Below are 56,974 nucleotides of genomic sequence, written 5' to 3' on the forward strand. Positions count from 1 at the left end.
TCCGAGGTACGCGAGCCGAACGGGAACGCCACGAACGGCGTGGTCGGCGAGATCAGCGCGTCGACCCGCTCGAACGCGTCCGTGAAGTCGCGCGTGATCAGGGTGCGGACCTTCTGCGCCTGCCCGTAGTACGCGTCGTAGTAGCCGCTGGACAGGGCGTACGTGCCGAGGATGACGCGGCGCTTGACCTCGGGGCCGAACCCGGCCTCCCGGGTCAGCGACATGACCTCCTCGAGCGAGTGGTTGCCGTCGTCGCCGACCCGCAGGCCGTACCGGACGCCGTCGAAGCGGGCCAGGTTGGACGAGCATTCACTCGGCGCGATCAGGTAGTACGCGGGCAGCGCGTACTGGAAGTGCGGGCAGGACACCTCGACGACCTCGGCGCCCAGCTTGACCAGTTTCTCCACCGCGTCCCGGTACGCGGCCATCACCCCGGGCTCGGCGCCCTCGCCGGAGAACTCGGTGACCAGGCCCAGCCGCACCCCGGTGAGGTCGCCGGTGGCGCCCTGCCGGGCGGCCGCCACGACGTCCGGGACGGGCTGCGGGATGGAGGTGGAGTCGCGCGGGTCGTATCCGGCGATCACGGAGTGCAGCAGCGCGGCGTCCGCCACGGTGCGCGCGCACGGGCCGGGGGTGTCCAGTGAGGACGAGAATGCGATGAGGCCGTACCGCGACGTCCCGCCGTACGTGGGCTTGGCGCCGACCGTGCCGGTCACGGCGCCGGGCTGGCGGATGGAGCCGCCGGTGTCCGTACCGATGGCCAGCGGCGCTTCGTACGCGGCCAGGGCCGCCGCGCTGCCGCCGCCGGAGCCGCCGGGGATGCGCCCCAGGTCCCACGGGTTGTTCGTCGGCCCGTACGCCGAGTATTCCGTGGAGGAGCCCATGGCGAACTCGTCCATGTTGGTCTTGCCGAGCATGACCGTGCCGGCGGCGCGCAGCCGCTCGACGATGGTCGCGTCGTAGGGTGGCCGCCAGCCCTCGAGGATCTTCGACGCGGCGGTGGTGGGGACACCGCGGGTCGCGACGATGTCCTTGACCGCGACCGGCACCCCGGCCAGCGGTCCCAGCTGCTCACCGGCGGCCCGCCGTTCGTCCACGGCCCGCGCGGCGGCCAGCGCGCCCTCCCGGTCCACGTGCAGGAACGCGTGCACCCGGGGGTCGACCGCGTCGATCCGGTCCAGGTGGGCGGTCGCGACCTCCACCGCCGAGGCCTCGCCGCCGGAGATGAGCGCCGCGATCTCCGTCGCGGTCATCCGCGTGACGTCACTCACGGCTTCAGTCCTCCTCGTCCAGGATGCGGGGTACGCGGAACCGGCCCTCGGCGGCGTCCGGCGCGCCGGAGAGGGCCTCCGACTGGGTGAGGCACGGCTGCTCGACGTCGTCGCGGTACACGTTGGTCAGCGGCACGGAGTGTGAGGTCGGCGGGATGTCCTCGGCCGCCACCTCACCGACCCGGGCGACCGACTGCAGGATCACGTCGAGCTGGCCCGCGAACTGGTCCAGTTCCTGCTCGGTCACGGCGAGCCGCGACAGGCGCGCGAGATGCGCGACCTCTTCGCGGGAGATGGCGGTCATCGTGCCCCCTGCTGGTCCTTCGGTACGGCGATCATGGGCGTCGCCGCTGACCCGAGCGAGTCTATTTCGCCCCGCCGCCGGGCCTACCGGCGACTCCCGATTCTCCGACCGTCGTCGCCGTGATCACGTGGTCGGGACCGGGCGCAGCGGGCGGTATCGGGCCAGCCAGTCGAGCAGGTCGTCGGCGGGCATCGGGCGGGCATGGAACCAGCCCTGCGCGGCGTGGCATCCCACCCGGGCCAGCATCCGCCAGGTGCTCTCGTCCTCGACCCCCTCGGCGACCACCCGCAGGCGCAGCGCCTCCGCCAGGTCGATCACGGAACGGACGATGGCGGCGTCGCCGCGGTCGGCCACCATGCCCAGGACGAAGGACCGGTCGATCTTCACCTCGGACAGCGGCAGGCGGCGCAGATGCTGCAGCGAGGAGTATCCGGTGCCGAAGTCGTCCAGGGAGATGGCCACGCCCATCCGGTCCAGCCGGGTGATCGTGGTGAGCACCCGGTGCGGGTCCGCCATCAGAGCGCTCTCCGTGATCTCGAGCTGTAGCAGGCTCGCCGGGACGTCGTAGCGGCGCAGCAGGGCGTCGACCCGTTCGGCGATCTCCGCGCTGTGCAGGTCGCGCACGCTGACGTTCACCGCGGCCCGGACCGCGCGGCCCGCCATCTGCCACGCCGCGAGCTGCGCGACCACCTCGTGCAGCACCCGTGCGGTGAGCAGGCGCATCACCGGGGTCTGCTCGGCGACCCGGATCAGCTCCTCGGCGCCGATCAGGCCGCGCCGCGGGTGCTGCCAGCGCAGCAGCGCCTCGACTCCGACGACCTCGCCGGTCGCGATCGCGATCTGCGGCTGGTAGAAGAGCTGGATGCCGTCCTCCGCCGGACCCGGGGGGTCGTCGGAGGAGGCGCCGGTCCGGGCCGAGCCGCCGTGCCCGTTGAGTGGTGCCGGTGGCGGGTCGAACGTGCCCGGGTAGTCGTCCAGGGCGCTGCGCAGATCGGCCAGCAGGGTGAGCCGTTCCGGGGAATGGTGCGCCGCGTCGGGGCCGTACACCACGATCTGGTCGCCGCGCTGCTTGGCGTCGTACATGGCGGCCTCGGCCTGGCGCAGCAGCGTGGCGGGGTCGCCGGGCCCGGAGCCCGGCAGGGGCGCGTGCAACGCGATCCCGATGGTGGCGCTGACGTCGACGGCCAGGCCGTCCAGGTGGAACGGCCGGCGCAGAACCTCGGCGAGGTGCCCCGCGACGGCCCGTGCCGCCCCCGGCCCGTCGACCCGGGTGGCCAGCACCGCGAACTCGTCACCGCCGAGCCGGACGAGCAGGTCGTGGGCGGGCACGGCGGCGGCGAGGCGGTGCGCCACCTCGATCAGCAGCCGGTCACCGAGTGGATGACCCAGCGCGTCGTTGACGTTGCGGAACCGGTCCAGGTCCAGCAACAGCAGGGCGAGTTGCCGCTGCGGCCGTCGTGGGCCGCCTTCCTCGCCACGGTCCGCGACCGCGGCCTGCAGGACGCGGCGGTTGGGCAGGCCGGTGAGGGGGTCGATGCGGGCGGCCCGCTCGTACTCACCGGCCGAGCGGACCATCCGGTGCACGGCGTGCAGGGCGAGCAGGACCAGCGGCACGAGGACCAGACCGACCTGCGCGGCGGCCAGCACCACCGGCCCGAGCAGCAGCAGTGCGGCGGTGGCGAACAGCTCGACGCTGCGGCGCGGCCGGTGCCGGGGCCGTACGCCCTCGGAGTGCCACCGGGCGGCCAGGGCGGCGAGGCCGTACCGGGCGCCGATCCAGGCGGCGGCCGCGGCGACGGTCAGCACCGCGTCGTCCCAGTGCGGTGCGGGGCCGAGGCGCAGCCCCGCCGCGGCGGCGACCAGCGATGCCCCGGCCAGCCCTCCGGCGTGCTGCACGGCCAGGTGCGGCACCCGGCCGGTGGGCCGGCGCATCCGGGCCCCGGCGACGGTCACGGCCGCCAGTTGCGCCGCGAGCGCGGGCACGAAACCCCAGGCGAGGGCGATCGCGAAGGTGAAGCAGATCGAGGGCAGGACGACGGAGCTGGTGCGCCGGTCGGCCAGGACGTACGGCCGGGCGTCGACGGCGACCGCGAGCACGGCCATGGCCCAGTACGCGGGCGGCAGGCTCGCGAACGTGTCCGAGGCGATCGCCCACAGTGCACCGTCGACCAGGACGACGCCGGTGGCCGTGACGAGAATCCCGCGCCACTGGGGCATCAGCGGCAACCGCCCGGTCCGGGGCGTCCCCGGTCCGTACGTCTCGGGGCCCGGCGGCGCCCCACCGGAGCGGGCCGGCTGTCCGAAGCACGCCTCGGGGAGCGGGCTGCCCGGCGCGCGGCGCGGCTGTGCGGCACCCATGCGACCTCCCCGATGGTGTCGGAACCGACCGATCCCACTCACCATAGATCCGCATGGACAAAACGACGCGAAACAGACTCGTCGCTACCAAACTCACATGCGTGAGCTACCGCCGAAGACCCCTTTTTTCACTCGATAGGGGTCCTACTCCTTGTCACCCGGCGGGGTCAGCTCGGCGACCTCGCGGGCCGCGTCCGGTCCGTCCGCCAGCAGCACCGCGAAGCCGGCCTCGTCCAGCACCGGCACCTTCAGCGCCAGAGCCTTGTCGTACTTGCTGCCGGGGTTGTCGCCGACCACCACGAACGCGGTCTTCTTCGACACCGAGCCACTGACCTTGCCGCCCCGCGACGTCACCGCCTCGGTGGCCTGGTCGCGCGAGTGGCTGGCCAGCGTGCCCGTGACGACCACGGTCAGGCCCTCCAGCGGGCGGGGGCCGTCGTCGGTGCGCTCGTCGGCCATCCGCACCCCGGCCTCGCGCCACTTGCGCACGATGTCGGTGTGCCAGTCCACCGCGAACCACTCGCGCAGGCTCTCGGCGATCGTCGGCCCCACGCCGTCCACCGAGGACAGTTCCTCGACCCGCTCCTCGCGCACCGCCGCCTCGATCGCCTCCATCGAGCCGAAGTGCCGGGCCAGCGCCTGGGCGGCGGTCGGGCCCACGTGCCGGATCGACAGGGCGACCAGCACCCGCCACAGCGGACGCTGCTGCGCCTCGGCCAGATTGTCCAGCAGCTTCACCGCATTGCTGCCCAGGCTGCCGTCCTTGTTGACGAAGAACGGCGCGGACGCCAGCTGCTCGGACGTGATCGCGAACAGGTCGCCCTCGTCGGCGATGATGCCGGAATCCAGCAGCGCCTGGCCCGCCTTGTAGCCGAGTACCTCGATGTCGAACGCGCCCCGGCCGGCGAGGTGGAACACCCGCTCACGCAACTGCGCGGGGCAGGACCGGGTGTTGGGGCAGCGGATGTCGACATCGCTCTCCTTGGCCGGGGCGAGCCGGGTGCCGCACGCCGGGCACTCGGTCGGCATCACGAACTGGCGGGCGTCCGCGGGGCGCAGGTCCATGACGGGGCCGAGCACCTCGGGAATGACGTCACCGGCCTTGCGCAGCACGACCGTGTCGCCGATCCACACCCCCTTGCGCTCGACCTCCCGGGCGTTGTGCAGGGTGGCCAGCGCGACCGTGGAGCCCGCGACCCGCACCGGCTCCAGCACCGCGAACGGGGTCACCCGCCCGGTACGCCCGACGTTGACGTCGATGTCGATCAGCTTGGTGGTGACCTCCTCCGGCGGGTACTTGAACGCGATCGCCCACCGGGGCGCGCGGCTGGTCGAGCCCAGCCGCCCCTGGATCGCCACCGAGTCCACCTTGACGACCACGCCGTCGATCTCGTGCTCGACGTCGTGCCGGTGCTCGGCGTAGTAGTCGATGAACTCCCGCACCGCGGCCATGTCGCCGACCCGGCGCCACCGGTCGCTGGTCGGCAGACCCCACGCCTTGAGCTGCTCGTACGCGTGGGACTGCGACGTCGGCTGGAAGCCCACCCGGGCACCGATGCCGTGCACCACCATGCGCAGCCCGCGTGACGCCGTGACCCGCGGATCCTTCTGGCGCAGGCTGCCGGCCGCCGCGTTGCGCGGATTGGCGAACGGCGCCTTGCCCTGCTCGACCAGCGACGCGTTGAGATCGGCGAACGCCGACGCCGGGAAGTAGATCTCCCCACGCACCTCGAGCAGCTCCGGCGGGTCCTCCCCCGCCAGCCGCTCCGGGATCTCGCGGATGGTGCGCACGTTCGACGTCACGTCCTCGCCGGTGCGCCCGTCGCCCCGGGTCGCCCCGCGCACCAGCCGCCCCTTCTCGTACGTCAGGTTGATGGCCAGGCCGTCCACCTTCAGCTCACAGAGGAAGTCGACCGCGCCGCCCGCGTCGCGCACCGTGCGCTCGGCCCACGCGGCCAGCTCGCCGGCGTCGAAGACGTTGTCCAGCGACATCATGCGCTCGGCGTGCTCCACCGGGGTGAACTGGGTGGAGAACGTGCCGCCGACGTTCTGCGTCGGGGAATCCGGGGTGCGCAGCGCCGGATATCGCCCCTCCAGATCCTCCAGCTCCCGCAGCAGCCGGTCGAACTCCGCGTCGGAGACCGTCGGCGAGTCGAGCACGTAGTAGCGGTACTGATGGCCGCGGATCTCGTCGCTGAGCTCGGCATGCCGGGTGCTGGCCTCGGGCGTGGGCTCGGCACCGGCCGCGGCCACCTGCGCGGCGGTCGGGCGCCCCTCGGCGATCTCCGCGGCGACCGCAGCCTCGTCGGTCGACTCCCGCGACGGGGCGCCGCCGGACTTGCGCGCGCGGGATGCCGCGCCCTTGCGCGCCGAGCCTGTGGACGCCGAATCCTGCGACGCCGCGCCCTTCGACACCGAACTGTTGGCCACCAGGGAATCCTCCGTCTTCCGCGCTTCCACCAGCACGTTAGTCGGCACCTACGACAGTTTGCGGCTCCAGGCCCCGGCCAACCGGGCCGGTTCGTCAGACCTCGGCCAGGCGGCGGCCCGCGTCGCGGCAGGCGGCGAGGACTGCCCGGACATACCGGTCCGATGCGCCCGCAAGGCCGCAGGCCGGGGTGACCACGACCTGCGCGGCCAGCCGCTGCGCCGGAAAACCGAGGCGGGTCCACAACGTACGGATCCGGTCCGCGACCTCGGCCGAGGTGGGCGCCCGCCCGGACGACGGCGGCCGGGTGGCGGCCGCGCCCGCGAACAGGCCCAGGCCCGCGTCGAGCGCCTCGCCGAGCGGATCGAGACCGGACAGCAGGGACAGGTCGAGGGCGACACCGGCGGCACGGGCGTCCCGCGCCACCTCCAGGGGTACGTCCGGCGCACAGCAGTGCAGGACCACCGGCGCGCCGGCCGCCTCCACGACGGTCCGCAGGGCGCCCGCCGCGTCGGCACGCTCCACCGCGCGGTACGCGCTCAGCCCGCTCTCGGTCGGCACCCGTCCGGCCATGACCGTGGGCAGGCTCGGCTCGTCGAGCTGGAGCAGCACCGAGGCGTGCGGCAACCGCCTGCGGACCTCGACGACGTGGCGCCGCAGCCCCTCGGCCAGCGACCCGGTGAGGTCGCGCACGGCACCGGGATCGCGCAGCAGCCGCCCGCCGATCGGCAGGTCGAGGCTGGCGGCCAGCGTCCACGGGCCGGTGGCCTGAAGCTTCAGCACCCCGGCAAACCCGTCGCCCTGCTCGGTGAGCTGATCGAGGTCGCGTTCCCACAGGTCGGCCGCGCGGCGCAGGTCCTGGCCGGGTCGGCGGGCGACCTGCCAGCCACCCGCGTAGAGCTGCACCGGCAGGTCGACGAGCAGCCCGGCGCTCCGCCCGATCATGTCGGCGCCCGGACCCCGTTCGGGCAGCTCGGCGAGGTGCGGCAGGTCGGGCAGCTCACCGAAGATCAGGCGCTGCGCCTCGGCGATGTCCGTCCCGGGCAGCGATCCCAGCCCGGTGGCGGCACCGATGGGCCAGGGGAAGTCAGGCACGGGCAGCGGCCCCGGATTCGGCCACCGGCGACCCGGCATGCGTACCGTCCCGCCCGGCCGCCGGGCCCTCCGCATCGGACGGCCGCCCGGCCGCCGGGAGCGGCGCGCCGGACGAGAGCCCGGCCGTGATCGTGGCCGAGCCGAGCACGACATCGCCCGCCGGATCGGGCCGGTACGCGACGATCGCCTGCCCGGCCGCGACCCCGCGGGCGGGCTCGCGCAGCCGGGCCGTCAGCTCGCCCCCGGCCACTCTCACGTCGGCCGCGACGACCTCCCCGTGCGCGCGCAGCTGCACGTCGCAGGCCACCGGGGTGGCCGCGCCGTGCCAGATCGGGCGGGCGGCGGTGACCGTGTCCACCGCCAGGTCCTCGCGCGGGCCCACGGTCACCGTGTTGGTCTTCGGGGTGATCGACAGGACGTAGCGGGGGCGACCGTCGGGGGCGGGCACCCGCAGGTCCAGGCCCTTGCGCTGGCCGACCGTGTACGCGTAGGCCCCGCGGTGCTGGCCGAGGACCGCGCCGGTGTGCGCGTCGACGATGTCGCCGGGCTCCTCACCGAGCTGGCGGGCCAGGAAGCCTCGGGTGTCGCCGTCGGCGATGAAGCAGATGTCGTTCGAGTCCGGCTTGTCGGCCACGGCCAGGCCGCGCTCGGCCGCCTCCGCGCGGACCTGCGCCTTGGTGGAGTCGCCCAGCGGGAAGATCGCCCGGTCCAGCTGGGCGCGGGTGAGCACGGCCAGCACGTACGACTGGTCCTTGGCGAGGTCGACGCTGCGGCGCAGCAGTCCGTCCGCGCCCAGCCGGGCGTGATGCCCGGTCACCACGGCGTCGAAGCCGAGCGCGATCGCCCGGTCCAGCACCGCCGCGAACTTGATCTTCTCGTTGCAGCGCAGGCAGGGATTGGGGGTACGGCCCGCCGCGTACTCGGCGACGAAGTCCTCGACCACGTCGGCGTGGAACTGCTCCGCCATGTCCCACACGTAGAACGGGATGCCGATCACATCGGCGGCCCGGCGGGCGTCCCGCGAGTCCTCCAGGGTGCAGCAGCCGCGGGCCCCGGTCCGGTAGGTCTGCGGGTTGCGGGCCAGGGCCAGGTGCACCCCGGTGACGTCGTGCCCGGCGTCCTTGGCGCGCGCGGCGGCCACGGCGGAGTCCACTCCGCCGGACATCGCCGCCAGTACACGCATTCCCCCAGCCTATCCGCCCCCGAGACCGGCGCCCAAACGCACCGGGGCTGCGGCCGTCCCGGGCAGCCGGGCGCGCAAACTCAGCGGGGCGACTTCCAGGCCGTGGCGCGCCGGGCCCGCTCCACCGCGGCGGGCAGCGCCGCCACCAGCGCGTCCACGTCCTCCACGGTGCTGGTGTGGCCCAGGGTGAAGCGCAGCGACGACCGGGCCCGGTCGTCGTCGGCACCCATGGCCAGCAGTACGTGCGAGGGCTGCGCGACGCCCGCCGAGCAGGCCGAGCCGGTGGAGCAGGCGATGCCCTGCGCGTCGAGCAGCAGCAACAGGGCGTCGCCCTCGCAGCCGGGGAACGAGAAGTGGGCGTTGCCGGGGAGCCGGTCGAGCACGGCGCCGTTGTAGACCGCGTCCGGCACCGCGGTGCGTACCCGGGCGACCAGGTCGTCGCGCAGTGCCGCGACGCGGGCCGCGTACTCGGGCTGCCGTTTGACCGCGGCCTCGACCGCCACCGCGAACGCCACCACCCCGGGGGTGTCCAGAGTGCCGGAGCGCACGTCGCGCTCCTGCCCGCCGCCGTGCAACAGCGGGGTGCAGCCGACGTCGCGGCCCAGCAGCAGCGCGCCGACCCCGACCGGGCCGCCCAGCTTGTGACCGGTGACCGTCAACGCCGCCACCCCGCTGGCCGCGAAGTCGACCGGGACCTGCCCGACCGCCTGGACCGCGTCGGTGTGCAGCGGCACGCCGGACTCGGCGGCAAGCGCGGCCAGCTCGTGGATGGGCTGGATCGTGCCGACCTCGTTGTTGGCCCACTGGACGCTGACGACCGCGACGTCCTCGCCGCGCTCGTCGAGCAGCTCGGCGAGGGCGGCGGGGGCGGCCCGGCCGGTGGGCTCCACCGGCAGCCAGTCGACGTCGGCGGCCTCGTGCGCGCCCAGCCACTCGACCGAGTCCAGCACGGCGTGGTGCTCGACCGCCGACGCGGCGACCCGGGTACGGCCGGGTTCGGCGGCCCGCCGCGCCCAGTAGATCCCCTTGGTGGCGAGGTTGTCGCTCTCGGTGCCGCCGCTGGTGAAGATCACCTCGGAGGGCCGGGCGCCGAGCACCGCGGCGATCCGCTCGCGGGACTCCTCGACGAGCCGGCGCGCGGTACGCCCGGCGGCGTGCAGGGACGACGGGTTGCCGATCATCCCGGCCGCCGCGACGTACGCGTCGAGCGCCTCGGGAAGCATCGGCGTGGTCGCCGCGTGATCCAGGTAGGCCATCACCGGAAAGCTTATGCCCCCGCCGTCGATGCGCCCCGGACCGCGGTCGCCGCCCGCGTCGACACCACCCGGCGTCGGCGCTGGCCGCCCGGGATCTGTGCCGGTCGCCGGGGGCCGCGCGGGCCGCACACGCGCCCGGCCCCGGCGGAGGTCGCTCCGCCGGGGCCGGGTCGTGGCCGTGCCGGTGTTACTTGCGCTTGCGGATCTCCTCGGCGGCCTGCGGTACGACCTTGAACAGGTCGCCCACGACGCCGAAGTCGGCCAGCTCGAAGATCGGGGCCTCGGGGTCCTTGTTGATGGCCACGATTGTCTTGCTGGTCTGCATGCCCGCCCGGTGCTGGATGGCACCGGAGATGCCCAGCGCGATGTACAGCTGCGGGGAGACGGTCTTGCCGGTCTGGCCGACCTGGAACTGGTGCGGGTAGTAGCCGGAGTCGACCGCGGCCCGGGACGCGCCCACCGCGGCGCCGAGCAGGTCGGCCAGCTCCTCGACCAGCGAGAAGTTCTCCGCGTTGCCGACGCCACGGCCGCCGGAGACGACGATGGACGCCTCGGTCAGCTCGGGGCGCGAGCCCTTCTGCTCGGCCACCCGCTCGACGACCTTGGCCAGCTTGTCCGCGTCGGTCGAGGTGACCGTGAGCTGCTCGACCGCCGGGGTGGCGGGGGCGGGCTCCGGGGTCACCGAGTTCGGCCGGACGGTGACGATCGGCAGGCCCTTGGTGACCTTCGACTTGACGATCGTGGAGCCGGCGAAGACGACCTGGGTGGCGGTGCCGTCCGCCGCGACCTCGACCGCGTCGGTGAGCAGCCCGTTGTCGAGCTTGACCGCGAGGCGTCCGGCGATCTCCTTGCCCTCCTGGGTGGAGGCCAGCAGGACGGCCGCGGGCTGGACCCGCTTGACCAGCTCGGCGACGACCGTGGCCTTGGGGGCGACGAGGTAACCGTCGATCTCCTCACCCTCGGCCGCGTAGATCTTCGCGGCACCGAACTCGCCGAGCTTGTCGGCGAACTGGGCGGCCGCACCGGCACCGCCGAGCACGACCGCGGAGACCTCGCCCAGACCGCGGGCGATGGTGAGCATCTCGAGCGTGACCTTCTTGACGCCGGCTGCCTGGGAGGCTTCGACGACGACCAGTACTTCAGCCATGTGTGGGCCTCCTCAGACGAACTTCTCGGTGGCGAGGAACTCGACGAACTGCGTGCCGCCCGTACCCTCGTCGGTGATCTTGGTGCCGGCGGACCGGGCCGGGCGCTTCGCGAACTCGACCACGGTGCTGGTCGCCCCGGTGAAGCCGACCTCGTCGGCGCCGACCCCGAGGTCGGCGAGGGCCAGGCCCTGCACCGGCTTCTTCTTGGCGGCCATGATGCCCTTGAAGGACGGGTAGCGCGGCTCGTTGATGGTGTCCCACACGCTGACCACGGCGGGGGTGGCCGCGGTGACGACCTCGTAGCCCTCGTCGGTCTGCCGCTCGATGGTGAGGTTGGCACCGTCCACGGTGAGCTTGCGGGCGCCGGTCAGCGCGGCGATGCCGAGGCGCTCGGCCAGCATGTGCGGCAGCACCTGGACGCGGCCGTCGGTCGACTCTGCGCCGCAGAGCACCAGGTCGGCGTTGAGCGTGCCGAGGGCGGCGGCCAGCACCTTGCTGGTGGCCACCGCGCAGGAGCCGTGCAGCGCGTCGTCCTGCACGTGGACGGCCTTGTCCGGGCCCATCGACAGGGCCTTGCGGATGGACTCGGTGGCACCCGCGGGACCCATCGTCAGGACGGTCACCTCGCCGCCGTGGGCCTCTTTGAGCTTGAGCGCCTCTTCGATGGCGTACTCGTCCATCTCGTTGATGACGTTGCTAGCCGAGGCTCGCTCGACGGTGTTGTCGCCCGGGCTCAGGGTGCGCTCGGCACCGGAGTCGGGTACCTGCTTGACCAGTACGACGATGTTCATCGCGCTTCGACGACCTCCTGTTTACGAACGCCCACGGCCACGTGTCACCCCGGAAAGGTTACCCGCCAGTAGCTAACTGGTCTCCGCCACCGAGGGTGACTCACCTCACGACGTCGGACCACCTGTTCGCTGCCATCAGACCGGGGGATTTGTCGGGACATGTCCGGCCAACTCGCTCCTTGCCTCGCAGGCGGGGTACGCCCCGCCGCCGACCCATCCTCCCCCACGCCGAAATGCCGCCGTCCGCGGGCGGCCCCGAAACTGAACGGTCGATAATCTTTGCGTGCTCGATGACCTGCGACAGTGGTTCGACCCGGGGCGGACCGCGCGGGTCGGCAAGACCCCGGACTACCGCTTCTCCCTGGCCAACGAACGGACGTTCCTGGCCTGGATCCGGACCGGCCTGGCCCTGATCGCGGGCGGGCTGGCATGCGCCCAGTTCCTGCCGCCGCTGCCCATCGCCCACCTGCGCGAGATCATCGCGGTGTCACTGCTCGTGCTCGGCGGGCTCGTGGCGCTACGGGCGGTGGACCACTGGGCCCGCACGGAACGCGCCATGCGACTCGGCACCGACCTGCCCCGGTCCCGGTTCCCGGCGGTACTGGCCATCGTGGTCGCGGCCGGGGCACTGCTGCTGGTCGTGGCGGTACTCATGCGGGCGCTGCGGTGACCGCCCGGGACGGCGGGGTGGGCGAGCGCGGCGGCCCGGGTGGCGACAGCGGCCCGGACGGCGACAGTGGCGCGGGCGACGACCACGGCGCCTCCGCCGAGCGCACCCGGCTGGCATGGCGGCGCACCGGGCTGTCCGCCACCGTGGTCGCGCTGCTGACCCTGCGCCCGGCCTTCGTGCCCGACCCGCGCGCCAGAACGGTGCTGGCCGCGGCTGCCGCGATGGGCGTCTGGGCCGCCCTGGTCGCGCTCGGCTACCGCCGGGTCCACGGCCTGGTCGCCCGCCCGCCCCGCCCGGGCAGCCACACGGTCGTCGCGTACGCGCTGCTGTGCGCGAGCTTCGCGGTCTTCGGCGCGGTGGTTGTCCTGGCCTGATCGATGACGTACGGGTCGGGCCGCGTCATCATTGCCTCATGGTCCGGTCGTTCATCCTCCTGGCTGCCGTGCAGCTCGTACTGCTGGTCCTCGCCCTGATCGGCGCGCTGTCCGCCGACCGGGTCCGCACCATGCCGCGCGCCCTGTGGGTCCTGGCCATCCTGCTGATCCCGCTGATCGGAGCGATCGCGTACTTCGTCTGGGGACGCCCGCTGCCCGCCCCGGCAGAGGGCGGCCCCACCCGCCGGAACACCGCCCGGCCCGCCTCACCCGACGACGACCCGGACTTCCTGCGCTCGATGAACACCGAACAGGCCCGCCGCGACCGGGAACTGCTCGCGCAGTGGGAACGCGAACTGCAGAAACCGGACGACGAATAGCGCCTCAGGCCAGGTTGGACGACCGCGGGTACGCGTCGGTCGGATCGGTCAGCACGTTGACCAGGTACGGCACGCCCGCGTCGAACGCCCGGTGCAGCGCCGGGCCCAGATCCGCGGACTTCTCCACGGTCTCCCCCGCGCCGCCCAGCGCCCGGACCACGTCGTCGTAGCGCAGGCCCGGCTGCAGGTCGGCCGCGACGTCGTAGCCGTACATGGCCTGCATGGGGTGCTTCTCCAGGCCCCAGATGCCGTTGTTGCCCACGACGATGACCACGGGCAGCTTCTGGCGCACCAGGGACTCGACGTCCATCAGGGAGAATCCGGCGGCGCCGTCGCCCATGAGCACGCAGATCTGCCGGTCCGGATAGGTCACCCGTGCCCCCATGGCGTAGCCCATGCCGGTGCCCAGGCAGCCGTACGGGCCGGGGTCGAGCCAGGTGCCCGGCTGGGCGGGCTCCAGGTAGCGGCCCGCGTACGAGACGAAGTCGCCACCGTCGCCGATGGTCACCGCGTCCGCGGCCAGCACCCGGCGCAGCTCGCCGTAGATGCGCGCCGGGCGGATCGGGTCGGTCTCGGCGGCCATCGCGTCGGCATCGCGCGCCTTGGCCGCGTCCTCGGCGGTCCGCAGGCCCGCCACCCAGTCGGCATGGTCGGTGCGGGCGCCGGCGTGGTCGGCGAACGCCGTGAGGATCGCCCGCAGGTCCCCGGCCGGGGACGCGGCCGGGGTCACGTGGGTGGCGCGCTGGTTCGGCGCGTCCACGATGTGCACCACCTGCGCGTCGCCGAACTCGCCGAAGCCGAGCCGGAAGTCCAGCGGGGTGCCGACGACCGCGACGACGTCGGCGCCGTCCAGGGCGGGGCGCCGGGCCCGGGCGAACGCCAGCGGGTGACCGGGCGGCAGCGCGCCCCGGCCCATGCCGTTGGTGAAGACCGGCACGTGCAGCGCCTCGGCGGCGGCGCGCAACGCGTCGACCGCGTCGCCGGTCCACACGTCGGAACCCGCGATGATCACCGGCCGCTCCGCGCCCGCCAGCAGCGCGGCGGCCCGGGCGACCTCGTCCGGGTCGGGCTCGACCACGGGTACGGCGGGCGCGACGGGTGCGGCCCCCTCACCGGACGAGAAGAGCACCTCGAGCGGCAGGTCGAGGAACGCGGGGCCGCGGTGCGCGGTGAGCGCGGCATCCAGCGCGCGGGCCACCTCGCCCGGGATGGCGTCGGTGTCGGTGACCGTGGCCGCGTACTTGGTGACCGGGGCGACCAGCGGGATGTGGTCGATCTCCTGCAGGCTGCCGGCGCCCCAGCGGAACGCGGGTGCCCGGCCGCCCATCACGAGCACCGGGGAGGCGTTGAAGAACGCGCTGGTCAGACCGGAGATGCCGTTGGTGACGCCGGGACCGGCGGTGAGCACCGCGAGGCCGGGGCGGCGCTGCAGCTTGGCGACCGCCTCCGCGGCGAACACCGCGGACTGCTCGTGCCGCACGTCGTAGAGGGGGAAGCCGGACTTGTGCGCCGCGTCGTACAGCGGGAAGACGTGGCCGCCGGAGAGGGTGAACATCTCCGTCACGCCGTACGCCCGCAGGGTCGCGAGCGCCAGATCTCCGCCGTGGCCCTCGATCATGTCCGCCATGTCCGCTCCCGTCCTTGGGGTCTCCGGGTGCACGCTACCGGGCCGGGAGCGAAAGATGAATCCGACTCACCTAAGTGGTGCGGCGTTCGATGAACCGCGTTTCCAGTCCCGGAGCAGGTGGTAACCGTCGCGCAGCAGCTCGTAGGCCGCGTCGCGGACCGACTGGTCCGTCTTCATCGCGTACACCACCACCAGCGCCACCACCGGCGCCACGATCAGAATCGCGGCGCTGAGCAGGAACTGCAGGAACCGCACGAACCGGCTACGGCGACGGGGCCGCCGCCGCTCCGGCGCGGGCGCCGGCTTCCGGCGGCCCTTCGACGCGGGCCGTGCGGGAGACGACGCGGGCGGCACGGCGCCGGATGCGGGCCGGGCGGCCGGCGACACCGGATCGGCCGGCGGCAACGCGCGGGTGGGGGGCATCGCCCGGGTGGTGCCGGACCTGGACCGGGCGGCCGGTGACACCGGGCGCGACGGTGCGGCCTTCGCACTCGCCCGGCCCGACGCGGATGACAGCGGTCGCGTCGCCGGGGACGGCAGGGGGGTCGGCTCGCACGCGACCGTGGCGTCCGGATCGGGCACCCACGGCCCGGGATCCGCATGCGGCCACGGGTCCACCGCCGGCGGCGGCAGGTCGGCCCGGTGGGGCCCGGTGCGCACCGTCTCCGCGTCATCGACCCCGGGCGACGGGTGCGGCTTCGCCAACACCGTCTCCGCATCGTCGACACTCGCCGACGCCCGCGAGCCCGACAACACCGTCTCCGCGTCATCGACCCCGGACGCCGCCGCAGACGCGGACGAGACCGTCTCGGCCTGCGGGCGCGACCCCGACAACACCGTCTCCGCGTCATCGACACCGGCCGACCGGCGCGTCGCCGCGGCCTCGGCCCGGCGGGCGGCCAACAGGCGAATCTCCGCGGTCGGTCCCGGGGCGGCCGGCTCGGCCGCCAGCAGGGCGGCGTCCGCCAGGATGCTGCCCTCGGCCACCACCAGCTCCGGTTGCTCGATCACCACCGGCGCCTCGCCGAGCGCCCGGTGCAGCAGCGTCGCCACCAGCGGGATCCGGCTCGCCCCGCCCACCAGGAACACCCCGGCCAGACGGCCCTCCGGCAGATCCGCCCAGCGCAGCAGGTCGGCCGTGACCCGTACGGTCTGCTCCAGCACCGGCCGGGCCAGGGTTTCCAGCTCGTCGCGGGTGAGGTGCACCTCCAACCCGAGCAGCGGGACCACGAGATCCGCGGACTGGGTCCGCGAAAGCCGTTCCTTGGCCACCCGGACGTCGTCCCACAGCTGGCGCTGGGCCCGCCGCTCCTCGACCGTCGTGGGCTCGACCAGCCGCTGCCACGCGGCGGCGTCGCGCTCCGCGCAGTACGCGCCGAGGTGCTCCACGATCGCCGCGTCCACGTCCAGCCCGCCGATGTCGTCGCGGCCGTCGACCGCCATGACCTCGAACCCCTCGCCGGTACGGGCGACCACGCTGGCGTCGAACGTGCCCGCCCCGAAGTCGTGCACCACCACGACGCTGCCGATCGGCACGTCACGCCCCAGCACCTCGGCGAAGTAGGTGGCGGCCGCGACCGGCTCGGCGACCAGCCGGGCACCGGCCAGCCCCGCCCGGGCGGCGGCCTCGGCCAGCAGGCCACGCCGGGCGGCGCCCCAGGTCGCAGGGCAGGTGAGCGTCACGTCGGGGCGGACCGGGCCGACCGCCCGGTGCCACTCCTCGGCGACCCGGGCCAGCACGGCCGCGATCAGGTCCACCACCGGCAGCTCGTGGTCGCCGAGCAGCACCGTGCCGTCGTCGATGCGGCGCTTCGGGTTGGGCTCGAAGCGGGCCGGTTCCAGGCGCGCGCTGTGCACCGCGTCCCGGCCCACGATCAGCTGGGCGTCGGGCTCGGCGTACACGGCGGAGGGCAGCAGCGGCGAGCCGTCGACGAGGATCGGCCGGGCCCGCCCGTCCGGCCAGCGGGCCACCGCGACGGTGTTGGAGGTGCCGAAGTCGACGCCGAGCGCGTGCCGCTGGGCCCGGCCCTGGTCGGTGGACATGCGCGCCAGTCTAGGCGGTGCCCGCCGCCGGATGATCTCCCGTCATGGGTGGTCAGCGCCCGGTGAACTTCGGCTTGCGCTTCTGTACGAACGCGGTCGTGCCCTCCACCCGGTCGTCCGTGGCGAACAGGCCCGCGAACAGCTGGCTCTCCCAGGCCAGCCCGGCGGCCAGGTCCATGCTGAGGCCGCCGTCGACCGCCAGCTTCGCGGCGCGCAGCGCCAGGGCGGGACCGTTCAGGTACGGCCGGACCAGCTCGACCGCCGTCTCGTACACCTGCGCGGCGGGCGCCACCCGGTCGGCGAGACCGATCCGCAGCGCCTCGTCGGCGTCGACCATCCGGCCCGAGAAGATCAGGTCCTTGGCGCGGGCCGGGCCCACCAGCCGGGCCAGCCGCTGGGTGCCGCCGGCACCCGGGATCAGGCCGAGCTTGATCTCCGGCTGGCCGAGCTTCGCGTCGTCGGCGACCACGCGCCAGTCGCAGGCCAGCGCCAGCTCGCAGCCGCCGCCGAGGGCGTACCCGGTGATCGCGGCGACGACCGGCTTGGGGATCCGGGCGATCGCGTCGAACGCCGACGACAGCGCCGCCGCACGTACCGTCATGTCCTGGTAGCTGGTCGTGGTGAACTCCGTGATGTCCGCGCCGGCCGCGAACACCTTCTCGCCGCCGTACACGATCACCGCGCGCACGTCCGGGTCCTGCTCCGCCGCCTGCGCCGCCGCCCGCAGCTCCTCCTGGACCTGCGTGTTCAGCGCGTTCATCGGGGGACGTTCGAGCCTGATCGTGCCGATGCCGTCGGTGGTCTCGAGCCGTACGAAGTCGCCCACGCCGCCGCCTCCTCCAGTGTCGATTCAGGTCAGCCTACGACGGGTACCCGATAGGGTGGCGAGCGGTGGAGGAGGGCGGGATTGATCACCTACTACCGGGACCGGGACGTTGTCTGCACATCGACCGGCATCCGCAGGGCAGGGTGGGGCATCGAGGCCGGTCCGGTGAAGCGGTGAAGCGGAATGTGATCGCCCTGGCCGCGCTGCTGGCCACGTCCGGCATCGGGCATTTCGTGCGACCCGGGCCGTTCGACCGCATCGTGCCGCGGGCCCTACCGGGCAGCCCCCGCACCTGGACGTACCTGAGTGGCGCGGCGGAGCTGGCCGTGGCCGCGGCCCTGACCCGGCCGGAGTCCCGGCGGCGGGGCGCGCTGGCGGCGGCCGGACTGTTCGTCGCGGTGTTCCCCGCCAACGTCAAGATGGCCGTCGACTGGCGGCACGCCCCGCACCTGTACCGGGCCGCCGTCTACGCCCGGCTGCCCCTGCAGGTGCCGCTGGTCTGGTGGGCGCTGCGGGTGGCCCGCTCCGCGCGCTGAGCCCGCGACCCGGATCGGGGCGCCGAGTTCGCGAAACCGCCCTCCACCGGCGGCCGGACGGGCGAGGATCAGTGCACCATGACAGCCAACACCCAGGTACGCCCGACCGGCGTCGAGCGCACGTTCGGGCCGGACGAGCTCATCGTCACGAAGACGGACCCGCGGGGCATCATCACGTACGCCAACGAGGTGTTCCTGCGGGTCTCCGCCCTCGCCGAGCAGGATGCGGTCGGGTCTCCGCACAGCGTGATCCGCCACCCGGACATGCCGCGCGCCGTGTTCAAGCTGCTCTGGGACACCTTGGAACAGCGCCAGGAGATGTTCGCGTACATCCAGAACCTGGCCGCCGACGGTGCGCACTACTGGGTGTTCGCCCACGTCAGCCCGACCATCGACGTGACCGGGCAGGTGATCGGCTACCACTCCACCCGGCGCAGCCCCGACCCGCCCGCGGTGGCCGCGGCCGCGGAACTGTACGCGGAGCTGCGCGCCGAGGAACAACGGCATGCCGGGGCGCGCCAGGCGGTCGCGGCGTCCAGCGCCCTGCTGGACCAGAAGCTGGTCGGGCGCGGACAGACCTATGAGGAGTTCGTGTGGGAGCTCACGAACAAGGCCAACCCGTGAAGCACCGTGCCAAGGGCACGGCCGTACGGCACCGCGCGGAGTCGCCGACCACCACCCCGGCGGACGCCGGTACGGCGCTGCGGTACATCGCCGAGGTGTGCCGCCGCGCCAAGGACGGCGACCTGGAGGCCCGGCTGCCCCCGCTCGGCGACTCCGAGGCTGCCCTGGCGGCCCGCTCGGCGATCAACGGTCTGCTGGACGTCACGGACGCGTACGTCCGGGAATCGGGTGCCGCGCTGGCCGCCGCGGCCGACGGCCGCTTCCACCGCCGGTTCCTGACCCGGGGCCTGAGCGGCACGTTCCGCTCGGGCGCGGAGCTGATCAGCCGGTCGACCGACGAGATGGGCAACTCGGCGGAGCACCTCGTCGAGGCGCGGCAGTCGCGGGTGGCCCTGGCCGACGAGCTGGAGTCGGCCGTACTGACGGTCTCCGAGCAGGTGGCGACCGCCGCGACGGAGATGGGTGCGTCCGCCAAGGGGCTGGCGGACTTCGCCCGCGACGCGGTGGCCGACGCCGAGCGGGGCCTGGAGACGGTGGGTTCGCTGCGCACCTCGTCGGAACAGATCCGCCACGCGGTCGACCTGATCAATCAGGTGGCCTCGCAGACCCGGCTGCTGGCGCTGAACGCCACGATCGAGGCGGCCCGGGCCGGGGAGGCCGGTCGCGGCTTCAGCGTGGTGGCGGGCGAGGTCAAGACGCTGGCGAACGAGACCAGCAGCTCCAGCGAGGAGATCATGACCCAGGTCAGCACGGTGCAGCAGGCGGCCGCCGACGCGATCGCCGTGCTGGAGGCCGTGACGGCCAACATCCGGGAGATGAGCGGCCTGGTCGACGGCATCGCGACCGCCGTGGACGGCGGCCGGAGCGCCGGGACGACCGGGCTGTCCCAGCTGGCCGAGGTGCTGCGCAGCGAGGTCAACCGTTTCGTCACCACGGCCCGGCAGGGCTGAGGATTCTCAAGCGCCGCAGTACAGCGCGTCGATCTCGGCGCGCTCGGGCAGCGAGACCGAGGCACCGACCGTACGCACGCAGGCCGCGCCCGCCGCGGCGGCCCACCGGACCGCGTCGACAAGGTCGCGGCCCTCACCCCAGGCCACCGCGAGCGCGCCCGTGAACGCGTCGCCCGCCGCGGTCGAGTCGGCCACCGCCACCCGGTACGCGGGGATCCGCTCGTCGCGACCGTCTCGCTCGGCGTACCGGGCGCCGTCGGCACCGAGGGTGAGCACCACCCGGGGCGCCAGGGCCAGCAACGCGTCCGGGCCGGGCTCGGGCAGCCCGGTGAGCGCCCGGGCCTCGTTCTCGTTGACCACGAGCAGGTCCACGGCCGCCAGCAACGCAGGCGGCAGCGGCCGGGCCGGGGCGGCGTTGAGGACGACCCGGGTTCCGGCGGCGCGGGCCACCACAGCGGCCTCGGTGACCGTCGCCGCGGGGATCTCCTGCTGGCAGACGAGCACGTCTGCGCCGCCGATCACCGCCCGCTCCGCCGCGGTGAGGTCGGTGAACGTGCTGTTCGCGCCCGGCGCCACGATGATCGAGTTCTCGCCGCGGCGGTCCACCATGATGACCGCCACGCCGGAGGAGCCGTAGCTGACCCGGACCTGGGAGGTGTCCACGCCGGACGCGGCCAGCCGCGCCTTCAGCGTCACCCCGAACGCGTCCGAGCCGAGAGCGCCGAGGAAAGCGCACCGGCCACCCGCCCGGGCCGCCGCGATGGCCTGGTTTGCGCCCTTGCCGCCGGGGACCATGAGGAACTCGTCCCCGAGCACCGTCTCGCCCGGCAGCGGCAGCCGTTCGGCGAACCCGACCAGGTCCATGTTGGCGCTACCGACCACGACGACGCCCGGCTGCTCCGGGCCGGTGCGTCCGGTGTGCTCCTGTCGCGGGTGCTCGCTCACGCGCCGCGTGCGGTGTAGCGGTCGCCGGTGCGCTGCACCAGCAGTGGCAGGCCGAAGGTCTTGGACAGGTTCTCCGCGGTCAGGGTCTCCCCGAGCAGACCGGCCGCGACGACCGTGCCCTCGCGCAGCAGCAGCGCGTGGGTGAAGCCGGGCGGGATCTCCTCGACGTGGTGGGTGACCAGCACCATGGCGGGGGCGTCCGGGTCGAGGGCGAGGTCCGTGAGGCGGGCGACGAGGTCCTCCCGGCCGCCCAGGTCCAGCCCGGCCGACGGCTCGTCGAGCAGCATCAGCTCCGGGTCGGTCATCAGCGCCCGGGCGATCTGGGTGCGCTTGCGCTCGCCCTCGGACAGGGTGCCGAACTCGCGGTCCGCCAGCGGGCCCATGCCGAGCTGATCGAGCAGGGCGCGGGCCCTCGCCTCGTCCTGCGGGTCGTACTCCTCGCGCCAGCGGCCCACCACGGACCAGGCCGCGGTCACCACCACGTCGAGGACCCGTTCGGTGGGCGGGATCCGGTCGGCGAAGGCACCGGTGGTCAGGCCGACCCGGGTGCGCAGCTCGTTGACGTCGGTGCGGCCCAGCCGTTCGCCGAGCACCCACGCCGTGCCGCGCGACGGGTGCAGCCGGGCCGAGGCGAGGTTGAGCAGGGTGGTCTTGCCCGCGCCGTTGGGGCCGAGCACCACCCAGCGTTCGTCCAGCTCGACCTGCCAGGACAGGCCGCGGATCAGGAAGTTGCCGCCGCGGATCACGCTGGCGCGGTCGAACTTCAGGACGGTGTCGGCGTCGGGGGGCGTGGATGCGGCAGCGTCGAGCACGGCTCCATCCAACCACGCACCGGGCCCGGCCTCCGACGGCGTGCCGGGGCCTGCCGCGCTCACCCCGTGGTGGAGCCGAACACCTCGTCGCGTACGGCGTCCAGCGCGGTGCGCAGCGCCCCGGTCAGCACCGGCTCGGCGGCCACCTCGCTGAGCACGACGCGGGGCGAGACCAGGGTGATCGTGGCGACCTCGCGTTCGACCCGTTCGGCGAGGGCGGGGCCACCGGCCTGGTTGACCTCGCCGCCGAGCACGATCAGCGGCGGGTCCAGCACGGCGCAGGTGGCGGCGACGCCGAGGGCGAGACGCCGGGCCAGCTCGTCGAGGACCGGCGCGCCGGACTCGCCCGCGGCGACCGCGGCGCGCACCACATCGGCGGCACCGGCGCCCTTGAAGCCGTGCTCCTTGCCGATGGCTTTGACCGCGTCGGCCCCGGCGATCGTCTGGTACGCGCCCTTGACGCCGTGCCGGGACGCGTGGCGCGGGATCTCGGCCCCGGCCACCGGCAGGTAGCCGATCTCGCCGGCCGCGCCGGAGGCGCCGTGGTGCAGCCGCCCGTTGATGACGCTGGCCAGGCCGACGCCGCGGCCGACCCAGAACAGCACGAAGTCGTCGACCCCGACGGCTGCGCCGGTGTGCGCCTCGGCGACCGCGGCGAGGTTCACGTCGTTGCCGAAGACCACCGGCGTGCTCAGGTCCTTGCGCAGCTCGCCGAGCAGCCCGCGGTGCCAGCGGGGCAGGTCCCAGGCGAAGGAGATCTCCCCGGTCGTCGGGTCCACCAGGCCGGGAGTGCCCAGCACGACCCGGCGTACGGAACTCATGTCGGCGCCCGCCCGCGCCGCGGCCTGGACGACCGCGCTGTGCACGACCCCCACCGGGTCGTCGGTGTCCTTGGTCGACAGCTCGACCCGCCCGATGATCGCTCCGGTGATGTCGGCGCACGCGGCGACCACCCGGTCCGGGCCGACGTCGACGCCGATGACGTGCGCGCTGCCGGGAGTCACGGCGTAGAGCTGAGCGTTGGGCCCGCGGCCACCCGCCTGTTCGCCGACGCGGCGCACCAGGCCGCGCTCCTCCAGCCGCTCGACCAGCTGCGAGGCGGTGACCTTGCTGAGGCCGGTCATCGCGCCGAGCTGCGCCCTGGTCAGCGGGCCGCGGGCCAGCAGCAGTTCCAGGGCCGCGCGGTCGTTGAGCGCGCGCAACAGCCGGGGAGTGCCCGGGAGGCGGGTGGCGGCCATAGCTCGTTCGTCCCCTAGTATTTAGGATTGTTTCCTATTACAGTGGCGGCGCACATCAGGTAGCCGCAGCGTAACGGTCGGCACGCTACCCGACCCCGACACGTGGCCTATCGACACCCGACGATCATGACAGTTCACGGCCCGCGAGGACCAGGGTGCGAACGGCCGGACCTGCCGACGGCGAACGGGCCGGACCCGCAAACGGAAGGACACCCATGGCGATCGATCCCGAACTGCGCCGGCTCGCCCTGCGGACCCTGCTGGCGGCCTTCCCCGGCACCTCCGCACCGGGCTGGGCGCTGGCGCTGCTCGACGACGGGCTCGCCGGTCACACGCTGTTCGGCGGGAACATCGCCGACCGAGACCAGGTCGCCGGGCTCACCGCCGAGCTGCGCCGGGCGCGGCCGGACGTTCTCCTCGCGATCGACGAGGAGGGCGGTGACGTCACCCGGCTGGCGCACCGGACCGGCAGCCCGTACCCGGGGAACGCCGCGCTGGGCGCGGTCGACGATCTGGATCTCACCCGATCGGTGTACGCGGCCATCGGCACGGACCTCGCCGTCGCCGGGGTGAACCTGAACCTGGCCCCCACGGTCGACGTGAACACCGCGGACGACAACCCGATCATCGGCACCCGGTCGTTCGGCGCCGACCCCGCCCGAGTGGCCCGGCATGCCGCCGCGGCCGTGGCGGGCCTGCAAGGGGTCGGCGTCGCCGCCTGCGCCAAGCACTTCCCCGGCCACGGCGCCACGGTCGCCGACTCGCATCTGGAACTCCCCACAGTCGACGCGCCGCTGGCCGTGCTGCGCGAGCGGGACCTGCCGCCGTTCGCCGCGGTCGTCTCGGCCGGGGTCCAGGCGGTGATGACCGCGCACATCCGGGTGCCGGAGCTGACCGGCGACGGTCCGGCCACGTTCAGCCGCGCGGCCGTGACCGACCTGCTGCGCCACGAGTACGGCTTCCGCGGCGCGGTGGTCACGGACGCCCTGGAGATGCGCGGCGCGGCCGACGCCGCCGGTGGCATCGGCAAGGCCGCGGTGCGTGCCCTCGCCGCCGGCGCCGACCTGCTCTGCGTCGGCGCCGAGGTGGATCACGCCCTGGTCGAGGCGGTCGCCGCCGAGATCGCGGCCGGGGTACGCGACCGCCGCCTGGCGGCGGCCCGCCTGGAAGAGGCCGCCGAGCGCACCGCCGCGCTGGCCGCGTGGACCAAGTCGGTCAGCGGAGCCGCGGCGTTCGACACCGGACTCGGGTACGCCGCGGCGCGCCGCGCGGTCCGCGTCGAGGGCTCACTCACCGGCCTGGCCGGCCCGCTGGTGGTGCACCTGGAATCCGGCTACTCCATCGCCGAGGGCCGGGTGCCGTGGGGCCTGCAGCCACACCTGAACGGTACGGAGCACGTCACGGTGGTGGCCGCCGAGGCGTCGCCGCAGGCGCTGGCCGACCGGGCCGGGACCCGCCCGATCGTCGTGGTCGGACGGCACACCCACCGGGCCACGGCGGCCCGGACGCTGATCGAGCGGCTGGCCGCCCACCGCCCGGTCGCCGTGGTGGAGATGGGCTGGCCGTCGACCTGGCGCCCCACGGGTGTCCGCGCGTTCGTCACCACGTACGGCGCCAGCCACGCGAACGGCCGGGCGGCGGCGGAGGCCCTGGGCCTGGCCGTCGGGTAGCGTCAGCCCGCCGCGCCGGAGAGCACGTCGTTCACGTGGCTGATCAGGTCCGCGGGCATGAACGGCTTGTCCAGGACCGCGTCGAAACACGCCAGGTCATGGCCCTCCCGCGGGTCGATCGAGCCGCTGACGACCATGACCGGGATGTGCCGCAGTTGCGGATCGTCGCGGATCGCCCGGCACAACTGCAGGCCGTCCATGCGCGGCATGAGGAAGTCGGTGATCACGGCATGCGGATGGTGCTCCCGCACGGCGGCCAGCGCCTCGACGCCGTCCGCGGTCGCGATCACGGTGTGCCCGGCGTTGCGCAGGACCCGCTGGATCACGAATCTGATGTCGTCGTCGTCATCCGCCGTCACTAGCACTGCCATGTGATCACCATCCTCGCCCGCAGCATCGCCACAGCCGTGGGAAGGGATTCGGCCGACGGCGGGAATCCACGCTGTCGGGTGGGTGACCCTATTCGGCCGACGTCGGCGGTTTGGTGGGCAGCCGGATCACGAACGTGGCGCCCTGAGCGCGCTTCTCGGCCAGTTCGATGGTGCCGTGGTGGCGCTCGACGATCGCACGGGTGATCACCAGACCGAGCCCGGTGCCCGGAATGCTCTTGTCCACCGCGGTGGAGGCCCGGTAGAAGCGGCGGAACAGCCGCGGGCGGTCGGCCGGCGGAATGCCGATGCCGGTGTCGGCAATGGTCCAGGTGAGCTGACCGGTGGACGCGTCGGCACTGGCGGTGACCGTGACCGTGCCACCGGCCGGGGTGTACTTGACCGCGTTGGAGAGCAGGTTGTCCGCGACCTGGCGCAGCCGGTCCGGGTCGGCGTACAGCGGCAGTTGGGGTGGCGTGTGCACCGTGACGGTCAGGTCCTTGGCCTTGATCGGCTCGGCCAGGGCCTGCACCGCGCCGTCGATGATCTCGTTCAGGTCGGTGGGCATCGGACGCATGACGAGGTGTCCGGACTCGAGGCGCGCGAGATCCAGCAGATCCTCGGCCAGGACCGCCAGCCGCTCGGCGCTGCGGGCGATGGTCCGCAGGTAGCCGCGCTGGTCATCCACGGTCAGGCTGTCGAGTTCCGCCTCGGCCAGCGACGCGGTCGCGGTGATCACCGCCAGCGGGTTGCGCAGTTCATGCGTGACCAGGGTGAGGAACTCGTCCTTGGTGCGGGCCAGCTCGACGGCCAGTTCCTCGGCGCGGCGCCGGTCAAGGTACTGCCCGACCTGGGCGGCCACCCCGGACAGCATGGCGATGATCGCGTCCTGGGAGTCCTCGGCGCGGTCGTTGTAGATGCACAGCGCCCCGAGGGACTGGTCGCAGGCGCAGATCGGGACGCCGACGGCCATGTGCAGCCCCGCCCGGGCGGCGGCGCGGTGGCGCACCAGCGACGGATCCGCGGCCAGGTCCGGAATCCAGCGCGGCTGGTCCTGCAGGAACACCGACCCGGGCAGCCCCTCGCCGGGTTCCAGCTCGTCGATGGCGAACCGGCCCACGGGGATGTCGCGCCCGACGTGGCGGGCTTCGAGGCACAACAGCTGCCGGTGCTCGTCCACGAGCCACAACTCGACAACCGGCCAGCCCATCCGTACGCCGAGCGCCTCGACCACCCGGGCCGCCGCCTTGGTGCTGGAGTCGGCCTCGGCCAGGCCGCGGGCGACCGCCGACTCGACCGCGAGGAACCGGCTGGCCCGGTGCTCGGACGTCACATCGTGCGCGAAGGCGTGGAACCGGCGCCCGCCCGGCCCGTCGGTGGCGGTCAACGTCATCTCGATCGGAAACTCGTGGCCGTCGCGGTGCCGCGCGGCCAGCTGCAGCCGCTGCCCGAGGACCCGACCGGGTTCACCGGCCGTCAACCGGGCCAGCCCCGCGTGGTGCGCCGCGCGGAATCGATCCGGAATGATCAGTTCCTCGACCAGCCGGCCGCAGGCGTCGTCGAACGCGTAGCCGAACGTCGTCTCCGCGGCAGGATTCCAGCTGATCACCCGCCCGGACGCATCGATCGACACGTACGCCTCCAGGGCGGCGGCCAGGACCTCTTGCGGTGCGTGCGATACATCGCCGCAGCTGACCCCCATCAAATCCCCCCCAAAGCCGTGAAATAGGTGAGTACCCGGATCACTCTCCGGCTAATCCGGCAGTCGTGGCCCGTGACCGTCAGCACACCTCTTGAACGCGTTCAACAAGACGGTTTACGCTGTGCCCACGAAAGTTGAACACGTTCGAGAAAGGCACTGCCATGGACCACAAGGTCTGGATGTACCTCGCCTACCTGACCGTCAGCGTCGGCCTGACGGTGTGGGTGGCCACCACCCTGTCGCGCAACGGGATGGTCTTCCTGGAGGACGTGTTCGACGACAGCCGCCTGGCCCGAGCGGTCAACCATCTGCTGGTGATGGGGTTCTACCTGCTCAATCTCGGCTACGTGACAGTGGCGATGCGGTCCAGCGCGGACGTGCCCGACACCGGGCGGGCGCTGGAGGTGCTCTCCACCAAGATCGGCCTGGTCCTGCTGGTCCTCGGCGTCCTGCACTTCTGCAACGTCTTCTTCCTCGGCCGCTACCGCCGGGGCCGGATGCGCCGCCAGCAGACTCAGCCACCGCTGCCGCCCGCGGGACGCCTGCCGATCCACCCCCAGCAGCCGCCGCAGCCGCCGCACCCGCAGCACCCGCAGGCCCCGCAGGCGGGCCTGGCGTGACCGGGCTGGGCACCGCCGATCCGGCCGGACACGGGGCCGGCCGGGTCAGCGGGCTCACCGTCCTCTACGACGCCGGGTGCCCGGTCTGCCGGGCCGCACGACGGTGGCTGACGGACCGGGCCCAGCTCGTACCCCTGGAGTTCGTCCCGGCCGGATCCGCCGAGGCCCGGCGGCGCTTCCCCGGCCTGGACCACGCCGCCACCCTGCGGGATCTGACCGTGATCGCGGACACCGGGGACGTGTACATCTCCGACAGCGCCTGGCTGGCCTGCCTCTGGGCGCTGGCCGATCACCGGGCCCTCGCCGAGCGGCTCAGCTCCCCCCGGCTGCTGCCCGCGGCCCGGCGCTTCATCGCGGCGGCGGCCGCCGTCCGGGCCCGCACCCGGACTGCCGACTACGGTGACGTCTGTGACGACCGCTGCCTCTGACCCGTCCGCAGCCCCGACCGGCGCGGACCAGCCCGCGGCCCCGACCGGCGAGGGGAAACCGCGCCGGGCCCGCGGCGAGCAAACCCGCGAGCTGATCCTGCAGACCGCGCTGCGGCTGTTCCGCGAGCGGGGGTACGCGGAGACCACGATGCGGGCGATCGCCAAGGAGGCCGGGGTCGCGGTCGGCAACGCGTACTACTACTTCGATTCGAAGGAACACCTGATCCAGGGGTTCTACGACCAGAACCAGGCCGCGCATCGGGCGACCGTGGCGCCGGTCCTGGCCACCGAGCGGGACTTCGCCGCCCGGCTCCGCGCGACCCTGCACGCCGGGATCGACGTGAACGCGCCGTACCACGCGTTCGCGGCGACGTTCTTCAAGACCGCGGCCGAGCCGACGTCCCCGCTCAGCCCGTTCTCGGCGGATTCGTCGCCGGCCCGGGAGGCGGCCATCGGGATCTTCCGCGAGGTGGTGGAGGGCTCGTCGGCCAAGCTGGACCCGGAGCTGCGCAAGGAGCTGCCCGAGCTGCTCTGGCTGGGGTGGATGGGGGTCGTGCTGTTCTGGGTCTACGACTCCTCGCCGGACCAGCGCCGGACCCGGCGGCTGATCGATGGCGTCGTCCCGCTGGTGGACCGGCTCGTGACGCTGTCCAGGCTGCGCGTCCTGCGGCCCGCGCTGCGCCAGGTCACGAGCCTCATCGCCACGCTGCGTCGCGACGACTGATCACTTTCCGCAACGACGATCGGTCACGCAAAGTGATGTGCCGGATCGCCTTGCGGCGTGGAGCTGGGCGGTTTCGGGCTTTCAGCTGCGGGATATCCGCATCTGTCAGCCCAGGAGCCGCCAGCCGAACGGCCAGTTCATGTACGGAGCGCTTCCGACAAAGGGCAATCACCACCTACCGTTACATCTGGTAGGTGGATCTGGGGAACGCCGCGGGAAGATGGGATACGGGACCATCCTGGCTCCCCGCGGCACAGACAGTGAGCCGGGCGCCCGGCGGCTTCGGGAGCAGCCGTCGCCAGCGCCCGGCTCACCCCGTCTACCCGTCAGTCCGGCTGGAAGCGGCGCAGCCGCAGGCTGTTCAGCACGACGAAGATCGAGCTCAACGCCATCGCCGCCCCCGCGATCATCGGATTGAGCAGCCCGGCCGCCGCCAGCGGCAACGCCGCCACGTTGTACGCGAACGCCCAGAACAGATTGCCGTGGATCACCCCGAGGGTCCGCCGCGACAGCCGCACGGCGTCCACGGCCGCGGACAGGTCGTCGCGCATCAGGGTCAGGTCGGACGCCTCGATCGCCACGTCCGCACCGGCACCCATGGCGATCCCCAGGTCGGCACCGGCCAGCGCGGCCGCGTCGTTCACCCCGTCGCCCACCATCGCCACGGTCCGGCCGTCGCGCTGCAACCGCCGCACCGCGTCGAGCTTGCCCTCGGGCAGCACCCCGGCCACCACCTCGTCGATGCCGACCTCGGCGGCCACCGCCTGAGCCACCGCGGGCGCGTCCCCGGTGAGCAGGATCGGGGTCAGACCCAGCCCGCGCAACCGCGCGACGGCGGCCGCGCTGCTCGGGCGTACCCGATCGGCAAGGCCCAGCCGCCCGAGCACCGCACCGTCCGCGCGGACCGTGACCCAGGTCCGGGCCGTGTCCTCGGCCGGGCCGTGGCCGGTGTCGTCGTCGCGTCCGATCTGGACCTCGACGTCGCCGACCCTGGCGCGCACCCCGACCCCGGCCGAGGCCCGGAAGTCGGTGATCGCGGGCAACGGCCCGCACTCGGCGGCGGCCGCCCGGGCGATCGCCCGGCCCAGGGGATGCTCCGAAGCCGCCTCCACCGCCCCGGCCAGGCGCAGCAGTTCCGCGCGATCGTGGCCGGGGGCGGGCGCAACGTCCACGACCTCCATCCGGCCCGTGGTCACGGTGCCGGTCTTGTCCAGCACGATCGTGTCGATGCGCCGCGCGGACTCCAGCGCCTCCACGCCGCGGACCAGGATGCCCAGCTGGGCCCCCCGGCCCGTGCCGACCAGCAGCGCCGTCGGGGTGGCCAGGCCGAGGGCACACGGGCAGGCGATGATCAGTACGGCGACCGCCGCGGTGAACGCGGCGGTGGTCTCGGCCCCGGCGCCCAGCCAGAAGCCGAGCGTGGCCACCGCCAGCGTGATCACCACCGGCACGAACACCGCGGAGATGCGGTCGGCCAGCCGCTGCACCGCCGCCTTGCCGTCCTGCGCCTGCTCGACGAGGCGGGCCATCTGGGCCAGCTGGGTGTCCGCCCCGACCCGGGTGGCCCGCACGACGAGGCGGCCGCCCGCGTTCACGGTGGCCCCGGTGACCGGGTCACCCGCACGGACCTCGACGGGGACGGACTCGCCCGTGAGCATGCTCAGGTCCAGCGCGGATGCCCCGTCCACCACCACCCCGTCGGTGGCGATCTTCTCCCCCGGCCGGACCACGAACTCGTCGCCGACCGCCAGCTGCTCGGCCGGGATCTCGCGTTCGGCGCCGTCGCGCAGCACCGTGACCCGCTTGGCGCCCAGCTCCAGCAGCGCGCGCAGGGCGTCACCGGCCCGCCGCTTGGCCCGGGCCTCCAGGTAGCGCCCGGCCAGCAGGAACGTGGTGACCCCGGCCGCCGCCTCCAGGTAGATGGCGTCCTCGCCGCCGCCCGCGCGCAGCGAGAACGGGTGCGTCATGCCGGGCATCCCCGCATCGCCGAAGAACAGCGCCCACACCGACCAGCCGAACGCCGCCAGGGTGCCCAGGCTGACCAGGGTGTCCATGCTGGCGGTGCCGTGCCGCAGGTTGACGAACGCCGACCGGTGGAACGGCCACCCCCCGTACGCGACGACCGGGGCGGCCAGGGCCAGCGACAGCCACTGCCAGTACGTGAACTGCCACGCCGGGACCATGGCCAGCACGACGACCGGCGCGGTCAGCACCGCCGAGATGATCAGCCGGGTCCGCAGCGGGTCCGCCGCCCGGGCCGCGGGCTGCTGCGGGGCGGCCGGCAGCGCGGCGGTGTACCCGGTCTTCTCGACCACCGCGATGAGGTCCTCGGGCGTGATCCCGGGCGGCACGGTGGCCCGCGCCTTCTCCGTGGCGTAGTTGACCGTGGCGGTCACGCCGTCGAGCCGGTTGAGCTTCTTCTCGATCCGGTTGGCGCAGGCCGCGCAGGTCATCCCGCCGATCTCAAGCTCGATCTGCCGCGTCACGCCCCCCACTCTATACCCCTTGGGGGTACCCGCACAGGCCGCACCGGCCCGGGCCTGCTTCCCACCCAGGACCGGGCCGGGGCCACCAGGCGGGCCGCTCACGTCCGGGCTCGGACCGCCGGGCGGCACGCGCACGTCCGGAAAAGCCGACGCCCCGCCGCTGGGCAGCGGCGGGGCGTCGGGTCGTGCGGTCGGGCCGGTCAGCCGGAGGCCGCCGAGGTCCGTACCAGGGTGCGGATCTGACGCAGCAGCACGGACAGCGCCGCCAGATCCCCGGGGGTGTCGTCCACGTTGCCGATGGCGTTGCCCGCACGGGCGATCGACGCCGCGTTGACCTGGGCCCACTCCGAGATACGGTCCGCGGGCGGCAGCTCCACCTCGGTCGACTGCAACACCTCGGCGGTGAGCGCCGCCAGCGCCGCGTACAGGTCGTAGCGCAGGGCCATCCGGGCCAGGGTCTGCCAGCGGTCGTTGCGCGGCAGCTCGGAGATGCGCGACAGCAGCACGTCGATCTGGAACCGCTCGGACATCTCGAAGTAGACCGACGCCACCTCCGCCGCGGGGCGCCCCGTCTGCGACGCGGTCTCCAGCACGTCCAGCAGCCCGAAGCCGTAGGCGACCCGGGTGGTCGCCTCGGCCAGTGACTGCGGCACCCCGGCAGCCACGATCTCGTCGACGTGCTCGGCCATGGCCAGCCGCTCCGTGCCCACCAGCAGGTGGGACATCTGCGGCAACAGCTCGCTCACCCCGGGACGCAGCCGGGCGGTCTCGCCCGCCACGTCGATCGGCGAACGCCGGGTGCTGACCAGCCAGCGCACCGCCCGGTCCATCAACCGGCGGGTCTCCAGGAACACCCGGATCTGCGCGCTGGTCGGCGCCTTGTTGTCCAGCAACTCGGCCGCGCGCCACACGTCCTGCAGGCCGAAGACGTCGCGCACCACCACGTACGCCCGGATGACGTCCGCCGCGGACGCGCCGCTCTCCTCCATCGCCCGGAAGACGAACGACGTCCCGCCCCGGTTGACCACCTCGTTGACCAGGGAGGTCGTGATGATCTCGCGGCGCAGCCGGTGCCCGGCCATCCGGCCGGAACACCGCTCGCGCAGCGGGGTCGGAAAGTACCGGGTCAGCACGTCGGTGGTCCACGGCTCGTCGACGATGACGTCCGCGAGGACCTCGCGCTCCAGCGTCATCTTCACGTACGCCAGCAGCACCGCGAACTCCGGCGCGCTCAGGCCCTCGCCGGTCTCGTACCGGGCGGCCAGGGCCTTGTCCGTCGGCAGGGCCTCCAGCTCCCGGTCGAGCTGGCCGGACTGCTCCAGCTCCTTGAGCATCCGGCGGTGCACCGGCAGCAGCGAGTGGGCCTGCGAGCCGGCGTTGCCCAGCGCGGTCGCCTGCTCGTAGTTGGTGCGCAGCACCAGCGCCGCGACCTCGTCGGTCATCGCCGCCAGCAACTCGTCGCGGTCCTGCACGGACAGCTCGCCGTCGGTGACCATGCCGCCCAGCAGGATCTTGATGTTGACCTCGTGGTCCGAGCAGTCCACTCCGGCCGAGTTGTCGATGAAGTCGGTGAAGATGCGTCCGCCGCTGCGGACCTCACCGTCCTCGGACGCCCCGCCGGACCGAGCGAACTCGATCCGGCCGCGCTGGGTCAGGCCCAGGTTGCCGCCCTCGCCGACGACCTTGGCCCGCAGGTCCTTGCCGTTGAGCCGGATCGCGTCGTTGGCCTTGTCACCCACGTCGGCGTGCGACTCCGTCGACGCCTTCACGTACGTGCCGATGCCGCCGTTCCACAGCAGATCCACCGGGGCGCCCAGGATGGCCCGCATCAGCTCGACCGGGCTCACCGCGGTGACCCCGTCCGCCAGCCCCAGCGCGGCCCGCACCTGCGGGGACACCGGGATCGACTTGGCGCTGCGCGGGAACACACCCCCACCCTCGCTGATCAGCGACGTGTCGTAGTCCGCCCACGACGAACGGGGCAGATCGAACAGCCGGCGCCGTTCCGCGTACGAGGTCGCGGCGACCGGGTCCGGGTCCAGGAAGATGTGCCGGTGGTCGAACGCGGCCACCAGCCGGATGTGCTCCGACAGCAGCATCCCGTTGCCGAACACGTCGCCGGACATGTCGCCGACCCCGACCACGGTGAAGTCCTGCGACTGGCAGTCGACGCCCATGTCCCGGAAGTGCCGCTTGACCGACTCCCACGCGCCGCGCGCGGTGATGCCCATCTTCTTGTGGTCGTAGCCCGCCGAGCCACCGGAGGCGAACGCGTCGCCGAGCCAGAAGTCCTTGCTCACCGAGATCTCGTTGGCGATGTCGGAGAACGTCGCCGTCCCCTTGTCGGCCGCCACCACCAGATACGGGTCGTCCGCGTCGTGGCGCACCACGTCGCGCGGCGGGACGATCTTGCCGCTGTGGATGTTGTCCGTGACGTCCAGCAGCGCGGTGATGAACATCCGGTAACAGGCCACGGCCTCGTCCCGGTCTCCCGCCTTCTGCTTCAGCACGAAGCCGCCCTTCGCGCCCACCGGCACGATCACGGCGTTCTTCACCATCTGCGCCTTGACCAGGCCCAGGATCTCGGTGCGGAAGTCCTCGCGCCGGTCCGACCAGCGCAGCCCGCCGCGGGCCACCGCCCCGAAGCGCAGATGCACCCCCTCGAAGCGCGGCGAGTACACGAAGATCTCGTACTTCGGGCGCGGCGCGGGCAGCTCCGGGATGGCCTGCGGGTCCAGCTTGAAGGCCACGTACGACTTGGGGCGGCCGTCCGCGCGACGCTGGAAGAAGCTGGTCCGCAGCGTCGCGGAGATCAACGTCAGGTACGAGCGCAGGATCCGGTCCTGGTCGAGGCTCTCCACCCCGTCCAGCAGCTCCATGATCCGCTCGACCAGCTCACCGGCCCGCCGGTCCCGCTCCTGCTCGCCCACCTCCAGCCGCGGCGAGAACCGGGTGTCGAACAGCTCCACCAGCAGCCGGGCGATCTCCGGGTACGTGATGAACGTCGACTCGACGTAGCGCTGGGAGAAGTGCGCGCCCGCCTGCCGCTGGTACTTGGCGTACGCCCGGAGCACGACGACCTGGCGCCAGGTCAGCCCCGCCCGCAGGACCAGCTCGTTGAAGCCGTCGACCTCCACCTCGCCGCGCCACGCCGCCGCGAACGCGTTCTCCACCTGCGGGCGGACCTCGTTCAGCTCGCGGTGGCCCTCGGGCGGGCGCAGGCCGAAGTCGTACACGTAGATCGTGCCGTCGCCGCGGCGCACCTCGTACGGGCGCTCGTCGACCACCCGGACGCCCAGCGAGTGCAGCACCGGGAGCACGGCGGAGAGCATCATCGGCTCGCCGTACCGGTAGACCTTGAACCGGACGTCGTTCTCGCCGGACCCGGCGACGCCGATGTGCGGTTTGCGGTACAGGTGCATCTCCAGCTGGCCGCGCTCCTCCAGCAGCTCCAGCTTGGCGATGTCCTGCACCGCCTCGTACGGCGTGTGGTCGTCCTTGTAGCCGTCCGGGAAGGCGGGGGCGTAGCGGGCGAACAGCTCCCGGGACGGCTCCTCGCCCAGCTTGCGGTCCAGCACCAGGGAGAAGTCGTCGTCCCACATCCGGGTCGCGTCGGCGAGGATCTCGGCCAGCGCGTTCGGGTCGACCTTGCCCGGCGGGTCGGCCGGGTCGGTACGCACGATGAAGTGGATCCGGGCCAGCATCCGCTCGGTCACCCGGGTCGTGTAGTCGACCCCGATGCCGTTCAGCTCGCGCAGCAGGATCTCCTGCATGCGCAGCCGGTTGTGGGTGGTGAACCGGTCCCGGGGCAGGTAGATCAGGCAGGAGATGAACCGGCCGTACCCGTCGCGGCGCAGGAACAGCCGCAGCTGGCGGCGCCCGGCCATGCGCAGCACGCCGATGACCGCCTCGTACAGATCATCGGTCTTGATCTGGAACAGCTCGTCGCGTGGGTACGTCTCCAGAATCTGCATGAGGTCCTTGCCGGAGTGCCCGCGCGGCGACAGGCCGGAGCGGTCCAGCACCTCCATCACCTTGCGGCGCACCACCGGCAGCTCCCGCACGCTGGTGCGGTACGCCGAGGAGGAGAACAGCCCCAGGAAGCGGCGCTCGCCGACCACCTGACCGGCCGCGTCGAAGACCTTGATCCCGACATAGTCCAGGTACGCGGAGCGGTGCACGGTCGCCCGCGAGTTCGCCTTCGTGATGATCAACAGGCGCTTCTCCAGCGCCCGCTGGTACGCCTCCGGGGTCATCGAGGACAGCTTGCGCGGGGTGTTCTGGTCGCCGCGCAGGATGCCCAGCCCGCTGCCCGGCACCGCCACCAGCAGGTCCCCGTCCAGCCGGTACTCCCGGTAGCCGAGGAATGTGAAGTGGTCGTGGGCCAGCCACTTGAGCAGCTCGATCGCGTCCGTGACGTCCTTGTCCGGCACGGGCAGCTTGGTGTCCGAGCCGCGGGCGGAGGCCAGCTCGTCGGAGATCACCAGGGCGCGCTGACGCATCCGGGCCCAGTCGTCCACGGCGTCGCGCACGTCGGTCAGGATCCGGCGGACCTCGTTGTGCAGCTGAGCGCGGGCGGCCGCGTCACGGACCGGGTCCAGCTCGATCCGGATCCAGCTCTCCACCAGGTCGCCGTCGATCGCGTCGTCGGGCTCGACGTCCGCCTCCACCTGGGCCAGCGCGCCCAGCGGCTGGCGGCGCACCACGATCAACGGGTGCACCAGCAGGTGGACCTGGAGCTGATGGGCGTTGAGCAGGGCGATCACGGAGTCGACCAGGAACGGCATGTCGTCCGTGACAATCTGCAGCACCGTGTGACACTGAATGTTGTCCGGAGCGTGGATCGCGAGCTTCAGCTCTCCCGGCAGGCGGTCGGCGGCGAGGTCGCGGTGCGCGAGCGCGGCGGCGTACATCTCCTTGGGGGTGTACCCGACCAGCTCCTCGTCCGGCGCGAAGCGCCAGAAGCGGTCGACCAGGGCGGCCGTCGTATGGTCGTCACCGGCCAGGGCCACCGCCTGAGCGACGAGTCGCTCGCCGTTCGGCAGGGGCTCGTCCAGTACGGCGTCCTCGCCGGAAGAGCCCAGCCGGCCCGTCAGGGCTAAGCCGGGACCCGCTGCGAAGTCGAGTTCGGGATCGGATTCGGTCGCTGCCTCGTCGGCGACAGCCATGGTCTGGCGCTCCCCTCACCCACGACGCTGTGGGTTCGATGTCTCGACCCCAGCCTAGAGCGTGGGCGGCGAGGGCCGAAAACGCGCGGGTGGGAACGGGCCGTTCCGGCACCAGTTTTGATACATCTCACCCGTCACGGGTCCACGGAACCGCCCGAGTCCGACTACCGTTCCCTAAGTTTCTGAAACGTACCTTCGGAGGGGAGAATCCCATGCGCCGCTTCCGGCACACGGCCCGCGGTCGTGACCTGCGGCAACGCCGCACGGCCGCGGCGGTGTCCGCCGTGCTGCTGCTGGCCGGCGCCGCCGCGGGATGCTCCTCGTCCGACGGGCCCGAGGACACCCTGGCCGACTTCCTGACCGGCTGGCGCTCCGGCAGTCTCGACAAGGTGGGATTCGTCCGCGCCGACGGCGGCACGATCAAGGCCCCGGAGGTCGTGGATCAGTTGCAGGCCCTCTCCGGCGACCTGGCCCGTTCGCCGCTGGTGCTCAGTGCCCAGGGAGAGCCCAAGGTCACCGGGGACATCGCCGCGGGCACGATCAAGCTCGACTGGACGCTGCCCGGCGGCACCCCGTGGTCGTACCAGAGCACGGTGCGGATGACCAAGCAGGACAGCGACGGCTGGCGCGTCGTGTGGGAGCCGGCGATCGTGCAGAGCGAGCTGACCACCGGCGACCGTCTGGCGCTGCGCCGGGTGCCCGCCAAGCGGGCCGCCATCCTCGACGGCGCCGGGCAGCCGATCGTCGCCCCGCAGCAGGTGGTCACGATCGGGGTCAGCCCCGAGAAGATCAAAGACCTGGCGGGGCTGACGGCGGACCTGCAGAAGGCGTTCGACAAGATCGACGTAGATGTCGACCTCAAGGAGCTGAAGGCCCGGGTCGGCAAGGCCGACCCGGGAGCCTTCCTCGACCTGGTCACCCTGCGCCGGCCCGACTACAACAAGATCCGCGACGACGTACGGCCGCTGGCCGGGACGGTGTTCCGCGAGGAGGAACGCCTGCTCGCGCCCACCCGCCAGTTCGCCCGCGCGCTGCTGGGCACGGTCGACCCGGCGACCAAGGACGACCTCGTCGCGAACCCGGACACCGTGGCGGCCGGTGACCTGGTCGGCCACGGGGGGCTGCAGCAGCGCTACGACAGCGTGCTGCGCGGCGTCGCGGGCACCTCCGTGGTGATCTCCCGCAAGTCGCCGGACGACAACACCGTCGAGGACGCCCAGCTGTTCAGCTCCCCGCCGCAGCCCGGCACCCCGGTCAAGACGACCTTGAACACCGACACCCAGCGGGCCGCGGACGCCGCCGTGGGAGCCGAGCCGAAGCCCAGTGCGCTGGTCGCCGTACGGATCAGCGACGGCAACGTGCTGGCGGTGGCCAACGGCCCCGACGGCGGCGGGGTCAACACGGCGTTCACCGCCCAGGTCCCGCCCGGATCCACCTGGAAGATGGCCTCCGCCCTCGGCCTGCTCACCAAGAAGGCGGTCACCGCCGACGACCCGGTCGAGTGCCCGAAGACCGCGACCGTGGACGGCCGGGAGTTCCGCAACGCGGCCGGCGAGGTCCTCGGCAAGGTCCCGTTCCACACCGACTTCGCCAAGTCGTGCAACACCGCGTTCGTCGGGCTCGCCCCGAAGCTGGGCGCCGACGGCCTGGCCAGCAGCGCCGCCCAGCTCGGCGTGGGCGCCCAGTGGGACATGGGGATCGAGGCGTTCACCGGCAAGGTCTCCACGGGCGCCACCCCGACCGAGCTGGCCGCCGCGGCGTTCGGCCAGGGCACGACCGTGGTCAGCCCGCTGGCCATGGCCGGGGCGACCGCCGCCGTGGCCCGGGGCCAGTTCCGCCAGCCCCACCTGGTCACCGACCCGGCGCCCGCGCACCCCGCGGCCGACGGCCCGGCCCTGGACGCCACCGCGGTCGGCGCCGTCCGCGACATGATGCGTGAGGTGGTCACCGGCGGCACGGGCACCGGCCTGCGCAACGTTCCCGGCAAGCCGGTGTTCGGCAAGACCGGCACGGCCGAGTTCGCCGACGGTCAGAAGGACACCCACGCCTGGTTCGTGGGCTGGCAGGGCGACATCGCGTTCGCGGTGATGGTGCAGAAGGGCGGTGCCGGCGCCGAGGCGGCGGTCCCGATCGTCAACCGCTTCCTCACCACCTTGAACAAGTAGGCGCAGGCCGCGGGTCGCACCGGGACCGAAACCGACGATCTTGGTGACTTCTGGCCAGCTACAGACCAGAAGTCACCAAGATCGCCCCGTGACGGTCTCGGTCAGGCGATGTCGGCCTCGTCGGGGCCGCTGTCGAACGCGGGGCGCTGAGCCGGGAGCGTGAAACCGTCCGCGGGTCGTGGCCGCAGCGTGCCGGGGCGGGTGGCCGGCAGCGGCTCCGAGTCGAGCAACGGGGTCGCCCCCAGCGGCCGGCTGACCGGCCGGACCACCTCCCGCCCCGCGTCCCCGTCCCCGGGCGGCAGTTCCCGGGATGCCCCGCTGGGGGGCACATCCGCGGGGTTCTCCCCGTGTGGCCCCTCCCCGGCGGTCCCCACGTCAGCCACCGCGCCCGCGAGCACCATCCCCTCGCCGACCACGCCCGGCGCCCCGGCCACGGCGAACTCGTCGAGCCCGACCGGCTTCTCGACCACGGCCGCCTCGTCGAGCACGACCGGCTCCTCGACCACGGCCGGCTCGTCGTGAAGGGCGTCCCTGTCGACCGGCGTCGACGAGACCGGTGGGAACGAACCCGACGGCGACTCGGCCAGCGGGTCCTCGGGCCGGGTACCGTCCACGGCGGAGTCCGACGTGCCGACCGCCTCCGGCTCGCGCCCTGCGGGCTTCTGCTGGACCGGGTCGAGCAGGTCGCGGCGGGCTGCGATCAGGTCCGGCCGCGGCCCGGAGGACCGTACCGGTGACAGCCCGGCGACCAGCGTCGAGGTGATCTCCTCGGCGTACGCCCCGTCGGGGTCGTAGTCCGGGTCGAAGACCGTGATCTCCACGCCGAGGCAGTGCGGGGTGTCCACCAGCCCGGCCAGCAGCAGCTCCAGCTCGGGGAACGCGATGCCGCCCGGCGACGGCGCGTCCACCGCCGGCATGACGGCCGGATCGAGCACGTCCACGTCCACGTGCACCCAGAACCCGGCGCAGTCGACGAGCTGGTCGCGGGCCCACTGGGCGGTCCGCGCCGCACCCGCGACCCGCAACGTCGGGACGGGCCGGGTGACGATTCCGGCCGCCTGCAGGTCGAGCCGGTACTCGTCCTGGGCCCGAATGCCCAGGACCACCACGTCGATGTCCCGGAAGTACGGCCGACGCCCCTCGATCGCCGCGAGGTCGGTCTGTCCCCGGCCGGTGACCAGCGCCAGGTCCTCCCCGGCGGCGGCACCCACGTACGAGGCGTTGCCGGGGTGCCGGAAGTCGGAGTGCCCGTCGACGAACACGAGCCCGATCCGGCCCCCGACCGCCTCGCCGAGCCGGTGCATCGCCAGCCCGGAACCGAGCACGATGGAACAGTCACCGCCGAGGACCACCGGGAACTCGCCCGCGTCGAGGATCGCCCCGATCCGGTCGGCCAGTGCCCGCGAGTACGCCGCGATCGCGTCCGCGTGGCAGACGCCGTCACCGGGCCGCCACTCGCCCCAGTCGTACCGGGGCGCGGTGAGACAGCCCGCGTCGCGGGCGCCGAGCCGGGGGATCAGGCCCTTGTCCCGCAGGGCCCCGGGCGCCTTGGCGCACCCCGGCACCGACGTCCCGGTCGGCGGGCGCAGACCGAGATTGGACGGTGCGTCGAGGACGGCGATGCGGCGCATGGGGCCCCCGGGTGGGTCGAGCAGAGCGGGTCAGCCAGAGTGGATCAGGCGAATGGCCGGTCAGGCAAGTGTCGGTCAGAACAGGGCGCTGGCGAGGGCACGCCGCGCGCCGGCCACCGCGGGGTCCTCGGGACCGGCCACGGCGAACAGCGACAGCAGGTGCCGCCGTACCTCGTCGCGCTCGTCCCCGCTGGTGCGCCGGACCAGCCCGACCAGCCGCGTGTACGCCTCGGCTGCCTGCCCGCTGAGCACCTCGATGTCGGCGGCCAGCCGCTGCGCCGCGCTGTCGTCGGGGTCGGCGGCGGCCTTGGCCAGCGCCTCGGCAGCGTCCACCCCGGACACCCGGCGGTAGAGGTCCACCTGGGCGAGGCCGGACTCGGCGGCCCGGTCCTGCGGGGATTCGGCGAGGATCTTCTTGTATGCGGCCTCGGCCGCGTCGAGGTCGCCCATCATGAGGGCGTCGTCCGCGGCGTCCAGGCGCGGATCCTCGGACGGCGTCACGGAGATCCCGGCGGCCTTGAGTACGGCGTCCAGGTACTGCCGGATCTGCGCCTCGGGCAGCACCCCGGTGAAGCCCTCGACGAGCTGGCCACCGACCACCGCGACGACCATCGGGATGCCCTGCACCCGCAGCGCCTGGGCGAGCCGCGGATTCGCGTCGACGTCCACCTTGCCGAGCAGCCAGCTGCCGGCGCCCTCCGCGGCGAGTTTCTCCAGTACGGGCGAGAGCTGCTTGCAGGGCTCGCACCACTCGGCCCAGAAGTCGAGGACGACGGGGGTGGTCATCGACCGTTCGAGCACGGACTGGAAGTTCGCCTCGGTGACATCGATGATCGCCTCGGAGCCGGCCAGCGGCCCACCGCCGGGGACGCCCGCGGGCGTGGGTGAGTCCGCGGGTGCGGCGGGCGTCGGGCCGGCCGGGCGCGCCGGGGCCTGGCTCGGCCCGCGCAGCGCGCTGAGGTCGACCGCGCCGCGGGTGAAGATCGACGGGGTGGTGCGTGGGTCGCTCATGGTTACCTAGTCTCGCACGCTGATGAGCGGCATTGCCGTGCCGCCAGGCGGGCGAAATCGGGCGCCCCGCCGGATCCGGCCGAGATGGACAAAAGCCCCCGGCGGGTGCGCCGGGGGCTGGTGTCAGGTCCGGGTACGGGTCCTAGCCCGGGAGGTCGAATTCTCCGTCCTGGGCGCCCGCGAGGAAGGCGCGCCATTCGGCGTCGGTGAAGCGGAGCACCGGCCCGCTTCGATCCTTGGAGTCGCGGACGACGATGGTTTCACCGTCGAGGCGCACCTCCACGCAGTTGCCCTCGGTCCCGCTGCGGGTCGAGGTCCGCCAGTTCTGGTCAAGGCGCCGCATGGCCACCCATCCTTTCCCTCGGGTCAACGGAGGTCGTCCAGCGCCGCCTCGAGCATGTCCCGAGAGGCGCCGGGTGAGGCCGCCGCCGCACGTAGCCCGTCGAACGCTAGCGTAAACCGTTGCACATCGGTGCCTTCGGCATATACATCCCCAGCTACCCCCTCGATGTACGCAACGTCCGGATCCTGCACGAAGCGCAGCACGACGAAGGAACCGATGACCCCGGGGTGCGCCCCGGCCGCGTACGGCAGGACCTGGAGGGTGACGTTGGGCCGCCCGGCCATCTCGACCAGGTGCTTGAGCTGCTCGCGCATGACCAGGGAACCGCCGACCTGGCGCCGGATCACGGACTCGTCGATGATCGCCCACAGGTCGACCGGGGTGGCGCCGTCGAGTCGCGCCCGCTGCCGCTGGATCCGGACCCGCACCCGGGCCTCGATCGCGTCGTCGGTCATGGCGGGCAGGGCCGAGGCGAGCAGCGCTCGCGCGTAGCTCTCGGTCTGCAGCAGGCCGGGCACGGTGATGGCCTCGAAGTCGAGCAGCCAGCTCGCCTCGGCCTCCAGCCCGATGAAGGTGGAGTACGCCGAACGCAGTTCACCGGCGTGCCGGGTCCACCACCCCTGCACCTTGCCGGCGCGGGCCAGCGCTTCCAGGTCGGAGCGGGTCGCCTCGTCGGACACCCCGTACAGGTCGAGGAGTTGGCGCAGGTCCTTGGGGCGCAGGCCACCGCGTCCGGTCTCGATCCGGCTGACGGTCGAGACGGAGACCTCGAGGTGCGCGGCCACCTCCTCGCGGCTGAGCCGCTGCTCGTCGCGGAGGCGTTTGAGTTCCAGACCGAGGCGGCGACGCCGGACAGTCGGGCTCACCTGGGTTGACATAGCCGCCAGTCTCCCGTTTGCACCCCGGAGGCGGTATCCCGCGCACCCGAACCGGTGACGCGCATTGCATATGCAATCCGGCCGTGCAAATCTTGCGCTCACCTGCCCATGGAAGGCTCCGTGATGGCACACATGCGCCGCTGGCGGCTTTTGCCCTTCATTCCTCCCCGATGTACCTGCGGGCTGCGGTGGCCCTGCCCCGACTCGGTCGCCTGGCCGGTCGGCACGCCGGTGCCGGACGGGTCGCGGCCGCGCCGCTCCCCGCCCGGACTGAACACCGCAGGGCGTCAGAAGCGCGCGGGCTCCCGGTAGACGCCCCACTCCCCGCGCAGCGCGTCGCAGATCTCGCCCAGCGTCGCCTCGGCGCGGACCGCGTCCAGCATCGCGGGGATCATGTTCTCGTCGGTCCGGGCCACCGCGACCATCCGGGCCAGGGCCTCCTTGACCCGTACGTCGTCCCGGTCGTCGCGGCGAGCGGTCAGGTCGCGCTTCTGGGCCAGCTCGACCTCGTGGGACACCCGCAGGATCTCCAGGTCCTTAGTGACCGTGCCGGTGTGGCAGTTGACGCCGACGATCTTCTTGTCGCCCTTCTCCAGGGCCTGCTGGTAGACGAACGCCGCCTCGGCGATGTTCGCGGTGAACCAGCCGTCCTCGATGCCGCGCAGGATGCCCGCGGTCATCGGGCCGATCGGGTGCGGCTGGGGGTCGAGCGCCAGGATCCGCTCGAAGATCTCCTCGGCCTCGGCCTCGATCCGGTCGGTCAGCGCCTCCAGATACCACGAGCCGCCGAGCGGGTCGGCGACGTTGGTGACCCCGGTCTCCTCCATCAGCACCTGCTGGGTGCGCAGCGCGATCTCGGCGGACTCGTCGGTGGGCAGCGCGAGGGTCTCGTCGAGCGCGTTGGTGTGCAGCGAGTTGGTCCCGCCGAGCACCGCGGCGAGCGCCTCGACCGCGGTACGCACGACGTTGTTGACCGGCTGCTGCGCGGTCAGCGACACCCCGGCGGTCTGCGTGTGGAACTTCAGCCACAGCGCCTTCTCGCTGGTGGCGCCGTACACCTCGCGCAGGCGGCGGGCCCAGATCCGGCGCGCGGCGCGGAACTTGGCGATCTCCTCGAAGAAGTCGATGTGCGCGTCGAAGAAGAAGCTCAGCCCGGGCGCGAACGTGTTGACGTCCAGGCCGCGGGAGAGCCCCAGCTCCACGTACCCGAAGCCGTCCGCCAGGGTGTACGCCAGCTCCTGCGCGGCGGTCGAGCCAGCCTCGCGGATGTGGTAGCCGGAGACCGACAGCGGCTTGTACTTCGGGATCTCGGCGTGGCAGTACTCCATCAGGTCGCCGATGAGGCGCAGGTGCGGCTCGGGGGCGAACAGCCACTCCTTCTGCGCGATGTACTCCTTGAAGATGTCGGTCTGCAGGGTGCCGTCGAGCTTGCTCAGGTCGGCGCCCTGGCGCTCCGCGGCGACCAGGTACATGCAGAAGACCGGCACGGCCGGGCCGGAGATGGTCATGCTGGTGGTGACGTCCTGCAGCTTGATGCCGTCGAACAGCACGTCCATGTCGGCGGCGGAGTCGATCGCGACGCCGCAGTGGCCGACCTCGCCGAGCGACTGCGGGTCGTCGGAGTCACGCCCCATCAGCGTGGGCATGTCGAACGCCACCGACAACCCGCCGCCCCCGGCGGCGAGGATCATCTTGTACCGCTCGTTGGTCTGCCGGGCGTTGCCGAAGCCGGCGAACTGCCGGATCGTCCAGGTCCGCCCGCGGTAGCCGGTCGGGTACAAGCCCCGGGTGTACGGGTACTCGCCCGGCCAGCCGATCCGCTCGAAGCCCGGGTACGTGGTGCCGTCCGGCGGGCCGTAGGCCGGGGCTACCTCCAGCCCGGAGAGAGTCGTGAAGTCGGCGTCCCTGGTGCGGGCGGAGTCGTAGCGCTGCTGCCAGCGCTCACGTCCGGCGGCGATGTCGGCTGCGTCCATGGCGCACATGGTATGCGACTCGACTGAACGATGGCTAAGTTGAGTCGTGCTTGCCGCCGATTGCCTGGGCACGGGGCTGAGCCGGTCGTGGTTGCCCTGAACACACCGGGCTGCGGTGCGGCGCCAGGAAGGCTAGTTTTCCCGCCATGAATCTGCGCGACCCGCGGCTTGCGACCACCATGCGCCTGCTCACGGCGACCGCCGTGCTCGTCGGCGTGATCCTCGATGCCTCCGGCGACTCGACCGTGCTGTCACTGCTGCCGTATTTCACCATCCAGAGCAGCATCGCCTACGGCGTCTTCGCGGCCTGGGCGGCCAGCCGGTCGTGGCGCGGCGACCTGACGACACCGGCCCCGCTCAAGGGCGCGGTCACCCTGTACGTGACCATCACCGGTCTGGTGTTCCACCTCGTGCTGGACAACCCGGCCAGCGGCTTCGCGCAGCTCGGTGTCCACCGCACCCCGGCCGAGGCGGTCGCCAACCAATTGCTGCACACGGTCGTGCCGCTGCTGGCGGTGCTGGACTGGCTGGTCTTCGACGAGCGCGGCCGCTTCAAGTGGCGCTACGCGCTGTACTGGCTCGCGTTCCCGCTGTTCTACCTCGGGTTCGCGCTGGTCCGCGGGCTGATCGTGGACAAGTACCCGTACCCGTTCCTGGACGTGAACGACCTGGGCTACGGCGGCGTGGCGCAGAGCGCCGTCTTCTTCGCCCTCGCGTTCTACCTGCTGGCCCTGCTGTTCGTGGTGATCGACCGGGTGCCGGCAGCGTTGCGGCGCCGACGGGCACCGGAGCAGGTCGAGGCGTAGGACGCAAGCGGCCCCCGGGGGATCACCCCGGGGGCCGCCTCACGTACGTCGGGCTCAGATCCCGTTCGCGGCGCAGAGCGCCTCGATGTCGTCCTTGCACACGTCCTTGCGCTCGACGAACCCGTCCTTCACGACGTCCTTGACGTTCTCCTTGAAGATCAGCTGCGGCTTCAGCAGCCGGGCGGGCACGTACGCGCCGGACTCGACGTCCTTCACCTTGCTCAGGCCGACGTCGATCTTCTCGCCCTTGAAGAGGTTGATCGCGAGGTTGGCCGCGGCTTCCGCCTCCTGCTTGATCGGCTTGTACACCGTCATGCACTGGTCGCCGGTGAGGATGTTCTGCAGGCCCTGCACGGTGGCGTCCTGACCGGTGACCGGGACGGTGCCGTTCAGCTTGTTCTTCTTCAGCACCCCGATGGCCGCGTTCGCGAGACCGTCGTTGGCCGCCACCACGCCGCGGATCTTGTTGCCGGTCTGGGTCATCATCTGCTCGAAGATGACCCCGGCCTCGTCGTTGCTCCAGTCGGGCACGGACTGGTCCGGACCCTTCACGTACGCCTCGGAGTCGAACATGGGCTGCAGCACCTGGTCGTAGCCCTGCTTGAACTGGGTGGCGTTGTTGTCCGTCGGCGAGCCGTTGAGGCTGGCCACGAGCGGGGCCTTGGTCCCCTTCTCCCTCAGGCACCGCTGCAGGCCCTGGCCCTGCAGCGTGCCGACCGTGACGTTGTTGAAGCTCACGTAGTAGTCGGCGCCGCCGTTGAGAGTGAGGCGGTCGTAGTCGATCGTGGCGAGGCCGGCCTTCTTGGCCTTGTCGAGCACGGTCTTGCCGGTGCCCGAGTCCAGGTTGACGATCATGAGGACCGTGGCGCCGCCGGAGATCATGCTGTCCGCGATCGACGCGAACTTCGCCTTGTCGCCCTGGGCGTTCTGGATGTCAGCCTGCACGCCGGCGGCGTCGAACGCCGCCTTGAGGAACTTGGGGTCGTCCGTGCCCCACCGCTGCGAACTCGCGGTGTCCGGCAGGATCACACCGATCTTGCCCTTACCGTTCCCATAGATCTTGGGCCCGCTCCCGGCGTCGCCGCCACCGGTGGTGCTGTCACCACCGTTGTCGTCGCAGCCCACAACGCCTCCCATGGCCAACAGGCCGACCATGGCAAAAGCGAACATCTTCCTACGCATCCCGCGTTCCTCCCGGCCAGAGGCGGCAAAGGCTACCAGCGCTGGAGCGCAGGTAAACCCCCGCATCCGTACGAACTTTGTCACTGTCCGCAGGCGATTCCGTGCTGCCGGTCACCGAGCGGAACGAGGCGAACACGAGCAGTCTTCATTTCTTGCGAAGACGCCCCGTTTTCGTCCGTTTGCAGCGTGGATCGCGGCGTCTGCCCGATCGGGCACCTTGTCTGGATCCAGCGAACTCCGGCCCGGTCGAGGCGCCGGTCAGAGCCCTTTGAGCAGTTCCTCCGCGGCGGCGTACGGATCCAGCTCGCCGTCGGCCACCCGGACGGCCAGCGCGCCCAGCGCCGTACCCTCGCGCACGGAGCCCAGCCGGGCGCGCAGCGTGCCCAGCGCGATCGCCTCGACCTCGGCGGCGGCCCGCTCCTGGCGCCGGCGGTCCAGCTCGCCGGTGCGCACCAGCCAGTCCCGGTGCTTGCCGATCGCGGCCACCACGTCGTCGACGCCCTCGCCGCGCACCGCGGTGGCCCGCACCACCTGCGGGCGCCACTCGTCCGGCCCCCGTTCCCCCAGCGCGAGCATGCCCTGGATGTCGCGGTACGTGGCGTCGGCGCCCGGCCGGTCCGCCTTGTTCACCACGAAGACGTCCGCGATCTCCAGGATCCCGGCCTTGACCGCCTGGATCGCGTCGCCCATCCCCGGCGCCAGCAGCACCAGCGTGGTGTCGGCCAGCGAGGCGATCTCCACCTCGGCCTGGCCGACCCCGACCGTCTCGACCAGCACCACGTCGCAGCCCGCGCCCTCCAGCACCCGCACCGCCTGCGGAGTCGTCGCGGACAGGCCGCCGAGATGGCCCCGGCTGGACATGGACCGGATGTAGACCCCGGGATCGGTGCTGTGCTCCTGCATCCGGACCCGGTCGCCGAGGATCGCTCCGCCGGTGAACGGGCTGGACGGGTCCACCGCCAGCACACCCACCCGGCGCCCCTGCTGACGCAGCGCCCGGACCAGCTCGTTCGTGGTGGTGGACTTGCCCACCCCGGGCGAGCCGGTCAGGCCGACGACCTGCGCCTGCCCCGCGTACGGCGCGAGAGCGGCGGCCACGGCGGGCAGCGCCGGGTCGCCGTTCTCGACGAGACTGATCAGCCGCGCGACGGCACGCGGGTCGCCGTCGCGGGCGCGGGCCACCAGCGTGGGCACGTCACGGGATCGGCGCGGGGTGAAGGTCACGGGAGCATCCTGCACCATCGCGTGACCCCCGTGCTCAGGCAGCGGGGACCCGGATGACCAGGGCGTCGCCCTGACCGCCGCCGCCGCACAGGCCCGCCGCGCCGGTGCCGCCGCCGCGGCGGCGCAGCTCCAGCGCGAGCGTCAGCACCAGCCGGGCGCCGGACATGCCGATCGGGTGGCCCAGCGCGATCGCGCCGCCGTTGACGTTGACGATGTCCTCGTCGACCTTCAGCTCGCGCATCGAGTGGATGACGACCTGGGCGAACGCCTCGTTCATCTCGACCAGGTCGAGGTCGGCCACCGTGAGGCCGGCCTTGCCGAGCGCGTGCTTGATCGCGTTGGCGGGCTGGGCCTGCAGCGAGTTGTCCGGGCCTGCCACGTTGCCGTGGGAGACGATCTCGGCCAGCCAGGTGAGCCCCAGCTCCTCGGCCTTGGCCTTGCTCATCACCACGACCGCGGCCGCGCCGTCGGAGATCGGCGACGAGCTGCCCGCGGTGATCGTGCCGTCGGGCAGGAACGCGGGACGCAGCTTGCCCAGCGTCTCCGCGGTGGACTCCGGCCGCACGCCCTCGTCCGTGTCGATCATCGGGTCGACCTCGCGCAGGCCGCCGCGGATCGGCACGATCTCCTCGGCGAAGCGGCCCTCGGCCTGGGCGGCGGCGGCGCGCTGGTGGCTGAGCGCGCTGAACGCGTCCTGCTCGGCGCGGGTGATTCCCAGGTGCACGCCGCTGCGCTCGGTCGACTCGCCCATGGCGGTGCGGTCCCACGGGTCGGTCAGCCCGTCGTACGCGGTGTGGTCGCGGACCAGGATGTCGCCGTACTTCTTGCCCTGGCGCTGGCCCATCAGCAGGTGCGGGGCGTTGGTCATCGACTCCATGCCGCCCGCGACCACGATGTCGAACTCACCGGCGCGGATCAGCTGGTCGGCCAGGGCGATCGCATCGAGGCCGGAGAGGCAGACCTTGTTGATGGTCACCGCGGGCACGTTCATCGGGATACCGGCGGCGACCGCGGCCTGCCGGGCCGGGATCTGGCCGGCGCCCGCCTGCAGCACCTGGCCCATGATCACGTACTCGACCTGGTCGGGGCGCACCCCGCCGCGCTCCAGCGCGGCGGCGATGGCATGGCCACCCAGCGCGGTGGCCGGAAGGTCCTTGAGGTTGCCGAGCAGGCGCCCCATCGGGGTCCGGGCACCGCTGACGATCACCGAGCTGGTCACGGGTCTACGCCTTCACGAGTTGTCGCCGGCGGGACGCCCGGCACTGGACGCCTCGCCAACTGAACGATGGTTAGGGTCAGCGTAGCCGTACGCCCGAGGGGAGACCCAGTCCCTTCGCACCGCGAAGATGTCACACTTCCGTTCATGCCCACGTTGCCTGCCGTCGGACTGCTCCGCATCGATCATGTCGGGATCGCCGTCCCCGACCTGGACGCCGCGCTCGCCTTCTACGCCGAGAACTTCGGCCTGCACTGCGTGCACGAGGAGACCAACGACGAGCAGGGGGTCCGGGAGGCGATGCTGGCGGTCGGGCCGGACGGCACCGGGCCGCGGCTGCAACTGCTGGCCCCGACCAGCCCGCAGTCGGCGATCGCGAAGTTCCTGGACCGCAGCGGGCCCGGGCTGCAGCAGCTGGCATACACCGTGGCCGATGTCGAAGCCGCCAGCGCGGCACTGCGCGAGCGCGGGCTGCGGCTGCTCTACGACACCCCGCGCCGGGGCACCGGCGGGTCCCGGATCAACTTCGTGCACCCCAAGGACGCCGGAGGGGTGCTTGTGGAGCTTGTCGAACCGGCCCCCGAAGGCGCCTGATTCGTACGCCTTGCGAGTGAAAGATCCTGGCGGGCACCAGCGGTGCCTGGCAGGATGGTGGGCATCGTCGAGCGCCGACGTGTGCGCATCTGCGACGATCACTCGCGAAACTGCAGGACAGCAGGTAGCGACGTCGGCACGGGACAGCAACGGCCCTCCGGCGACCCCCTCCGAATGGTTCGACCCGACCCCCGACGAGCCGCGAACCGGTGATCTCCAGGCGCAGAACCCGGGCCGTACGGTCTTGCGTGGCCCCCTGGGGGGTCTGCCAGTATGTCCCAATGCCCCAGCAGCAGGATGCCAATCTCGCGTTCTTCGAGAGCGCAAACTCACAGCACGACTTCACCGTCGTCCTGCGCGGCTACGACCGCGGACAGGTGGACGCGCACCTCGGCCGGCTGATCGCCGCCCTGAACCAGTCGGAACAGGCACGCGGCGAGGCCGAGCAGCGCATGAACGATGCGCAGCGCCGACTGCGCCAGGCCGAACAGCGGCTGAACGCGGTCGAGCAGAAGCTGGCCGACAGCAACAAGCTGCTGGAGGAAAACAACCGGCCGACGCTCTCCGGACTGGGCACCCGGGTCGAGCAGATCCTGCGGCTGGCCGAGGAACAGGCCAACGACCATCGCAACGAGGCGAAGCGGGAGTCCGAGGGCATCCTCTCCGCGGCCCGCCTCGAGGCACGCGAGATCACGGACAAGGCGCGCGCCGAGGCCGCCGCCATGAAGGCCACCGCGGAGCGCGAGTCGGGGCAGCTGCGCACGCACGCCGAGCGGGAAGCCGCCGAGACCCGGGTGCAGGCCCGCCGGGAGGCCGACACGCTGCGCAGCGACGCGGACCGGGAGACCAAGCAGCTGCGTACGGTCACCGCGCACGAGGTCGCCGAGCTGAAGTCCACCGTGGAGCGTGAGGTGGCGTCGCTGCGCGCCACCGCCGAGCGGGAGATCACCCAGCTGCGCGCCAAGGCCGCCCGCGAGGCCGAGGAGAAGCGGGCCGAGGCCACCAAGATGCTGACCGACGCCCGCGACAAGCGCGACAAGGACCTGCAGGCCCTCGCGCTGGAGATCGCCGAGCGGCGGGAGAAGTCGGAACGCGAGGAGGCCGAACGCCACGGCGCCCAGGTCAGCGCCACCCAGAAGATGGTGGCCGAGGCCGAGGAACGCGCCCGTGCGGCCGAGGACCGGGCCAAGGAGATCGAGCAGCGCGCCGAGAGCCGCCGCGTCGAGAGCGAGCGCGGCGCCGTCGAGGTGGTCGAGAAGTCCCGCGCCCTGGCGGAGAAGACCGTCGGCGAGGCCCGCGCCGAGGCGCAGCGGATGCTCAGCGAGGCCCGTACCGAGGCCGAGCTGACCACCCAGGCCGCCAAGCGCGAGGTCGAGGACCTGACCCGGCAGAAGAACGCGGTCACCAGCCAGCTCGGCCAGATGCTCTCCGGCCTGTCGGGCCTCGTGCCCACGCCCGCCGGCGCACCGGCGGCCGAGGCGCCCGCCGCCAAGGTGGACCCTCCGGCGCAGCGTTCCGCCGAGAACGGCACTCCCCCGACCGACGCCAAGATCGCCACGGCTAAGCCGACCTCCTGAGTCGTACGCCACCCGGTCGTGAAGTTGCGTGGCCCCACAGGGCGCGCGGCGGTTGATTCGACTGGACGGCACGCCGACGATGCGGGCCGCATCCGGAACTCCGGTGCGGCCCGCGTGCATTTTCGGGCGCCACCACCCGGGCCGTAACGACGGACGGCCCAAGCAGAGTCAAATTGCTACCAGACGCGTAAGTCCCCCATGCGGGTGTGTACCGGCATGTGACGGGACGAGGCGTGTGTGAGGATGGAAAGCATGTCGCACGGCGCGGAAATCTTCGGCCTCGGCGGGGGCGCGGCCGCTGAGCCCAACTTCGAGACGGCCCTGCGCGGCTACGAGAAAAAGCAGGTCGAGCGGTACGTCGCTCGGGCCGAGAACGAGATCGCCGCCCTGGCCGCCGAGCGGGAGCAGGCGTACACGCAGATCCAGTCGATGGCCCAGCAGGTCGAACGGCTCCAGCAGGAGCTGGCCCAGGCCCGGCGCCAGCCCGGACTGGGCGCGGAGGTGTCCTTCCGGCATCTCGGCCCCCGGGTGGAGCAGATCCTCGCGCTCGCCGAGGAGCAGGCCGAGGCGATCAAGACGTCCGCCACGGACGACATCGCGAGCCGGCTGGCCGAGGCGGAACGCGTCCGCGCCGAGGCCGAGACCCACGCCCACGACGTCGTCCGCGACTTCGAGATCGCGCTCGCCGCCCGGCGCGCCGACGAGGAGAAGGCCGACACCGCCCGCCGCAAGGCCGCCGAGCAGGAGGTCCAGACCACCAAGGAGGCCGCGGAGAAGCTGCGCGCCGAGGCCACGACGGCGCTCGCCAAGGCCAAGTCCGAGGCGCAGCGGCTCACCGAGACGTCCACCAAGGAGGCCCAGCAGACCCGCGCCGAGGCGGACGCGTACGCGAAGGCCACCAAGGCCAAGGCGGAGCACGAGACCAAGGTCCTGCGGGAGGCGGCACAGCAGGAGATCGCCCGCCAGCGCGCCGACGCCGAGCGCCAGCGCGGCGAGGCCACCACGAGCACCGAGCAGGAGCTGCAGCAGCGCCGGACGGCCGTGACGCAGGAGCTGGAGCAGCTGCGGGCGAGCGTCGAGAAGCAGTGCGCGGATCTGCGCAGCGAGGCCGACACGTACGCCGAGGAGGTGTTGCGCCGCTCCGACGAGCAGGCGACCGCCACCCGCAAGGAGGTCGAGGCCCAGCAGGAGAAGATCGCCGCGGCGGCGGGGCAGCTGGAGACCGCGCAGGCCGAGGTCACCGCGGCCGAGCAGAAACTGGCCGAGGCGACCGAACGGGCGCAGGCCGCCGAGCAGGAGACCCAGCAGGTGCAGCAGCGCCTGACCGAGGCGCAGCGGGAGTTGGCGGCCGAACGCGCCCGGGTGGCCGAGGCCAAAAAGGCGGGCGAGGCCGCCGAACGGCACGCCGCGGACGTCCGCCGCCAGGTGCAGCGCGAGGCCAAGCGCGTGGCGGAGCTGGCCGCAGCGGCGGTGCTGGCGGCCGCGGCCGCCCCGGGCGGCGACGACTTCGACGACACCGAGGACGATGCGCCTGCGGCCCCACCGTCCGAGGGCAAGACCCCCGATGGCAAAGCCCAGGACGGCAAGGCCGCCGACGGAAAGGCAGCCGACGGTCAGGCGCGTTCCTCCGACAAGCCGAGCCCGCACGCGGCAGGCACCGGCAAGGTGACCGCCTCCGCGAAGGTGGCCGTGCCACCCGCCAGCCGCGTCGGCGCCGACGCGGACTGACCCGGCACCCGCCGTCCCACCGGCGGCCTGCGCCGTCGACAGATCATCCGCGCGGCCACCCGTCGACCGAAGATCGGCCCGTCGGGTGGCCTTCGCCCCGGCGTACCCGCTAACGTCCCCGCCGGGACGTCCATTTCGCCGCACCGGTCGCCGACCGCTGCCCGGACGTCCCGGCTCCGATGTGGAGGTTTGCGGTGACGGCCGACGAGCATCCCCGCCCCGGCGACACGCAGCCCGAGGGTGCACCGCCGCCCCCGCCACCGGCCGAGGCGGCGCCTCCGGCTGACGCCACCGAGGCCCGGGCTGACGCCATCGAGGCCCCGGCCGTCGCCGCCGGGCCCGTGGACGACCCCGCGGTGTCGAAGGGCCGCGGCCGGTACGGCGCGCCAGGACCGGCGCTGAACTGGCGTAACCCGTTCCTCACCGGATTCCTCGGCGGCCTCGGCCTGGTGCTGGCGTACGCGTGCTTCGTGGGCCTGCGTAACGCCAGCTCGATCCTGGTGCTGATCTTCATCTCGCTGTTCCTCGCGATCGGGCTCAACCCGGCGATCATGCGGCTGCGCAGGTGGGGGTTGCCGCGCGGGCTCGCCGTGGCGGTCCTGGCGCTCACCGTGGTGCTGCTGCTCTGTGGCGGTGTGCTCGCGCTGATCCCGCCGCTGGTGACCCAGACCGGCGAACTGGTCAGGAACCTGCCCGACTACATCGAGAGTCTGCAGCGCAATCAGACCATCAACGACCTGGTCGTGCGCTACGACATCGTCAACAAGCTGCGCGCCTCGCTGGACGCCGGCACGGTGGGCAACGCCGTGGGCGGCGTGGTCGGGGGCGCCAAGCTGCTGTTCGGCACGATCTTCAGCGCGCTGACCGTGCTCGTGCTGACGATCTACTTCATGGCCGCGTTCGACCGGATGAAGGAGGCGGCGTTCGGGCTGGTCCCCGCGTCGCGCCGGGACCGGGTCCGGCTGCTCACCGACGAGATCCTCACCAAGGTCGGCGCGTACATGGTCGGCGCGCTGGCCATCGCGGTCCTCGCGGGTCTGAGCACGTTCGCGCTCGCGCTGGTGGTCGGGCTCGCGTACCCGTTCGCGTTGGCCGTGGCGGTCGCGGTCCTCGACCTCATCCCGCAGATCGGGGCGACGCTCGGCGCCATCATCGTCAGCCTGGTCGGCCTCGCCCACTCGCTGACCAGCGGGATCGTCTGCATCGTGTTCTTCATCGTCTACCAGCAGGTGGAGAACTACCTGATCTACCCGAACGTGATGCGGCGCTCGGTGGAGGTCAGCGACGTCGCCGCGGTCACCGCGGCCCTGCTCGGGGTGGCGCTGTTCGGGGTCATCGGGGCGCTCATCGCCATCCCGCTGGTGGCGGCGGTCCAGCTGATCATCCGGGAGGTCGTGAACCCCAGCATGGAACAGCGCTGACCCGGCGGCTTCACTCGGCGCTGCGCTGCTCGGGCCCCGCGACGGGCACGTCGGCGAAGGCGGCCACGGTGCGGTCCGCGTACGCGCTCATGTCGCCGTCCTCGATCGGGCCGTCCCAGGTGCGCGGCAGCGGCACCGCGACCTCGGGGGCCACCCGGCCCACGATCTGGTCCAGCACCGTCTCGGCGTCGCCCACCCACAGGTGCTTGGCGCCCGCCACCGGCACCACCTCGGCCTGGGGCACCGCCGCGAAGCGCTGCGCCGCCTCGGCGGGCCGCAGGTAGTCGTCGAACTCGGGGATCAGCGCCGTGACCGGCTTGCCCGCCTCCGCCCAGGCGGCCAGGTGCTCGGGCCCGGCGAACCGCAGCGGCGGCGAGAGCAGGATCGCGCCCACCACGGCCGGGTCCAGCCCGTGCATCAGCGTCAGGTCGGTGCCGAACGACCAGCCCAGCAGCCAGATGTTGGGCAGGTCGGCGAACTCCGCGTACTCGATCGCGGCGGCCACGTCGAACCGCTCGCCCTCGCCCGCCGAGAACTCCCCCTCGCTCCTGCCCCGCACGCTGCTCGTGCCCCGGCTGTTGAAGCGCAGCACCGCGAGACCCGCCAGCGCGGGCAGCCGCCACGCCGCCTTGCGGAAGATGTGGCTGTCCATCATCCCGCCGTGCGTAGGCAGCGGGTGCAGGCAGACCAGGGTCGCCACCGGAGCACCGGTCGGCGGCAGCGCCAGCTCGCCGACCAGCGTCAGGCCGTCGGCCGTGTGCAGCTCGATATCCGTACGCCGGGCCGGCAGTACGGAGTTCGCGCGGATCTGGTTGCTCACTCGGTCATCCTTCGCCTGATCAGCCGTGTCGGGGCGCGTTACGGGAACGTTCGATCGCCGGGCCGCGCCGGTCCCGGGCCCGCCAGCAGCCGGTGTGCCAGTGCCGGCGGTCGGTCTCGTCGCCACGGCCGTCCGTCGGCCACGCCACCACGTGCGCCACGCCGGGCCGGATCTCCTGCATGCAGCCCGGGCAACGGTACGTCTTGGTGGCCGCGCCACCGAAGATCGACCGCACCATCCACTCCCCGTCCTGCCACTGCTGCACGCCCTCGACACCGCGCCGGACCCGCTCGTCGATCAGCTCGGGGCGCTGCCCGCCCACGGGGTGGCGCGGGCGATTACGGCGGGGACTCACAACGCTCCAGCTTAGGGGGGCCCGGGTCGGCGACCGCTGGGCGGCCGTCCCCGGGGGAGGTGAAGTGGGACTCCGCGCCGCTGAGCGGCCCGGGCGGCGGCGACCGCCGAGCGACCCCCACGGGCGGCGGCGCCATCGAAAGGCGCCCATGGATTATTTCCACCACCAGGCGGAGGCGCTCCAGGGTGAACGCGACCTAAACTCGCGTTCATGACGGCGACCCGTACCCCCGGAATGCCCTTCGTCGAGGACGGCGTCCTCGTGTCGACCAGCCCCGCCACCGGCGCCGAGGCCGGCCGCCTGCCGGTGGCCGACGCGGCCGCGGTGGCCGCGGCCGTGCAGCGCGCCCGGGATGCCTCCGCGTGGTGGCAGTCCCTCGGCTTCGACGGCCGCAAGGCCCGCCTGCTGCGCTGGCGCACCCTGCTCGTCCAGCGCATCGAGGAGCTGGCCGCGCTCACCCACCTCGAGACCGGAAAGCCGGTCGCCGACGCGATCGTGGAGGCCAGCGCCGCGATCGAACACACCGACTGGGCGGCCCGCAACGCCAAGCGCGTGCTCGGGCACCGGCGCACCCGCACCCGCCTGCTGCTGGCCGAGCATGCGGGCCACGTGGAATACCTGCCGTACGGGGTGGTCGGGGTGATCGGCCCGTGGAACTATCCGATCCTCACCCCGCTCGGCCCCACCTCCGGCGCCCTGATGGCGGGCAACACGGTGGTGTTCAAGCCCAGCGAGTACACCCCGGCCGTCGGGCAGTGGCTGGTCGACACGTTCGCCGAGGTGGTCCCGGAGCATCCGGTGCTGCAGGCGGTGCACGGCCTGGGCGACGTCGGCGCCGCGCTGTGCCGCTCCGGAGTGGACAAGGTCGCCTTCACCGGCTCGACCGCCACCGCCAAGAAGGTCATGGGTGCCTGCGCCGAAAACCTGATCCCGGTGGTGCTGGAGGCGGGCGGCAAGGACGCCCTCATCGTGGACGCGGACGCCGACGTGGACGCGGCCGCGGAGGCCGCCGTCTGGGGTTCCATGACCAACTCCGGGCAGACCTGCATCGGCATCGAGCGGGTGTACGCGGTGGAGCCGGTCTACGACCGGTTCGTCGCCGCCGTGGTGGAGAAGGCCGGCAGGCTCAAACTCGGTGCGGACCTCGGCCCGATCACCATGCCCGGGCAGCTCGACATCATCCGGCGCCACATCGACGACGCGCTGGCCCGCGGCGGCAAGGCGCTGGTCGGCGGCGCGGACGCGGTGCAGCCGCCCGGCGTCGCGCCGACCGTGCTGGTCGACGTGCCGGAGGACTCCGCGGCCGTGCGCGAGGAGACGTTCGGCCCCACCCTGACGATCACCAGGGTCGCCGACGCGGACGAGGCCGTGGCCAAGGCCAACGCGGTCCCGTACGGGTTGGGCGGGGCGGTGTTCGGAAAGGCCGACGCGGTGCGCATCGCCCGGCGACTGCACGCCGGGATGGTCGCGGTCAACTCGACGCTGTCGTTCGTGGGGATGGGCAACCTGCCGTTCGGCGGGGTCGGCGACTCCGGCTTCGGGCGCATCCACGGCGACGACGGCCTGCGCGAGTTCGCCCGGCCCAAGGCCATCAGCGTACGGCGGGGGCCCTCGCCCGTGCCCGTGATGACCTTCGAGCGGAGTCCCGCGCAGATCTCCCGGCTGGTCAAGGTTCTCCGGCTGCTCTACGGCCGCGGCAGCTGAACCCGGCTGCTAGCGTCAGCGGGGTGGATCATCCCGCGGTGGAGGTCAGCGGCCTGCACGTGAGCTACGGCTCCACTCCCGTACTCGTCGATGTGGCGCTGACCGTGCCGGTCGGCGGCGCGGTCTGTGTCACCGGCGAGAACGGCGTCGGCAAGTCCACGCTGCTGCGCTGCGTCTCCAGCCTGCAACGCCCGGACGCGGGCACGATCCGGGTGCTGGGCTCCGCGCCGGGGTCCACACCGGAGTTCTGGCGCGCCGTGGTGACCACGGTGGAGCCGCCCACCTGGTATCCCGGGCTGACCGTCCGCGAGCACGCCGAGC

General features: G+C 72.8%; 46 protein-coding genes and 1 pseudogene (2 of these 47 cut by a window edge). 18 read left to right on the forward strand and 29 right to left on the reverse strand.

Features of this window, described 5'->3' with window-relative positions; translation table 11 throughout:
• From gatA to ACMCNO_RS29040, 9 genes are all read right to left on the reverse strand, one after another.
• Positions 1-1,253, reverse strand: partial view of an Asp-tRNA(Asn)/Glu-tRNA(Gln) amidotransferase subunit GatA gene (gene gatA / locus ACMCNO_RS29000; protein WP_412753844.1) — the 5' portion only. 205 nt of this gene lie to the left of the window's left edge; the window shows 1,253 of its 1,458 coding nt (coding positions 1-1,253); it begins with the start codon at positions 1,251-1,253; its stop codon lies beyond the left edge, outside the window.
• Positions 1,254-1,275: 22 nt separating this feature from the next.
• Positions 1,276-1,575, reverse strand: coding sequence for an Asp-tRNA(Asn)/Glu-tRNA(Gln) amidotransferase subunit GatC (gene gatC, locus ACMCNO_RS29005; protein WP_412752610.1), 300 nt, complete (start codon positions 1,573-1,575; stop codon positions 1,276-1,278).
• Between the two features lie 123 nt (positions 1,576-1,698).
• On the reverse strand, positions 1,699-3,933 hold the full coding sequence (locus ACMCNO_RS29010) for a putative bifunctional diguanylate cyclase/phosphodiesterase (protein WP_412752611.1): 2,235 nt from the start codon (positions 3,931-3,933) through the stop codon (positions 1,699-1,701).
• A gap of 144 nt (positions 3,934-4,077) precedes the next feature.
• Positions 4,078-6,216: an NAD-dependent DNA ligase LigA gene (gene ligA, locus ACMCNO_RS29015; RefSeq protein WP_412753845.1), complete on the reverse strand. Its 2,139-nt coding sequence runs from the start codon at positions 6,214-6,216 to the stop codon at positions 4,078-4,080.
• 241 nt (positions 6,217-6,457) lie between these two features.
• Positions 6,458-7,495 carry a methionine synthase gene (locus ACMCNO_RS29020; protein WP_412752612.1) on the reverse strand — a complete coding sequence of 346 codons (1,038 nt, stop codon included), beginning with the start codon at positions 7,493-7,495 and terminating at the stop codon, positions 6,458-6,460.
• Positions 7,449-8,639, reverse strand: coding sequence for a tRNA 2-thiouridine(34) synthase MnmA (gene mnmA / locus ACMCNO_RS29025; protein WP_412752613.1), 1,191 nt, complete (start codon positions 8,637-8,639; stop codon positions 7,449-7,451). The genes ACMCNO_RS29020 and mnmA overlap by 47 nt, the downstream gene beginning before the upstream one ends.
• 80 nt (positions 8,640-8,719) lie before the next feature.
• The gene (locus ACMCNO_RS29030) at positions 8,720-9,895 is read right to left on the reverse strand and encodes a cysteine desulfurase family protein (protein WP_412752614.1); all 1,176 of its coding nucleotides are present in this window, start codon (positions 9,893-9,895) and stop codon (positions 8,720-8,722) included.
• Positions 9,896-10,082: 187 nt separating this feature from the next.
• A complete protein-coding gene (locus ACMCNO_RS29035) occupies positions 10,083-11,042 on the reverse strand; it encodes an electron transfer flavoprotein subunit alpha/FixB family protein (protein WP_412752615.1) in 960 nt (319 codons plus the stop codon).
• 12 nt (positions 11,043-11,054) lie between these two features.
• Complete coding sequence (locus ACMCNO_RS29040; protein ID WP_412752616.1) at positions 11,055-11,834, reverse strand: electron transfer flavoprotein subunit beta/FixA family protein; 780 nt, start codon at positions 11,832-11,834, stop codon at positions 11,055-11,057.
• Positions 11,835-12,117: 283 nt separating this feature from the next.
• On the opposite strand from ACMCNO_RS29040, the gene ACMCNO_RS29045 reads away from it, so the two are divergent.
• From ACMCNO_RS29045 to ACMCNO_RS29055, 3 genes are read left to right on the forward strand one after another with little or no spacing between them, the layout of a single operon-like run.
• Positions 12,118-12,504, forward strand: coding sequence for a YidH family protein (locus tag ACMCNO_RS29045; RefSeq protein WP_412752617.1), 387 nt, complete (start codon positions 12,118-12,120; stop codon positions 12,502-12,504).
• Positions 12,501-12,878 carry a DUF202 domain-containing protein gene (locus ACMCNO_RS29050; RefSeq protein WP_412752618.1) on the forward strand — a complete coding sequence of 126 codons (378 nt, stop codon included), beginning with the start codon at positions 12,501-12,503 and terminating at the stop codon, positions 12,876-12,878. The genes ACMCNO_RS29045 and ACMCNO_RS29050 overlap by 4 nt, the downstream gene beginning before the upstream one ends.
• 38 nt (positions 12,879-12,916) lie before the next feature.
• Positions 12,917-13,258, forward strand: a complete 342-nt coding sequence (locus ACMCNO_RS29055; RefSeq protein ID WP_412752619.1) for a PLDc N-terminal domain-containing protein — start codon at positions 12,917-12,919, stop codon at positions 13,256-13,258.
• A gap of 4 nt (positions 13,259-13,262) precedes the next feature.
• Here ACMCNO_RS29055 and ACMCNO_RS29060 read toward each other — a convergent pair whose 3' ends face one another.
• The 3 genes from ACMCNO_RS29060 to ACMCNO_RS29070 form a co-directional block, all read right to left on the reverse strand.
• Complete coding sequence (locus ACMCNO_RS29060; protein ID WP_412752620.1) at positions 13,263-14,885, reverse strand: acetolactate synthase; 1,623 nt, start codon at positions 14,883-14,885, stop codon at positions 13,263-13,265.
• A gap of 66 nt (positions 14,886-14,951) precedes the next feature.
• A complete protein-coding gene (locus tag ACMCNO_RS29065; RefSeq protein WP_412752621.1) occupies positions 14,952-16,928 on the reverse strand; it encodes an Hsp70 family protein in 1,977 nt (658 codons plus the stop codon).
• 52 nt (positions 16,929-16,980) lie between these two features.
• Positions 16,981-17,754: an enoyl-CoA hydratase/isomerase family protein gene (locus ACMCNO_RS29070; RefSeq protein WP_412752622.1), complete on the reverse strand. Its 774-nt coding sequence runs from the start codon at positions 17,752-17,754 to the stop codon at positions 16,981-16,983.
• A gap of 173 nt (positions 17,755-17,927) precedes the next feature.
• Between ACMCNO_RS29070 and ACMCNO_RS29075 the strand changes: the two genes are divergently transcribed.
• The 3 genes from ACMCNO_RS29075 (at position 17,928) to ACMCNO_RS29085 (ending at position 19,864) form a co-directional block, all read left to right on the forward strand.
• Entirely contained in the window at positions 17,928-18,290 is a 363-nt protein-coding gene (locus ACMCNO_RS29075) for a hypothetical protein (protein ID WP_412752623.1), read from the forward strand.
• Between the two features lie 78 nt (positions 18,291-18,368).
• A complete protein-coding gene (locus ACMCNO_RS29080) occupies positions 18,369-18,914 on the forward strand; it encodes a PAS domain-containing protein (protein WP_412752624.1) in 546 nt (181 codons plus the stop codon).
• Positions 18,911-19,864, forward strand: coding sequence for a methyl-accepting chemotaxis protein (locus ACMCNO_RS29085; protein ID WP_412752625.1), 954 nt, complete (start codon positions 18,911-18,913; stop codon positions 19,862-19,864). The genes ACMCNO_RS29080 and ACMCNO_RS29085 overlap by 4 nt, the downstream gene beginning before the upstream one ends.
• 6 nt (positions 19,865-19,870) lie before the next feature.
• Here ACMCNO_RS29085 and ACMCNO_RS29090 read toward each other — a convergent pair whose 3' ends face one another.
• From ACMCNO_RS29090 to ACMCNO_RS29100, 3 genes are read right to left on the reverse strand one after another with little or no spacing between them, the layout of a single operon-like run.
• Positions 19,871-20,809 (reverse strand): ribokinase, encoded by a 939-nt coding sequence (locus tag ACMCNO_RS29090; protein WP_412752626.1) that lies wholly within the window; start codon positions 20,807-20,809, stop codon positions 19,871-19,873.
• Positions 20,806-21,684 (reverse strand): ABC transporter ATP-binding protein, encoded by an 879-nt coding sequence (locus tag ACMCNO_RS29095; protein ID WP_412752627.1) that lies wholly within the window; start codon positions 21,682-21,684, stop codon positions 20,806-20,808. Before ACMCNO_RS29095 ends, ACMCNO_RS29090 begins: the two co-directional genes overlap by 4 nt.
• A complete protein-coding gene (locus ACMCNO_RS29100; protein WP_412752628.1) occupies positions 21,681-22,859 on the reverse strand; it encodes an ROK family transcriptional regulator in 1,179 nt (392 codons plus the stop codon). The genes ACMCNO_RS29095 and ACMCNO_RS29100 overlap by 4 nt, the downstream gene beginning before the upstream one ends.
• Before the next feature lie 215 nt (positions 22,860-23,074).
• Between ACMCNO_RS29100 and ACMCNO_RS29105 the strand changes: the two genes are divergently transcribed.
• Positions 23,075-24,529, forward strand: a complete 1,455-nt coding sequence (locus tag ACMCNO_RS29105; protein ID WP_412752629.1) for a glycoside hydrolase family 3 N-terminal domain-containing protein — start codon at positions 23,075-23,077, stop codon at positions 24,527-24,529.
• 2 nt (positions 24,530-24,531) lie between these two features.
• Here the strand turns inward: ACMCNO_RS29105 and ACMCNO_RS29110 are convergent, their stop codons facing one another.
• Both ACMCNO_RS29110 and ACMCNO_RS29115 read right to left on the reverse strand, forming a co-directional pair.
• Positions 24,532-24,900: a response regulator gene (locus tag ACMCNO_RS29110; protein WP_412752630.1), complete on the reverse strand. Its 369-nt coding sequence runs from the start codon at positions 24,898-24,900 to the stop codon at positions 24,532-24,534.
• An 88-nt stretch (positions 24,901-24,988) separates the two neighbouring features.
• Positions 24,989-26,599, reverse strand: a complete 1,611-nt coding sequence (locus ACMCNO_RS29115; protein WP_412752631.1) for an ATP-binding protein — start codon at positions 26,597-26,599, stop codon at positions 24,989-24,991.
• Between the two features lie 161 nt (positions 26,600-26,760).
• On the opposite strand from ACMCNO_RS29115, the gene ACMCNO_RS29120 reads away from it, so the two are divergent.
• From ACMCNO_RS29120 to ACMCNO_RS29130, 3 genes are read left to right on the forward strand one after another with little or no spacing between them, the layout of a single operon-like run.
• Positions 26,761-27,219 (forward strand): hypothetical protein, encoded by a 459-nt coding sequence (locus ACMCNO_RS29120; RefSeq protein WP_412752632.1) that lies wholly within the window; start codon positions 26,761-26,763, stop codon positions 27,217-27,219.
• A complete protein-coding gene (locus ACMCNO_RS29125; RefSeq protein WP_412752633.1) occupies positions 27,216-27,647 on the forward strand; it encodes a thiol-disulfide oxidoreductase DCC family protein in 432 nt (143 codons plus the stop codon). Before ACMCNO_RS29120 ends, ACMCNO_RS29125 begins: the two co-directional genes overlap by 4 nt.
• Entirely contained in the window at positions 27,628-28,371 is a 744-nt protein-coding gene (locus ACMCNO_RS29130; protein WP_412752634.1) for a TetR/AcrR family transcriptional regulator, read from the forward strand. The genes ACMCNO_RS29125 and ACMCNO_RS29130 overlap by 20 nt, the downstream gene beginning before the upstream one ends.
• Positions 28,372-28,697: 326 nt before the next feature.
• Here the strand turns inward: ACMCNO_RS29130 and ACMCNO_RS29135 are convergent, their stop codons facing one another.
• Together ACMCNO_RS29135 and ACMCNO_RS29140 are read right to left on the reverse strand one after the other, a co-directional pair.
• Complete coding sequence (locus tag ACMCNO_RS29135; RefSeq protein WP_412753846.1) at positions 28,698-30,824, reverse strand: heavy metal translocating P-type ATPase; 2,127 nt, start codon at positions 30,822-30,824, stop codon at positions 28,698-28,700.
• Positions 30,825-31,057: 233 nt separating this feature from the next.
• Positions 31,058-36,025: an NAD-glutamate dehydrogenase gene (locus ACMCNO_RS29140; RefSeq protein WP_412752635.1), complete on the reverse strand. Its 4,968-nt coding sequence runs from the start codon at positions 36,023-36,025 to the stop codon at positions 31,058-31,060.
• Positions 36,026-36,237: 212 nt separating this feature from the next.
• On the opposite strand from ACMCNO_RS29140, the gene ACMCNO_RS29145 reads away from it, so the two are divergent.
• Positions 36,238-38,190 carry a penicillin-binding transpeptidase domain-containing protein gene (locus tag ACMCNO_RS29145; RefSeq protein ID WP_412752636.1) on the forward strand — a complete coding sequence of 651 codons (1,953 nt, stop codon included), beginning with the start codon at positions 36,238-36,240 and terminating at the stop codon, positions 38,188-38,190.
• A 721-nt stretch (positions 38,191-38,911) separates the two neighbouring features.
• Here the strand turns inward: ACMCNO_RS29145 and ACMCNO_RS29150 are convergent.
• From ACMCNO_RS29150 to ACMCNO_RS29170, 5 genes and pseudogenes are all read right to left on the reverse strand, one after another.
• Positions 38,912-39,821, reverse strand: a pseudogene (locus ACMCNO_RS29150) (arginase family protein); the annotation flags it as partial.
• Positions 39,822-39,896: 75 nt separating this feature from the next.
• Complete coding sequence (locus ACMCNO_RS29155) at positions 39,897-40,832, reverse strand: tetratricopeptide repeat protein (protein ID WP_412752637.1); 936 nt, start codon at positions 40,830-40,832, stop codon at positions 39,897-39,899.
• Between the two features lie 142 nt (positions 40,833-40,974).
• Positions 40,975-41,175 carry a DUF397 domain-containing protein gene (locus ACMCNO_RS29160; protein WP_412752638.1) on the reverse strand — a complete coding sequence of 67 codons (201 nt, stop codon included), beginning with the start codon at positions 41,173-41,175 and terminating at the stop codon, positions 40,975-40,977.
• A gap of 23 nt (positions 41,176-41,198) precedes the next feature.
• Positions 41,199-42,053: a helix-turn-helix domain-containing protein gene (locus ACMCNO_RS29165; protein WP_412752639.1), complete on the reverse strand. Its 855-nt coding sequence runs from the start codon at positions 42,051-42,053 to the stop codon at positions 41,199-41,201.
• 287 nt (positions 42,054-42,340) lie between these two features.
• Entirely contained in the window at positions 42,341-44,026 is a 1,686-nt protein-coding gene (locus ACMCNO_RS29170) for a methylmalonyl-CoA mutase (protein WP_412752640.1), read from the reverse strand.
• 146 nt (positions 44,027-44,172) lie between these two features.
• On the opposite strand from ACMCNO_RS29170, the gene ACMCNO_RS29175 reads away from it, so the two are divergent.
• Positions 44,173-44,832 (forward strand): Pr6Pr family membrane protein, encoded by a 660-nt coding sequence (locus tag ACMCNO_RS29175; RefSeq protein ID WP_412752641.1) that lies wholly within the window; start codon positions 44,173-44,175, stop codon positions 44,830-44,832.
• 54 nt (positions 44,833-44,886) lie between these two features.
• On the opposite strand, the gene ACMCNO_RS29180 is transcribed toward ACMCNO_RS29175, so the two are convergent.
• The 3 genes from ACMCNO_RS29180 to ACMCNO_RS29190 all read right to left on the reverse strand — a co-directional run bounded on the left by ACMCNO_RS29180 (position 44,887) and on the right by ACMCNO_RS29190 (position 48,457).
• Entirely contained in the window at positions 44,887-46,014 is a 1,128-nt protein-coding gene (locus tag ACMCNO_RS29180) for a sugar ABC transporter substrate-binding protein (protein ID WP_412752642.1), read from the reverse strand.
• Positions 46,015-46,272: 258 nt separating this feature from the next.
• Entirely contained in the window at positions 46,273-47,238 is a 966-nt protein-coding gene (gene meaB, locus ACMCNO_RS29185; protein WP_412752643.1) for a methylmalonyl Co-A mutase-associated GTPase MeaB, read from the reverse strand.
• Positions 47,239-47,272: 34 nt separating this feature from the next.
• Positions 47,273-48,457, reverse strand: coding sequence for an acetyl-CoA C-acetyltransferase (locus tag ACMCNO_RS29190; protein WP_412752644.1), 1,185 nt, complete (start codon positions 48,455-48,457; stop codon positions 47,273-47,275).
• Positions 48,458-48,601: 144 nt separating this feature from the next.
• Here ACMCNO_RS29190 and mce point away from each other — a divergent pair, with 144 nt between their 5' ends.
• The 4 genes from mce to ACMCNO_RS29210 all read left to right on the forward strand — a co-directional run bounded on the left by mce (position 48,602) and on the right by ACMCNO_RS29210 (position 53,774).
• Positions 48,602-49,048 (forward strand): methylmalonyl-CoA epimerase, encoded by a 447-nt coding sequence (gene mce, locus ACMCNO_RS29195; RefSeq protein ID WP_412752645.1) that lies wholly within the window; start codon positions 48,602-48,604, stop codon positions 49,046-49,048.
• Positions 49,049-49,329: 281 nt separating this feature from the next.
• Entirely contained in the window at positions 49,330-50,625 is a 1,296-nt protein-coding gene (locus ACMCNO_RS29200) for a DivIVA domain-containing protein (RefSeq protein WP_412752646.1), read from the forward strand.
• Between the two features lie 252 nt (positions 50,626-50,877).
• Positions 50,878-52,353 (forward strand): Laminin subunit beta-1, encoded by a 1,476-nt coding sequence (locus ACMCNO_RS29205; protein ID WP_412752647.1) that lies wholly within the window; start codon positions 50,878-50,880, stop codon positions 52,351-52,353.
• Positions 52,354-52,532: 179 nt separating this feature from the next.
• Complete coding sequence (locus ACMCNO_RS29210; RefSeq protein ID WP_412752648.1) at positions 52,533-53,774, forward strand: AI-2E family transporter; 1,242 nt, start codon at positions 52,533-52,535, stop codon at positions 53,772-53,774.
• Positions 53,775-53,784: 10 nt separating this feature from the next.
• Here the strand turns inward: ACMCNO_RS29210 and ACMCNO_RS29215 are convergent, their stop codons facing one another.
• Positions 53,785-54,594 (reverse strand): alpha/beta hydrolase, encoded by an 810-nt coding sequence (locus tag ACMCNO_RS29215; RefSeq protein ID WP_412752649.1) that lies wholly within the window; start codon positions 54,592-54,594, stop codon positions 53,785-53,787.
• Positions 54,595-54,613: 19 nt separating this feature from the next.
• Positions 54,614-54,895 (reverse strand): hypothetical protein, encoded by a 282-nt coding sequence (locus ACMCNO_RS29220; protein WP_412753847.1) that lies wholly within the window; start codon positions 54,893-54,895, stop codon positions 54,614-54,616.
• A gap of 264 nt (positions 54,896-55,159) precedes the next feature.
• Here ACMCNO_RS29220 and ACMCNO_RS29225 point away from each other — a divergent pair, with 264 nt between their 5' ends.
• Together ACMCNO_RS29225 and ACMCNO_RS29230 are read left to right on the forward strand one after the other, a co-directional pair.
• The gene (locus ACMCNO_RS29225) at positions 55,160-56,653 is read left to right on the forward strand and encodes an aldehyde dehydrogenase family protein (protein ID WP_412752650.1); all 1,494 of its coding nucleotides are present in this window, start codon (positions 55,160-55,162) and stop codon (positions 56,651-56,653) included.
• Positions 56,654-56,676: 23 nt separating this feature from the next.
• Positions 56,677-56,974: the beginning of an ATP-binding cassette domain-containing protein gene (locus tag ACMCNO_RS29230; RefSeq protein WP_412752651.1), read on the forward strand. The gene runs 356 nt beyond the window's last position; only the first 298 of its 654 coding nucleotides appear in the window; the start codon lies at positions 56,677-56,679; its stop codon lies off the right edge, out of view.

This window comes from Krasilnikovia sp. M28-CT-15 (genome assembly GCF_047159595.1).
Classification (GTDB): Bacteria; Actinomycetota; Actinomycetes; order Mycobacteriales; family Micromonosporaceae; genus Actinoplanes.

Bases quoted from the DNA above. Each gene is read 5' to 3' on its own strand.
- gatC (WP_412752610.1), bottom strand. From the start codon at position 1,575: ATGACCGCCATCTCCCGCGAAGAGGTCGCGCATCTCGCGCGCCTGTCG.
- ACMCNO_RS29010 (WP_412752611.1), bottom strand. From the start codon at position 3,933: ATGGGTGCCGCACAGCCGCGCCGCGCGCCGGGCAGCCCGCTCCCCGAG.
- ACMCNO_RS29020 (WP_412752612.1), bottom strand. From the start codon at position 7,495: ATGCCGGGTCGCCGGTGGCCGAATCCGGGGCCGCTGCCCGTGCCTGAC.
- mnmA (WP_412752613.1), bottom strand. From the start codon at position 8,639: ATGCGTGTACTGGCGGCGATGTCCGGCGGAGTGGACTCCGCCGTGGCC.
- ACMCNO_RS29030 (WP_412752614.1), bottom strand. From the start codon at position 9,895: ATGGCCTACCTGGATCACGCGGCGACCACGCCGATGCTTCCCGAGGCG.
- ACMCNO_RS29035 (WP_412752615.1), bottom strand. From the start codon at position 11,042: ATGGCTGAAGTACTGGTCGTCGTCGAAGCCTCCCAGGCAGCCGGCGTC.
- ACMCNO_RS29040 (WP_412752616.1), bottom strand. From the start codon at position 11,834: ATGAACATCGTCGTACTGGTCAAGCAGGTACCCGACTCCGGTGCCGAG.
- ACMCNO_RS29055 (WP_412752619.1), top strand. From the start codon at position 12,917: ATGGTCCGGTCGTTCATCCTCCTGGCTGCCGTGCAGCTCGTACTGCTG.
- ACMCNO_RS29060 (WP_412752620.1), bottom strand. From the start codon at position 14,885: ATGGCGGACATGATCGAGGGCCACGGCGGAGATCTGGCGCTCGCGACC.
- ACMCNO_RS29065 (WP_412752621.1), bottom strand. From the start codon at position 16,928: ATGTCCACCGACCAGGGCCGGGCCCAGCGGCACGCGCTCGGCGTCGAC.
- ACMCNO_RS29080 (WP_412752624.1), top strand. From the start codon at position 18,369: ATGACAGCCAACACCCAGGTACGCCCGACCGGCGTCGAGCGCACGTTC.
- ACMCNO_RS29100 (WP_412752628.1), bottom strand. From the start codon at position 22,859: ATGGCCGCCACCCGCCTCCCGGGCACTCCCCGGCTGTTGCGCGCGCTC.
- ACMCNO_RS29105 (WP_412752629.1), top strand. From the start codon at position 23,075: ATGGCGATCGATCCCGAACTGCGCCGGCTCGCCCTGCGGACCCTGCTG.
- ACMCNO_RS29110 (WP_412752630.1), bottom strand. From the start codon at position 24,900: ATGGCAGTGCTAGTGACGGCGGATGACGACGACGACATCAGATTCGTG.
- ACMCNO_RS29115 (WP_412752631.1), bottom strand. From the start codon at position 26,599: ATGGGGGTCAGCTGCGGCGATGTATCGCACGCACCGCAAGAGGTCCTG.
- ACMCNO_RS29120 (WP_412752632.1), top strand. From the start codon at position 26,761: ATGGACCACAAGGTCTGGATGTACCTCGCCTACCTGACCGTCAGCGTC.
- ACMCNO_RS29135 (WP_412753846.1), bottom strand. From the start codon at position 30,824: ATGACCTGCGCGGCCTGCGCCAACCGGATCGAGAAGAAGCTCAACCGG.
- ACMCNO_RS29140 (WP_412752635.1), bottom strand. From the start codon at position 36,025: ATGGCTGTCGCCGACGAGGCAGCGACCGAATCCGATCCCGAACTCGAC.
- ACMCNO_RS29145 (WP_412752636.1), top strand. From the start codon at position 36,238: ATGCGCCGCTTCCGGCACACGGCCCGCGGTCGTGACCTGCGGCAACGC.
- ACMCNO_RS29155 (WP_412752637.1), bottom strand. From the start codon at position 40,832: ATGAGCGACCCACGCACCACCCCGTCGATCTTCACCCGCGGCGCGGTC.
- ACMCNO_RS29160 (WP_412752638.1), bottom strand. From the start codon at position 41,175: ATGCGGCGCCTTGACCAGAACTGGCGGACCTCGACCCGCAGCGGGACC.
- ACMCNO_RS29165 (WP_412752639.1), bottom strand. From the start codon at position 42,053: ATGTCAACCCAGGTGAGCCCGACTGTCCGGCGTCGCCGCCTCGGTCTG.
- ACMCNO_RS29170 (WP_412752640.1), bottom strand. From the start codon at position 44,026: ATGGACGCAGCCGACATCGCCGCCGGACGTGAGCGCTGGCAGCAGCGC.
- ACMCNO_RS29175 (WP_412752641.1), top strand. From the start codon at position 44,173: ATGAATCTGCGCGACCCGCGGCTTGCGACCACCATGCGCCTGCTCACG.
- ACMCNO_RS29180 (WP_412752642.1), bottom strand. From the start codon at position 46,014: ATGCGTAGGAAGATGTTCGCTTTTGCCATGGTCGGCCTGTTGGCCATG.
- mce (WP_412752645.1), top strand. From the start codon at position 48,602: ATGCCCACGTTGCCTGCCGTCGGACTGCTCCGCATCGATCATGTCGGG.
- ACMCNO_RS29200 (WP_412752646.1), top strand. From the start codon at position 49,330: ATGCCCCAGCAGCAGGATGCCAATCTCGCGTTCTTCGAGAGCGCAAAC.
- ACMCNO_RS29205 (WP_412752647.1), top strand. From the start codon at position 50,878: ATGTCGCACGGCGCGGAAATCTTCGGCCTCGGCGGGGGCGCGGCCGCT.
- ACMCNO_RS29210 (WP_412752648.1), top strand. From the start codon at position 52,533: ATGTGGAGGTTTGCGGTGACGGCCGACGAGCATCCCCGCCCCGGCGAC.
- ACMCNO_RS29225 (WP_412752650.1), top strand. From the start codon at position 55,160: ATGACGGCGACCCGTACCCCCGGAATGCCCTTCGTCGAGGACGGCGTC.